Below are 57,671 nucleotides of genomic sequence, written 5' to 3'. Positions count from 1 at the left end.
AAACAGAAAATACGGAGTAAGTTGATAGTGAATAAGAAGAATACACTTTTAGTAACACTGGCATTATTATTATCAAATATGATGGCGGGGCTTGATGGGACAATCATCAATACGGCCTTGCCAGCAATCATTAGTGATTTGCACGGGATTCAATATATGGGCTGGATTGTGGCGGTCTTCTTGTTGGGGATGGCGGTGGCCACACCTTTATGGAGTAAGTTGGGTGAACACATCGGCAATCGACGGGCCTACCAATTGGCAACGTTATTGTTTGCGGTCAGTTCAATTTTTCAGGCGGTTTCTGGAAACATCGTTTTCTTCCTGATTGCTAGAACCGTTATGGGGATTGGCGCTGGTGGGATGAACACCTTGCCATTCATCATTTATGCTGATTTATACCAAGATTTGCGCAAGCGGGCGCAAGTTATCGGGTACGCGACCGCGAGTTATAGTGCGGCTTCGATTGTCGGGCCATTGATTGGTGGGTGGATTGTTGATACCTTTAGTTGGCACTGGGTCTTTTACATCAACGTGCCAATCGCATTGGTATCCATTCTCTGCGTACGTTATTTCTTCAAAGAACAACCTAAGGCACATCTAAGTGGTAGCGTCGATTACTTGGGCGCCGGCATTATGATTACCAGTTTGGTGACGTTATTGACCGGGATTCAAATGATTGGGACCGGCTCATTGACCTTGATTATTGGGTTAATCGTCGCAGGTCTGGCCTTGTTAGTTGTCTTATACCGAGTGGAAGATCGCGCGGCCGATCCAATCGTACCGAACCGGTTGTTTAAAAATCCGCAATTGGTGACTGATTTTATCTTATTCGTCGTTTTATGGGGCGCATTTATCGCGTTTAACATCTATATTCCAATGTGGGCGCAAGGGTTATTAGGCTTGAGTGCGTTACTCGGCGGGATGACGCAAATTCCAGGCGCGGTCACCAACTTGATTGGTTCGCTGGCTGGGCCGGCAGTTCAACCGCGCTTAGGGAAACACCGCGTGGTAACATTAGGGACGGTTGCTTTTTTAATCGCCTTTAGTGGGATGTTAATGATGGGCGATCGGGCACCATTTTGGTTTTTATTATTGATGGGCGCTTTTGAAGGGTTCGGACTTGGGATGAGCTTTAACGTCTTGCAAATTAGTGTCCAAGAAGACGCTGAGACGCGCGATGTGCCCATTGCGACCTCCTTTGCCTATCTCTTACGGATTCTGAGTCAAACGTTCATGTCGTCGATTTACGGCGTGATTTTGAACCATGCTTTAACGCAAGGGATTGCCAAATCACACGGGAAAATCACGATGGCGATGATGAACAAGTTGAGCAACCTCCAACGCGTGCACGAATTGCCAGCGCACCTCTTACCGGCAATGCGCGCGATTATGTACCAAGGCTTACACAATATTATGTTGATTGCGACAGTGCTCTTGGTGATTGTGCTGGCCTTTAATCTATGGTTACAGGGAAAAGCGAAAAAAGAAAATGTTATTTAAAAAAGTGTTGAAGGCCCAATCGGTCTTCAACACTTTTTTAGTAGTAATATTTCAAATCACTGGCGGGACTTGGGTAGTTGTAGATTGTATCGGTGAGTTCAGCCGCGGTCGTGTGATTTTTAATGAGGGGCGTCAAATAATTGATCAATTCTTCGGCAATCGTGGTGTAGGCTGCCGCGCCGACGAGTTGGTTGGTTTGGCGGTCAAAAATCGTGGTCACGATGGCGTTTGGTTCCTTGATGCGATTGAAGGTGTACCAATTAGTGGTTGTTTGTTGGTTAAGTCGATATTGGTCGGGGTTTTCTTGCGCCGTTTGAACAGAAACACCGGCTTGTGAAATCTGGGGGCTAGCGTAAACCGTGTGTGGAATGAGCGGATACGCAATGGGGTCTGAATTGGTTTGGAGAAGTTGATTGGCTACATAGCGCCCTTCAAAGCCGGCGACTGGCGTCAATTTAGGCTGGGGCCGATCAACGACATCGCCAATAGCGTAGACCCGCGGGTTACTGCTGACTAAGTGCTCGTCCACTTGAATTCCGTGGTGGCCAGTGGCAATGTCCGCTGCCGGCAAGTTGAGTTCGTCGATATTCGCGTGACGCCCAAGTGCGGCAAAGGCAGCATCCACGGTCAGCGTAAAACCGCCTGCGTTGTTGAGCACGAGGCTTTTTGTTGTCTCATATACTTTGGTCACCGTTGTTTCAAAATGGAACTGAACGCCTTTATTTTGGAGGCTTGTAATCAGTTCAGTTGTCATGGCTTCTGGGAAATCGCGTAAAATCCGCTTGTTATGTTGAATGATGTGGACTTCAGCGCCCGCTGTGGCGGCGATATTCGCTAATTCGATGGCGATATAACCGGCACCGATGAAGGCTATTTTAGCAGGGAGGTGATCCAGGTCTAAAAATTGATTGCTGGTCTGTAAAAGATCGCGTCCTTCAATTGCGGGGAGCGTTGGGGTCTGACCGGTTGCGATGATGAAGTGGTCGGCCGTATAATCCGTTTCACCGACGCGCAAGTGGTGGTCGGCGATAAAGTGAGCAGTGCCGGTTACTGTTCGAATGCCAGCGCTTTGCAGACCGTTTAAAGTGCCGTCCGGAATTTGAGTGGTGTATTGGCGCTTGAAAGCCATGAGTTGGGGCCAGTTGATGTAACTGGTACCGACTAAACCACTAGATTGCAGGGTGTGCTGGTGGTCGATGGCTTCAACAGCCGAGTAGAGCATCTTTTTAGGGTCGCAGCCGCGATTGGGACAGGTGCCGCCCCATAAATCATTTTCGACGACTAAAACGGACTGCTGTTCCGCCAAACGATAAGCCGCCGCTAAGCCGCCAGGGCCGCCACCGATCACGATGGTGTCAAAATGTGTTTTCATATTAAACCCTCCTCAATTGATTGCTTTGGCTTCATCGTAGCACAGTGCAAAAGTGAATCAAAAAAATAAGATTGACGGGCCCAAGCACGTCAATTGGTTGGCCTTCTTCTAAGTGGTACAATGAACTAACAAATCGTTAAGTGGCAAAAGGAGTAGCGCATGATTGAATTTGAAGGTGTCACCAAACAATACGGGCAAAGCCGCGCGTTAGATGGTCTAACATTAACCATTCCAGACAATGGTCTATTTGTCTTGGTCGGCCCTAGTGGTAGCGGGAAAACGACCTCGGTCAAAATGATCAACCGGTTGATTGAACCAACTAGTGGGACGATTAAAATTGATGGTCAACCAATTGACCAAATGGATTTGCAGACCCTCCGACTTAACATTGGCTATGTTTTGCAAAATATCGCCCTTTTTCCGCATTTAACAATCGAAGAAAATATTACTATTCAACTTGAAGTTTTGGAGTGGTCTAAAGCTGATCGCCAAAAGCGCGCTCGGGAGCTGTTAACGCTGGTTAATCTGGATCCAGATAAATACGCCAACCGCTATCCTAGTGAACTCTCTGGGGGCCAACAACAGCGAATTGGGATTATTCGGGCGCTGGCGACCAAACCGAAAGTGATTTTAATGGATGAACCGTTTAGTGCGCTCGACCCTGTGACGCGCACGCAATTGCAAGATCTCGTATTGGATCTGCAAAAGCAATTGCATAATACGGTTGTTTTTGTGACCCATGACATGAAAGAAGCACTGCGTTTAGGGGATGAAATTGCGGTGATGCGGGCGGGTAGTATTCAACAAATTGGAACGGCCGAAGCGATTTTTAACCAACCGAAAAACGACTTTGTCCGTGAATTTTTCGATATTGAACGCCAACCAACGACATTGACGGTGCAAGATTTAGTGGCCGCTGATTTGGGGACCGTTGTTAGCGGGCAACCGGAAACGATTACCATGACAGCATCCATCAAGGCCTTGGCCCAAGACTTAATCGCGCAACCTGAAGGGGTCATCGTGGCACTTGATGACCAAACACAACGGCAATTGACGACGACTGATTTAACGACGCTCATTGCGAAACGGGGGCTTTAATGATGATTCAACAGATTCAGCAGATTTTAACGACTCAATCGGGCGAATTATTGCAAGCGCTCGGCCAACATCTGGAAATCTCATTACTGGCGCTCTTAATTGCGGCGGTCATTGGGATTCCGCTTGCGATTATTTTAACCGCGCACCAAAAACTCGCCGAAGCGATGTTACAAGTGACAAGTGTTCTGCAGACGATTCCGTCGTTGGCGCTCTTAGGATTATTGATTCCGCTAGTGGGGATTGGCACGGTGCCGGCAGTGATCACGTTAGTCTTGTACGCATTGATGCCGATTTTTCAAAATACATACGCGGGACTCAGCGGGATTGATCCGGCGTTAAAAGAAGCGGAGATTGCTTTTGGCTTACCACGTGCGAAGCGTTTGTTGCGCATCGAGCTACCATTGGCGATGCCGTTGATTATTTCGGGTCTGCGGATTGCGCTGGTGATGATTATTGGGACGGCAACTTTGGCGGCCCTGATTGGCGCGGGCGGTCTAGGGACCTTTATCCTGGTTGGGATTCAGTCGAATAATAACGCCCTGTTAGTAGTCGGGGCAACGCTCTCGGCTGTTTTGGCGTTAGTGGTTAGCGCGCTGATTCGCTGGTTAGGTACATTATCGTTCAAAAAGATTACGATTAGCTTGGCCATTTTTGTGGGGCTTTTTGGCCTTGTGGAAGGTGTGACGCGGTTCCAAGCACCACCAACTAAAATCACAATTGCCGGCAAGTTAGGTAGTGAGCCCGAAATCTTGATGAATATGTATCGTGACCTGATTTTGGCCGATCATCCGCAATATGATGTGACGGTTAAACCGAATTTTGGTGGCACGACCTTCTTATTTAATGCATTGAAGGCCGATCAAATCGATATCTATCCAGAATTTACGGGTACGGTCTTACAGACGTTGGTGAAATCGCCAACCAAGACCAACCAGAATCCAACTAAAACGTACCAACTCGCTAAAAAATCGCTCCAAGAACAATTCAAGATGGCATACTTGCCACCAATGCGCTATCAAAATGGTTACGACCTGGCGGTTAGTGCGGCTTTTGCCAAGAAATACAATGTCAAAACGATTTCGGATTTAGCGGCCTTGAACCAATCGTTTACGGCCGGCTTTGACCCAGACTTTTATCATCAAAAAGATGGCTATCAAGGCTTGAAGAAGACGTATCAATTGCAACTAGACGCTAAAATTATGGAACCTAGCATCCGCTACAAAGCGATTGCGGATGGCAAGGTCGATGTGGTCGACGGGTATACCACCGATGCGGAAGTGGCGCGCTATAATCTAGTCGTTTTAAAAGACGATCGGCATTTCTTCCCACCTTATCAAGGCGCACCGATTATGAAGGAGAGCTTCAAAAAGGCCCATCCAGAAGTCGTCAAAGCGCTCAATAAGTTAGCCGGGAAGATTACTGAAGATCAGATGCAACAGATGAACTACCAGGTTCAAGTTAAACACCGTAAAGCGCGCGATGTGGCCCATGATTTCTTGGTTGAGCAAAAATTAATCAACAAATGATAACTGGCGCTTGACCCTCACGCCACGTCAGGCCTTATAGTGGGTTTTGAAGGAGGGATGGCAATGAATTATCAGATTAAAGCTTTCGCTGAATTGACCGGTGTTTCTGAGCGTACGTTGCGTTATTATCACGAGCGCGGGTTACTGGTGCCGGCGGTTGCTAGTAATGGTTATCGAAGCTATTCGAGTCAGGATGCGGATCGGCTGCAGTTAATCTTGATGTACCGGCAATTACAGTTTAGCTTGGCAGAGATTCAGCAGTTATTGGCGTTATCGCCAGCAGAACGGCTGACACACTTAGCGGCTAAACGGGATGAACTCACCAAGCAACAAGCAGTGTTGACGGCGACTTTGGCGCAGCTAGATGCCACCCTTCAAAATCAAACTGGAGGTTCTCAAATGACAGACCAAACTAAATTTGAACAGTTCAAACACCAGGCAATCACTGAAAATGACCAACGCTATGGGCAAGAAGTGACGGCAAATTATGGTGAACAAGCCAAGCAAGAGGCGGATCAACATTTTGCGGGTTTAACCAAAGCACAATATGCGACGATGCAAGCCGCTGAGGCCAACTTAACGACGGCCTTGCAAACTTACTTGGCGCAACCGCAATTACCGTCAGAAGCAGCACAAGCGGCATTTAAAGCCCACCAAACGTGGCTGCAAACGGCGACACCACGCTATAGTTTAGCTATGCACCGTGGTTTAGCGGCGATGTATGTGGCGGACGAACGATTTGTGGCTTACTATACGAAATTAGTGGGCAATTCGAAAGCAGCAGCAGCCTTAAAAGCGATTATTGAATACTATGCAATTGAAGCCTAAAAAAAGGACTGACATTTGTCAGTCCTTTTTTATTATTTAGCAGGAATTTCTCGCAAGACGCGTGCTGGATTGCCGACCAAAATCACGTTATCTGGATATGATTTTGTGACGACACTGCCGGCGCCGACAACGACGTTATTGCCGAGGCTTACACCTGGTAAGACAGTGACGTTAGCGCCTAGCCAGACGTGGTTGCCAATCGTAATGGCACCAGAGATTTCTTTTTTAGTGGCGCGTTCTGTTGGATCAAGTGGGTGATAAGGGGTTAAAAGCGATACACCCGGGCCGAATTTACAGCTATCGCCGATTGTAACGCGGCCTTCATCACAGATTAAAACGTTGCGGTTACCGTAAAAATGGTCGCCAACCGAAATATTTTGGCCGAAGCTAAATTCAAAACCGGTTTCGATGAAAAAGTCGCTACCAGTGTGGCCGAGTAATTTTTGGATGGTGGCCATCCGAGTTGCATTATCTAAGATTTGGCCGGCCTTTTGTAGCGCCAAGCGTGTTTCGTTACGTTGCTGAACCGTTGCTTCTGAATCGAAGTACCATTCGCCGTTGGTCATTGCTGTAAAAGCAGCATCGTTTGTGACTGTCATTTGCAATTCTCCTTTACGTAAATCATGATAGCTTTACGATAAAACAATCGTCTGAAAAGTGCAAATAACATTAGCGCGGTTTTTGAAAGTTTGCTACAATTAATCTTAATCAAAAAAACGTGCGTATAATTGATCAGCACAAAGTAGGAATACCCTACTTTGTGCTGTTTTTTTTATGCCCATTTAAGGAGAATATTCATGTTATTTGTTAAAAGATTACCACAAAACTTTAAGGAAACACTGCTGTTTATCGCGGTAATTTCAATTTTATCCGTCAATCTAATTGCTCCGTTGATCACGGGCTTTGAGATTGGTTTTTCGTGGCAAATGTGGCAAGCCACGCTACGAGTGATTCCGTTTATCTGGGTGGCCGTCGTTGTATTAGTGGTATTGACCCAAAAGCCAGCCGAATACTTGGCCAGTCATCTCATGGCAAAAACTGATAGCTTTCAAGCACAGATGTTAATTACGGCGTTGTGTAACGTCTTTTTAATGTCCATTTTTCTAACGGTGATCGGCACTTGGATTGGCAGTGGTCAGGTTTCAATGGCGCCGATTACCCATTTTGGCGCGAAATGGCCGCGTAATTTTGCCTTGGCATTCATCGTTGAAGCGTTTATCGCCCAACCAATCGCTCGGTCGGTCATGCAACTGATTCACCACTAATCTGGATTGCAATCGCTTGGTTGATATGGGATGCTAAAGGTAACTATCAAGTGGAGGTTATTTGAGATGGATACCAAACAAAATTTGGCCCAAAATCTGAAATTACTAATGGCAACGACGCCGGTCGATCACATTACTGTCAATCAGTTGACGCAGCAGGCGAACGTCGCGCGCAACACCTTTTATTACCATTTTGCCGATATTAATGAATTGGTCGCGTGGATTTATAACCGCGAGATTGTCTCCCAACTGGCGGCCTACCAAAAAGAACAGGATTGGGCCAAAGGATTGGATCTGCTATTGCGTTATATTGAAACCAATCGTCATTTTTGTTTAAATACATTTCACTCCCTGAATCGCGATTTATTGGGCCGCTTTTTATACCGCGTTGCGTTTAACATGGTCACCGGTGTCGTTGATGACCTGCAACCGGATTGCCCACCGACTTTGCGCGATGAAATGGCCAACTTTTATGGTTGGGCGCTCGCGACGCAGATCATTCAATGGTTGGTGACCAACCTGCAAGAATCGAAAGTTGAATTTTATCAGCGGATGCACCGGATGCTAAATGGGACTTTGCAACAAGTGCTGGATAATAATCGCTAAATTTGGACAAACACCCCGGAATAACCATATCGAAAAACAACGGAACCGATTACAGTAGAAGTATAGAAACAGCTATTATTTCTAGGAGGGGTTTATATGTTATTTCAAAATATTGCGGGGATTGATTGGCTCGTCTGGATTGGGGTCGTTGCAGCTTTAATGCTGTTAAACGAAGCCGCACGGGCTAACAAATGGGTAGCATTATTATTATTTGTTGGACTACCTATTATTTTAACGATTTTTGTTTGGCCAACGACGGCCGGACCTGATAGTAGTACTGGGACATGGTTCCACTGGGTTAAAGTTTACTCAGCGTTGGCCGGATGTTTAGGCTTTATGGCGTTGCGTTTTAGTCCTAAATTGCAACACAATAAGTGGGCATTGATTTTCCCACCGGCTATCTTGGCCTTCAACATTATGGAAGCCGTTATCCGTGACTTCCAAGTGGCTGGCTTACACGGTTTAGTGGACGGCGTTGTCATGAATGGTGGCGCTTGGAACATTATGAACGGGATTGCCGGAATCATCAATATCATCACGATTTCAGGGTGGTTTGGGATTATCATCAGCCACGACAAACAAAAAGACATGATCTGGCCTGATCAAATTTGGCCTTGGATTATCGCCTATGATGTTTGGAACTTCGCCTACGTTTATAACTGTGTTGGCGATCACTCATTCTACGCAGGCGCGGCTTTATTGATTTCATGTACGTTAGCCGCTTTCTTTGTGAAAAAAGGCAGTTGGTTACAAGCACGTGCACAAACATTGGCTTTTTGGATGATGTTTACGATGAGTTATCCCGCTTTTGTGACGGACTCACAATTCTCTGTCCAAAGTACGCATAGTAGCGCTGCTTTGATGACGGTCTGGCCCTTGCCATTAACGTGGCAGTACTAGTGTTACATGTTTACCGGATTATCAAACACCGACGCAACGTCTTAACGGACGACATCTACGCCGGAACAGTTGCGCATGATCAAGTATTGGCAGACAACACACCAGCCGACCAACAACCGGCAGGATTGAATTTGAAGAAATAATTATAAGAAGACGCTGTAGACAAAAGGAATGTTGTCTGCAGCGTCTTTTTTTAATAAAGTGGGTTTACGGATTGGAAAATAAGACAAACTTTGCTATGCTAGAAGTGTTCAAATAAATTATTAAAAATCACATCAATTAGCAATCAATTTCGAATCAATTTAAAATTGATTGGTGGAGTAAAGCCATGCAAAATAAATTTAAAAAAGTAAAAGAAGCGCTAAAAGAAGCCATTATTTCGGGTCAATATTCAATTGGCGCTAAACTACCAACTGAAACGGAATTGATGGCACAATACGATGTTTCACGGTATACCATTCGCCGAGCGGTCGGTGATTTAGAAGAAGAACATTTCATCAATCGGATTCAAGGCGGGGGGATGTTTGTCCAAGACTGGCATCGCGAATGGACGAATGATGCTGATAGCAAGGTCATTGGGATCATCACAACGCATATTGCGGACTATATTTTCCCAAGTATTATCTCAGGTATTGATCGGGTACTTTCTGAAAAAGGCTATTCAATTCTGATTAGCAATACGCATAATAATCATGAAAAAGAGCGTAAGAGTCTGATTAATATGCTTGATAATAAGGTTGCTGGTTTGATTATTGAACCCACACAAAGTGCGCTTAAAAATCCGAATATGGATTTATACCACGAGATTCAAGACGATCAAATTCCAACGCTCTTTATCAATGCTTCCTACCCAGAATTGGATTTTCCCGTCATTACAAATGATGATTTAGAAGCGGAAAAAGAGATGGTTAATTACCTCTTTGAACTCGGTCATGAAGCAATTTTAGGTATTTTCCAAGTTGGGGATCTGCAAGGCGTTCACCGGATGAATGGCTTTATTCAAGCTTACCAACAACAACCTGCAATTGCGTATAAGAGTAATTTAATTATGTATCAATCAGGCGACAGTTTCGAGAAAGTATTGAAACGTGTGGCGGATTATTTACAAGGTTCAGAAGTACCGACGGCAATTGTTTGTTACAATGATCAACTCGCAATTCGGGTTATTGATTTTCTGAAATCAAAAGGCTTAAAAGTACCGGCGGATATTTCAGTCGTTGGTTTTGATGATTATCAAATGTCACGGTATATTAGTCCTAGTCTGACAACACTCAACCATAATAAGACGAAGATGGGTGAGGATGCAGGCCAAATGGTCTTAGACATGATTCAGGATAAACCGGTTGAATCGATCCTATACCAACCACCATTAATTAAACGGAACTCTGCCGGAAAAGTTAAATAAGGACGTATCTCAAAAGGGGCTATCTGACGATAGCCCCTTTTTAGTTTCCATAATTATTCGAATAAATAAAATGGTGGTCAATTAATTTAAAAAAATTATATAACAGCAAAAGCCTAATAACATGCGGTTTAAAATGATGACGCTTACTTATATTGATTCGAATCAAAAATAATCATATTGATTTATTCGAATGAAAGTTATAGACTGAATTTGTCGACAAGTTGAAACCGTTTTATAAAGTGAAACGGTCATTTAAAAAGTACGTTAAATAGACTTAAAAAAAGATGGAGGAAAAAAGCATGACGCAGGCTAAAAAAATTCCAAGTAGCTTCATTTACTTCTTTGGCTCATTTGGTGGGATCTTGTTTGGTTACGATATTGGCGTAATGACGGGGGCGTTACCCTTTCTACAACACGACTGGCATTTAGAGAATAATGCTGGGGTTGTTGGCTGGATTACATCGGCAGTAATGTTTGGTGCCATTTTCGGTGGCGCACTAGCTGGGCAGCTATCAGATAAATGGGGTCGTCGGAAGATGATTTTGTTATCATCTTTGATTTTTGCAATTGGCTCATTACTATCAGCATTCTCGCCAAACGACGGACAGGTCTACTTAATCGCCGTCCGTGTTTTCTTAGGATTAGCAGTCGGGGCAGCATCCGCGTTAGTACCGGCATATATGTCTGAAATGGCACCAGCTAGACTAAGAGGCCGACTCACTGGGATTAATCAAACGATGATTGTTTCAGGGATGTTGTTATCTTACATTGTGGATTATTTATTAAAAGGTTTGCCTGAACAGTTAGCATGGCGCTTAATGTTAGGCCTTGCCGCAGTACCAGCCATTATTTTGTATTTCGGGGTTTTACGTTTACCAGAATCCCCACGGTTCTTGGTGAAACACAATCGATTAGATGAAGCACGTCAAGTCCTTGGTTATATCCGTTCAAAAGACGAGGTCGAAACTGAATTAACGAATATCCAGACGACGGCCGGTATGGAAAGTAACGTGCAACAAAGCACTTCAATGAAAACGCTTTTAAGTGGTAAATATCGATATCTCGTGATTGCGGGGATTGGGGTTGCTGGATTTCAACAATTCCAAGGCGCTAATGCCATTTTCTACTACATTCCATTGATTGTGGAAAAGGCAACGGGCAAAGCCGCTAGTTCAGCACTGATGTGGCCGATTATTCAAGGGGTCATCTTAGTTTTAGGTTCACTTTTATTCTTAGTCATCGCCGATAAGTTTAAACGGCGGACGTTGTTAACACTTGGTGGGACCGTGATGGGCTTGTCATTTATTTTACCAGCCATCATGAATGCACTGATTCCCAACTTTAACCCAATGATGATTGTCGTTTTCTTATGTCTCTATGTGGCCTTTTACGCCTTTACTTGGGCACCACTGACATGGGTTTTAGTCGGTGAAATCTTCCCACTAGCTATTCGGGGTAAAGCATCTGGCTTAGCCTCATCATTCAACTGGATTGGCTCATTCTTAGTTGGGTTACTCTTCCCAATGATGATCGCATCCATGCCACAAGAAGAGGTCTTCGCCATTTTCGGTGTCATTTGTTTACTGGGTGTCCTCTTCATTAGAACTTGTGTCCCTGAAACAATGGGTCACACATTAGAAGAAATTGAAGCGCAAGGCACAAACAAGGCGCATAAAGCATAAGTGTCAGAGAGGAAAGATGATGATGAATTTAATTGAAGCAGCACAAGCCATCAAATCCGGTCAGGTCTCATTAGGGATCGAATTAGGCTCCACACGGATTAAAGCCGTTTTAGTAGCGCAAGATTTTCAAACCATTGCGTCAGGGAGTTTTGTTTGGGAAAACCAATTAGAAGATGGCGTCTGGACGTATCCAATTGATGCGGTTTGGACCGGGATTCAAGCGAGCTATATGCAAATGGCTGCGGAAGTCCAAAGTAAGTATCACGAACCGATTACCACGATTAAAAGTATCGGTGTCAGCGCGATGATGCATGGTTATCTCGCCTTTTCTAAGGACGATCAATTGTTGGTGCCTTTTAGAACATGGCGTAACAACATTACCGAACAAGCGGCTGATAAATTAACCGAACAATTTAATTTTAATATTCCACAACGGTGGAGCATTGCTCATTTATATCAAGCCATCTTAAATGACGAAGCACACGTCAGCCAAGTGGCTTTCATGACCACCTTAGCGGGTTATGTCCACTGGCAATTATCAGGTGAAAAAGTCCTCGGGATTGGCGACGCATCCGGTGTCTTCCCAATTGATCCCCAAACGGGTAGTTATGATGCTCAGTTAGTCGCACAATTCGATCAAATCAAACGCGTTCAACAACAACCTTGGCAGTTAGCCGATATTTTACCAGCGGTCTTGCCAGCGGGACACGCTGCTGGCCAATTAACGTCAGCCGGCGCGCAATTGTTAGATCCAAGCGGTAATTTGACAGCGGGTAGCTTGATGTCACCACCTGAAGGGGATGCCGGAACCGGAATGGTCGGCACTAACAGCGTCCGCAAACGGACTGGGAACATCTCAGTCGGGACGTCAGCCTTTTCAATGGTGGTGTTAGACCAACCGCTCAAACAAGTGCATCGCGATATTGATATGGTGATGACCCCTGATGGCTCACCAGTTGCGATGGTCCACACAAATAATTGTTCGTCAGATATCAATGCTTGGGCTAATTTATTCAATGAATTTGCAGCACGTCTGGGAGTTTCATTAGCGCCTGATCGGTTATACGAAACGTTGTTCTTAGAAGCAACCCATGCCGATCAAGACGCAGGGGGCTTGATTAATTACAGCTACTTATCCGGTGAAAATGTCACTAAAATGCCGGCTGGTCGCCCATTATTTGTCAGACAACCGCATAGCCACTTCAACTTACCTAACTTTATTCAAACCCAATTATATGCAGCCTTTGCACCGCTTAAAATTGGGATGGATATCTTGGTGAAGGAAGAACAAATCAAGACGGATGTCATGATTGCCCAGGGTGGATTGTTCAAAACCCCCGTCGTTGGGCAACAGGTCTTAGCGAATGCTTTAAACACGCCGATTACAGTTATGAGTAATGCCGGCGAGGGTGGTCCTTGGGGCATGGCTGTCTTGGCAATGTTTGCCGCTGATAATAATGGTCAAACGCTCGATGATTTCTTGGATCACAACGTCTTTACGAACCCAGAAAGCATGACGCTCAGTCCAGAAGCCGCGGGTGTGGCTGGTTATCAAACCTTTATTGAGGCCTACCAAGCAGGGTTACCAATTGAAAGTGCGGCAATTGCTGCGATTAAAGATGAGAAGTGAGGATTAAAGCATGTTAGAAAAACTAAAACAAGAAGTGTATGACGCCAATATGCGCCTACCTAAATTAGACCTAGTCACTTTTACTTGGGGCAATGTTTCCGGAATTGACCGCGAAAAAGGCTTGTTTGTCATCAAACCTTCTGGTGTTGATTACGAAGACTTAAAACCAAGCGACATGATTGTCGTGAACTTAAAAGGCGAAGTCGTTGAAGGTAATATGAATCCTTCTAGTGATACGCCAACGCATACCGTTTTATACAATGAATTTCCAGAAATCGGCGGCATTGTGCATACGCATTCACCTTGGGCCGTTTCATTTGCTGAAGCCGGTATTCCGGTGCCCGCACTTGGCACGACACACGCGGATACTTTTTACGGGGATGTCCCAGTTTCTGAAGCTTTAACACAAGCCGAAATCGAAAATGATTACGAAGAAAATACGGGCAAGGTCATCGTGAAAACCTTCAAGGAACAGGGCGTTGATCCTGAAGCCGTTCCAGCAGTGCTTGTGCGCCAACACGGACCTTTCACTTGGGGTGCCACACCAGACAAAGCCGTTTATAACGCTAAAGTCTTAGAAGTGGTGGCCGAAATGGATTATCACGCCCTTCAATTGACACGCAATAACAGTGCCGTGCCACAATTCTTGTTGGACAAACATTATTACCGCAAGCATGGCAAAAATGCCTACTACGGTCAAAATAACGCCCAATCACAAGGTCATGCTAAAAAAGAAGTGCGTTGAAACCAGGTATCCTTCGAGGACTAGCCTAGTCCCGTGAATGAGCGACAAAGTCGATCGTTTGCGGGACATAGCTAGCCACAGAAGGATGGTTTGAAAAGCACGTTAAAAAAGAAGTACGTCAAAAGTGATTAGTTTGAAAAATACATTAAAAAAAGGAGTGCGTTTGAAACGAGTTGATTCTGAGCATTAACTTAATTTGGCGAATTAGCGATGGAATCGCTGATTTGACAAATGTCGTTAAGCGCAAGAGTCAGTTTCAAAAAGCACGCTAAAAAAGGAGTCTTTATCATGTTAAATACAGAAAATTATGAATTTTGGTTTGTCACAGGGAGTCAATCATTATACGGCGAAGAAACCCTCCGCTCAGTTGAAAAAGACGCTAAGGAAATCGTTGAAAAATTAAACGCGAGTCACCAATTACCTTACCCAATCGTTTTCAAATTAGTCGCAACAACTGCTGATAACATTACAAAAGTGATGAAAGAAGCTAACTACAACGATCACGTTGCTGGTGTGATTACTTGGATGCATACTTTCTCACCTGCTAAAAACTGGGTCCGCGGGACAAAATTATTACAAAAACCACTACTTCATTTAGCAACTCAATTCTTAAACAAGATTCCATACGACACAATCGATTTCGATTACATGAACTTAAACCAATCAGCTCATGGCGATCGCGAATATGCCTTCATCAATGCGCGTTTACGTAAAAATAACAAGATTATCTCAGGTTACTGGGGTGATGAAGACGTTCAAAAAGCAATGGCTAAATGGATGGACGTTGCGGTGGCTTACAACGAATCATTTAAGATTAAAGTCGTGACATTTGCTGATAAAATGCGGAACGTGGCCGTCACAGACGGTGATAAAGTCGAAGCTCAAATCAAGTTTGGTTGGACGGTTGATTATTGGGGTGTCGGTGATTTAGTCGCAGAAGTCAATGCTGTCTCAGAGGCTGATATCGACGCTAAGTATGCTGATTTACAAAAAGAATACGACTTTGTTGAAGGTCAAAACACACCAGAAAAATTCGAACACAATGTTAAATACCAAATTCGTGAATACTTCGGTTTGAAGAAATTTATGGACGATCGTGGCTACACAGCCTTCACAACCAACTTCGAAGATTTAGTTGGGTTGGAACAATTACCTGGTTTAGCAGCCCAATTATTGATGGCTGAAGGTTATGGTTTCGCTGGCGAAGGGGACTGGAAGACAGCTGCTTTAGATCGCTTGTTGAAGATTATGGCTCATAATGAAAAGACGGTCTTCATGGAAGATTACACACTTGATTTACGTCAAGGCCACGAAGCTATCTTGGGGTCACATATGCTTGAAGTTGATCCTTCAATCGCATCAGATAAACCACGGGTTGAAGTTCACCCATTAGATATCGGCGATAAAGACGATCCTGCACGTTTAGTCTTCACAGGGATGCAAGGCGATGCTGTGGACGTCACAATGGCTGATTATGGCGACGAATTCAAATTGATGTCATATGATGTTCGCGGCAACAAACCAGAAGCTGATACACCACACTTGCCAGTTGCTAAACAACTCTGGACACCAAAACAAGGCTTACGCGAAGGTGCCGTTGGTTGGTTAACCGTTGGTGGTGGTCACCATACAGTCTTATCATTTGCTGTTGATTCAGAACAATTACAAGATTTAAGTCACTTGTTTGATTTGACTTACGTCAATATTAAATAAGGCGGTCAAATTAAAAGAGGCTACGGCAAAATTTGTCGTAGCCTCTTTTGCTATTGAAATGGGTGTCAGCTTTCTTATAGTATAATGGAGAAACGAAAGTGGGGATAAACATGACAACTTTTTATTTTGTACGTCACGGCGAAACGACCATTAATAAAGCACAGTGTTTCAATGGCGGTGGGGTCGATTCTGCGTTGACACCAGCGGGGCTAGCGGCCGCAGACCGCTTGGGTGATTATCTAGGCGACCAAATTTTTGATGCCATTTTGACGTCACCGCTCCAACGCGCCCAGACGACCGCGGAACACTTACTGGCGCAATCGCGCGTTGTGCAACCGGCGTTAACGATTGCCCCCCAACTACGGGAAATGGCGCTAGGTGATTGGGAAGCACAGCCGGTAGCGGCGCAAGAAAAGCATCCGCAATTTGATAACTACTTTCACCATCCAGATTTATTTGAGGCCGATCAGATTCACGCGGAATCCTACCAAGCCGTTTTAGACCGGGCCATGACGGTTATTGACCAAGCCCAACAAGCTTATCCAGAGGGCAACGTCTTAATTGTGGCGCACGGGATTGTTTTATTGTTTGTCATGGGGACCCTTTTAGGCGTGCCGTTTAGTGCCATTCGCGATCAAAAAATGGTGGCAAACGCAAGCCTATCGATCTTAGAAGGCCAAGGCCAACCGTATGAAAAGGTCCTTTGGAATAAAACGGTGTAGAGGAGGCATTTCTTAAATGATGATGCTAGTAATTGTCGTTTTAATTGTCCTATTAGGGGCCTTTACGCGAACCGTTTTTGGTTTTGGTGAAGCGTTAGTGATGATGCCGTTATTGGCATTAGTGGCGTTTGATTTAAAGTCGGCGACGGCCTTGATCGGGGCACTAGGCCTTATCGTGGCTATTCCAGCTGTTATTCAGCACCGCCGGCAGATTGATATCGCAATTGTGCGCCGACTCGTCATTGGCTCATTATTAGGTGTTCCGGTCGGGATAGCCCTAATGACCTATGTGCCGACAGTGATTGTATTACGGACTTTGGCCGGGTTTTTAGTCATATATGGTAGTTATAATTTGTATCAACTGCATCAACATCGCATTCAAAAACAACATTTAAAAGCACCGTATTGGGACTACTTAGCGGGGGTTATTTCGGGCGTCATGGGCAGTGCTTATAACAGTCACGGCGTCCCCGTTGTGATTTATGGAACGTTGAAAAAATGGCCTGTCGATGAATTACGCGGTATTTTACAGGCCCATTTTGTCTGCGTCGGGACGGTCGTCGTTATTAGTCATCTATTGGCAGGATTTTGGACGCTCCAAGTGGTTCAATTATTGGGGATCAGTTTACCACTGCTGCTAATTGTGATTCCGCTAGGGAACTGGGTTAGTGCCAGAATTGATAGCCAAACAATGGTCCGTTATATTTATGACTTATTGATTATTTTTGGCGGCTTATTATTGTATAAAACATTTTAAGAACATTGTCGAGGAGGCAAATGATGTTGATATTCGAGTTACCCATTCATCCAGAAAACCAAGCAGCGATGGCGCGATATATGCAAGATCAGTTCACTTTTAACGGTGTCAAAGCGACCGAAAGACATGCTTATGAACGCGACTTTTGGCCAGCCGTGAAACAGTTACCATCGGCAGAACTGATGGTGATTATTAAGGCGCTTTATGCGCGTGAAGCGCGCGAATATCAATATGTCGCAATCGATATTGCGGCGCGGGCCGTTCGCAAATGGCAACGTGCAGATCTATTGCAGTTTGCCGAATTAGTAACTGAAAAAGCATGGTGGGACAGTGTAGACCCTTGGAAACGTGTTTTTAGCGAGTACATCAAGCGTCATCCAGCTGAATTTGAATGGGTCGGTCAACTATTTGCTCAAAAAGAGAATTTTTGGTTACGCCGCGTCGGGTTGATTCTGCAATTAGGGTTCAGGGACGCAACGTGTATTGACTATTTGCAAGCCGCTATCGAAACCGATCAAACAACGCCGGAATTTTTCATCCAAAAAGCGATTGGGTGGGCCTTGCGTGATTACGCTAAGACTAATCCGGAATGGGTGATTGATTTTGTCGACACACATACGTTATCGGCATTAGCGCAGCGCGAAGCGTTAAAACGACTCTAAAAAAGGCTAAATGTTTCACACGAAACATTTAGCTTTTCTTTTTATCATTTAAAACCACTTCAACGCTATAACGGGCCCAATTTGAAAGATGATCGATGAAAGTTGTCAGGCGCGTTTGTTCAAAGTGTGCGATGACCACATAACAAGCTTGACCGCTAACTTGGTAAAAAGAGTCTACTTCAGGATACTGATTTACCGCTGCTTCGACGTCTGAAAAATGATTATTATTCATAAAGAGTCGGATGAATTGCCGTTGCTGTTGCGCGATTTCAATCGTGAAACGGGTAATGGTCTGTTGGTCGATTAGATGGTTAATCCGTTGACCAACTGCCTGCCCAGTGAGATGGACTTGGGCGCCAATTTCTTTGTTAGAAAGGCGGCTATCTTGTTTGAGTAGGCTTAAAATGGTGAGATCGAGTTGGTCCATGAGAGGGTTCCTTTCAAGATGAAGTTAAATGCGTAAATATGCTTTCGCGCGGCACTGTATGAGTGGCTTAATCACCGGTACAATAAGCCTATTAACAGAGGATGGTGACTGAGATGAAACAAGCATTGTTGGTAATTGATGTTCAGAATGATTATTTCCCGGGTGGTAAAATGGCCTTATGTCAACCCGAAGCAGCTTTGGTCGCAGTGAAGCGCTTGGAAGCGGATTTTCAAGCTAAACATTTGCCGATTATTTATATACAACATATTAAATGTCAAAAAGATGCCGATTTTTTTGAAGTAGGAACGGTGGGGGCCCAGTTGCATCCTGATTTGTACGTTACAGATGAGTCTATCATAATTGAAAAGCATTTTCCGAATAGTTTTCAAGAAACACGATTGGCAACCGCGCTGCAAGAATTAGCAATCGATCAACTTGTGATTTGCGGCATGATGACGCAGATGTGTATCGACTCAACTACCCGTGCGAGTTTTGAACGGGGCTATCAACCGATTCTTATTCAGGATGCAACGGCTACCAAAGCATTAACGATAAATGGTGAGTCAGTATCAGCGTCTCACGTTCAAACGGCATTTATCGCAGCGTTAACTAATTTTGCCAGTGTTCAGAATAGCATTGAATTCATTCACTAAAAAAGGCTCAAGCAAAAATAATTTTGCTTGAGCCTCTTTTCTAGTTATTTTTCTAATTCAGTTTGTACTTTAGCTGGGATTTTATCTTTGGCGATATTATTAGGGCCGGATAAAACTCGTTTTGAATTGAATTCCAATTTGACGTAGCTGTTAGGTGTCAATGGTGTTGGTTTTTCGCTAGAAATTTCAACAGGGACAGTTGTTCGCGTACCATCTTCTTTAACAACATTTAGTTGTTAATGGTAACTGTATTCATTTGGCACAACCTTACCTTGATCGTCCTTTGTCGCTTGCTTGGTAGGCGTTTTAGCGGGCACTTGGGCGTAGCCAACGTCACCCTGGTAAGTATTTTTATAGTAGTTATAACCGGCAAAGCCGACGATGATGAGCGCAACAATTGCGACCAGACTAATCATTTTCTTTTTCAATGAAAACACCTCATTATTTAATTGATAAAGGTATCATATACTGACCAACGTTAAAAAGCGATGTTTTTAACGCCGGATAACAAAAGTGTTAGGTCATGCTGAAAAGACTGTCATCTTAGTGCTTAAATTGCCGGTATTTTGCTTCCAGAACGGCTTTATCAAGGATGTGGCCCTTCATGGCGGTTGTTAACTGATTGAGGTAAAAGCCGTCCTCTAAATCAAGTGAACAATCGAGTGCAAAAACTGTCAAAGTATAGGTGTGATCGCGATTAGGCGGTGTCATACCACCGTAGCAAGCAGAGGCTTCCGCTGCTTGGTTATCCGTCATCGGGCTGTGCCACGTATTGACGCCTTGCACAAAAGCGGGGGATTGTTGACTACTATTTGCCAAGACCGTTGTTGCTTTTAGATTGGCGAGGGTCCAATGAATCCAGGGGAACCCTTTGGTGACTTCATAGGCATCTAAATCATAGAAAATCGCCGCATAGGTAACAGTGTCTGCGGGTGCTTGCTCAATTATAAAAGGAATTGAATAGGTGGGCATACCAATTTCGTTTAGTGCATCACTGTAGCCACCATAAATATCATCAAAATAACCATTATGAATCCCTGTACTTGTTAATTGCATAATGCTAACCTACCTTATTAAATTTTTGACCAGTCATCAATTGAGCGGCCATCTTGATCAATGAGTTCTAGCCAACTATTGGTGCCCCCAAAGTAGAGAAAAAGTCCAACTTCATTGACACTTTTGAAAATAATATCTTCTGTTGTGACATTATCTTGAACTTGATTGCTGTGTTCGTGGCGCAATTGGGTGCCCATTTTAGCGGCAAATCCGAGTGAGCCATCCTTGTTGAGCGGCGGTTCCGGCATTAATGTTGCGCCAGCCTTCAGGCACATTTCGTTTCGTTTTTGCCAAATGGCAGTGCCGGTTGCTTGTCGCGTTTTAATGTTAAATGGTACGGCGCTGATGGCTTTTGTCCAACGGTGCCGGGCCTTAGCAGCTGGTTTTACTTTTGGGTTCGCCGCTGGTTGCCAATTGAAACCAAATCTTTCTAGAATTAAGTTTAACGTTTCAAATAGTGGTCGTAAAGTTTGGCGGTAATTACTGGGGACTTTGGCCGGTAAATCGGTTGTTTTGATGGCTGATGATTGTTCGGCTAACAAACAGCCTAAATAGGCTAGACCTTCGGGCCAGTCCGTATCAGTGAGTGTTAAAAAGGGTCCGTTTGGAATGGTCGTGATTTCCCCAGCGAGATAGTCAATTTGCGTGATTTGTTGCTGGTTTGTATGCAGTAGTAGGCCGTCAAACGGTGGTAATGTGGCCGGTTGTTCCGAATAGATGGTTAGCATTTGTTGGTCAAAAAGAATCTCAGTTTGCGTGGCCTTTAAGTTAACTTGCAGTTTAATCATCATAAAACCTCCATCGTGAGTCATTAATTTTAATTAAACACTAAAAAAGACTGGTTGTCAGCTAATGAATACCGTAAACTAGTCTTGAATAAAAAAATATGGAGTGATTAATTGATGAAAAAGGAACGATTTGAAGCATTTACTGATGCGGTAATTGCCATTATTTTAACAATTTTAGTATTGGAACTACATCTCCCAGAGGACGATCATTCATGGATGGCGATTTTAGATGTCCGGATGAAATTCTTTGCATATGTATTAACCTTTATTTTTATTGCGACAATGTGGGTTAATCATCATTATTTGTTTGCGCAAGTGAAGCAAATTAATGGCCAGATTATCTGGGTGAATATCTTATTACTATTCTGGACATCATTATTGCCAGCAACAACGGCTTGGTTGGGGACGGATATTCATTCAGTAGCTGCCTCAACGTTATATAACGTGAATGTCTTACTATTCAATATCACGACCGCTTATCTAAGACGATTGGTCATCAAAACGAACCCAATTCACAATATGCATATGTTGTTAATTGGCGAACTTGTTTCATTTAGTTTGAACTTTATCACGTTGATCGTCAGCTTTTTTTACCCACCATTTCCGTTTATCGGTCTCTCATTAAATATTATGATTTGGGCAGTAGTGGGATTAAGAGGTAGAATTACAGTGTAATTAATAATAGAGAACAGTCCTTGGTATTAGGGACTGTTTTTATTTTGACCGCAACGGTGTTGTTTTTTGTTATGATAGTAGATAGGAATTTTAACGGGTGGGAGAAATGGCATGCAGGCACAAGCAGTACTAAAAGAAAAATTTGGCTATGATCATTTTAGAGAAGGCCAAGCAGATGTGATTGAATCCTTGCTAGCAGGGACCAATGTATTGGCGATTATGCCGACTGGTGGCGGGAAGTCGTTATGTTACCAGATTCCAGCGCTGATGTTACCGGGGTTAACGCTAGTCGTTTCACCATTGATTTCGCTGATGAAAGATCAAGTCGACGCGCTCAACGAAAATGGGATTCCGGCAACGTTTATCAATAGTACCTTGACGCAAGGTGAGGTGCAGGAGCGCTTCAATCAGGCCGCACGTGGTGAAGTTAAATTGCTTTATGTGTCGCCAGAACGGTTGGATTCTGATTACTTTTTAGCGGATTTAGCCGAATTAACGATTGATTTGATTGCCGTCGATGAAGCGCATTGTATCTCGCAATGGGGGCACGATTTTCGACCTAGTTATCTACGCTTAACGGATACAATTAAAAGCATGCGACAACAACCAACAATTGTCGCACTAACGGCGACTGCTACGTCACAAGTAGCTGATGATATTATGTTGCGCTTAGGGATTCAACATGAAGTGAAGACTGGTTTTTCACGGGAAAACCTGGCCTTTCAAGTGGTTAAAAATCAAAACAGTGATCGCTACTTAATCGATTATTTAAAGGTTAATAAGCAAAAATCCGGCATCATCTATGCTAGTACACGTAAAGAAGTTGAACGGCTCACGAAGCTGATCGAAAAAGCGAAACTGGCAGTCACAATGTATCATGGTGGCTTAAATGAAATGGTGCGCCGGCAAAATCAAGAGGATTTTCTCTACGATCGTAAACCGATTATGGTCGCCACGAATGCTTTTGGGATGGGGATTGATAAGAGTAATGTGCGATTTGTCGTGCATGCCCAAATTCCCGGCAGCTTAGAAGCTTATTATCAAGAAGCAGGTCGGGCTGGCCGTGATGGCTTACCGAGTGAGGCCATCTTACTGTTTAAAGTCAATGATGTCCAAATCCAACATTTTTTCATCGATCAATCAGAGATGGACGATGAAAATAAGCAACGGGAATACGCTAAGTTACAAGAAATGACACAATACGCCAACACGCAACAGTGCTTGCAACAATATATCGTCAATTATTTTGATGATGACTGTGAAAAATGTGGCCGTTGTAGCAATTGTCTTGATACACGCGAATCACAAGACATTACAATTGATGTTCAAAAGGTTTTATCGTGCATCAAGCGAATGGACGAACGCTTCGGTAAAGTAATGGTCGCGCAAGTATTGACAGGCTCTAAGAATCAGAAGATTATGCAGTTTCGCTTTGACGAATTGCCAACATACGGTTTGATGCGGGGCGATTCACAAAAAGAAGTTAGTGGTTTGATTGATTATTTAGTCGCATCAGGCTATTTACGGGCTTCTGGTGGTCAATATCCCGTTTTACAAATCACGTTAGCGGGCGTCAAGGTACTTAAGGGCCAAGAAAAAGTGACGCGTAAAATGGCCGCTAAGGTTCAAAAAACATTGCCTGAGGACAATGAGTTATTCGAACGCTTACGCGAATTGCGCCGTGATTTAGCTGAAGAGCAGGGTGTACCGCCGTTTGTAATCTTCTCAGATAAAACGTTGTATTCAATGTGTGAAATTATGCCAACCTCACTGACTGAAATGCTAGATGTTAAAGGTGTCGGGGAGAATAAATTAGAAAAATACGGTGAATTATTCTTGGATATTTTAGTTGCTGAGTAATTCCCCGGGAAATAAAAAGAGTCGTCAACGGTTAGTTGGCGGCTCTTTTTGACGGTGCTTAGTATGGGGCATCTGCGGGGTTACCGTAGACGAAATGTTGATTGGATTTTGGGTTTGGTTTAGCGTCTGGTAAGAGACATGTATAACGTGTACCATCAGGGCCTTGGGCCAAGAAAATGCGCGTAAATGAATTTTCTGTTTCGATTAGTTTACAGTTATCATGCGTAATACCATAGACATCAGTTACTTGCGTAATATATCATCTCTTTTACTTAGTTTAAAAAGGGGTAAAATAAGCCTATATTTTACGACTAGATTACTAATAAGTATAGGCTTTTAATAACATAATATCAAATTATTTGCTTAATGACCTGAATTAACGAGTCATTATTGTTGGCATTTTAACTAATTAACGGTATAATTAATAGGGTTCACAACAAGTTAGAGAGAAGGAATTATTTATGCGACGTTATGCAGCAGAATTTATTGGTACTTTTATGTTAGTGTTCTTAGGCACTGGCGCAGTTGTAATTGCTAAAGCTGATACATTAACAATCGGCTTAGCATTCGGGTTAACGGTCACTGTGATGGCTTATGCTTTTGGTGGTGTTTCGGGTGGTCATTTTAACCCAGCCGTGTCAATTGCAATGATGATTAATAAACGCTTAGAAGCAAAAGATGGCGTTTTTTATATCGTAGCGCAATTCTTAGGCGCAATTGTGGCTTCAGGTTTATTATCAGTCCTTATCAATGCGCTTGATTTAAGCCGGACTGGTTTTGGTCAAACAGACTTCCCTAAAATCGGCGCAGGGGTTGCCTTTTTAGTTGAAGTGATTGTAACATTCAGTTTCATCTTGGTAATCTTAATGACAACCAGTGATCGTTTTGGCAATAGCCAAATGGCACCATTGGCAATCGGGATTACATTGAGTTTATTGATTATCGTTGCGCTCAACTTAACGGGTGGGTCATTGAACCCTGCTAGAAGTTTTGGACCAGCTATTTTTGCTGGCGGTTCAGCACTAGCCCATTATTGGGTTTACTTAGCAGCCCCAATCGTGGGTGCTATCCTAGCAGCCTTCACAGGTCGTTTGTTAGGTAGCGAAGAACGTTAAAAAAAGTAATAAAAAAGGGTGTGCCCATGTGGGCACACCTTTTTTATTGTTCGAGGGCTAATAACTGTTTTTTGAAAGGCAAACCACCGCGATAACCGCCTAGTGAGCCATCTTTGCGGATGACACGGTGACACGGGACAATCATGAGGAGCGGATTACGACCAACAGCGGAGGCCACTGCTCGAATCGCAGTTGGCCGACCGATTTGTGTGGCGAGTTGATTGTAAGTCACGGTTTGACCATAGGGAATCGTCTGCAAGGCCGTCCAGACTTGTTGTTGAAAAGGCGTGCCCACTAAGAAGTCGAGTGGTAAATGCCAAGCGGTTCTCTCGTGCGTTAAATAGGCCGTTATCTGGGCAATCGCTGGTGCCAGTTTTGAGGGGTCCTGTAATAAGTCGTGATTGGGCATAAAGGTTGTTAGTTCGCTGAGTGATTGGTTAGGTGAACCGACAAAGCAGACGCCGTGATCGGTTGCGGCGACGACTAGGTTTTGATTGTCATGCGTTAAATAATCGTAATAGATTGTGGTCATCGAAGACACCTCCATTTAGTAGCCTCAGTATAACAATTTTAAGCGAGTTTAGAGAGTGACTTCTTCAAAGGTTTTGTGCTGCAATAGATATTGCACGTCGCAACTCGCGGCGACTTCTTTTTCATGGGTTACGAGGATGACACACTTTTGTTGTTCGTGTGCGAGTTCTTGAAAAAGTTTAATTATTTCCCGGGTGTTAGTGTCGTCCAAATTCCCAGTTGGTTCATCGGCAACAACGACTGGTGCATCACAACACATTGCACGAACGATTGCGACCCGTTGTTGCTGCCCCCGGATAGTTTCTGAACGTTTTTACGAGCCATATCAGGGTTGATACCAACCTTAGTCAGCATCTCTAGCGCAAACTCACTGGGGTTTTCGCGCTCGGAATGAGTGATGGCCATTGCGGTTAGGACGTTATCGAGTGCCGACATATAGGGGAGCAAATTGTAGGCTTGGAAAACAATTGAAACATAGCGGTTGCGGTATTGCGTCAAACCGATTTTTTGAAGTGAGGTCCCTTCATAGAGGATTTCACCCTTGCGTGGTTTGTCGAGACCAGCAAGCATTGTTAAGAGGGTCGTTTTACCGGCACCACTACTACCGATAATGCCGTAGAGTTGCCCGGCTTCAAAGTTGAGATTAACGTCTTTATAGAGTGTATTTTCTTCTGAATCGTACCAATAACTGACATCTTTGGCTGTTAACATAATGTGACCTCCTAATTATCCAATGAGAATTTTTCGTGGTTCGAGTCTTAAAATATTGGCTGAAGCGAGTAAGACTGCCAAAGCAATGATTGTAAAGCCAAAGGCGCCTAATTGAAGTAAGGTTAACGGATTAATTTTGAGGTTCAGATCGCTCGCTTTAATTGATTTGGCTTTATTTTGCGTTCCTTGCGTCATTTGACCACCGGGGCGATTGCCACCAGGTTGGCCACTTGGTGCTTGACCGCCGCCAGGGCCACCATTACCGCCAGGTTGAGTTGTTGCACTGTCGGTTGTGGTACTTGTTGTAATGGAACTCATGACTTGCTTGCTGAGCGCTTGACCGGCAAATTGGCCACCGATACCCGCGAGTGCTAAGCTGACAATCAGTAACATGAACATTTCAACGAGTAATTGCCCAATAATCTTAGTCCGTTTTTCACCTAATGAGAGTAAAACACCCATTTCATAACGGCGTTCGCGCACCATCAAGATGATGATTAGTGCTAAAATGACGGTACCGGCGATGGCAACTAACCAAACAATCTTATTAGCGAAACTTTCCATTTTTTGCATAGATTGTTTCAAGGCTTGGTAAGTACTATCGTCTGCAGTGAGGCTGAATTTCTTAGTATTGATAATTTTCTTAGCGGCTTTCAAGAAGGCCGTTTTTTGAGTTGGATTGCTTAAAGTAAAGACGGCACTGTCGACTTTATTGGTTTGGCCTTTAATTTGGTTAGCCAATGTATAAGCGGTATAAAGCGTATTAGAAGGATCGCTTTGTTGAGGACCCATACTTGAGCTGCTACTTTGACTCGCTTTGTAGATTCCGACGACTTTGAGGGTATAAGCTTTTTTACCAGTCGTTGTGCCTTTAATCTTAATTGTATCGCCAACACTGAGATCGTTTTGTTTAGCAAGTTCACTTTCAATCACAACATTGTTAGTATTAACATCGGCACTGGTTAAAGCACGGCCTTTGGTAATCTTGTTAGTGTTATCTTTGAAATCGCTGAGGGTCTTCATATTGAGGACACCAGTGATTTGTAAATCGCCTGATGAGGTTGATTGTGACATGCCCATCGGACCATTGTTGCTAGCTGAAGAGGTGCTAATCGCATCAATGGAAGAAGCGTTAGCAGAAGTTGCAACGCTAACGTTATAGTTTGCGACACCGGATAATGCCGCAATCTTTTTGACGTTGGCTAAGCTAACCGAGGGCATGCTGAGCGATGGTTTCTTCGTTTTAGAAGTGCTCGTTGGTGGTGTCGACGAGCGCATTTTCTTGAAGGCCTGATCACGATTGGCCGATAAGGTGACACTGGCACCAACTTGTTGTTTGGTGTTGTTAACCGTTGTTACTGCAGCGTTTCTAATGAGTAACCCGGCCATAATGAAGACTAGAATAACAGTCATAACAATGACTAATAATAAGCTACGGCCTTTTTTGAATGAAATATTTTGCCAAGCACGTTTGATAAAATTCATAATGATGCCTCCTTATAAAAACTGAATAATAATCAGTTTAGGCGGGTATTTTGAATAAACTGTGACAATAGTACGCATAAAATGAGGCCTTTTTACGAAAAATAATCCGTCAATCCAATGATAGTGCTTTAAAAAGATGTTGCTTTCACCAAAAAATTGTTAAAATAGAAGTAATTAGTTAAAAGTTAAGTTTGTAGGGGTAGGGGAATATTATATGAAACGAAAACAAATCTATACCGGATTATGGGCGAGTTTATTATTATTAGCACCAGCTGTCACGAGTGCGACGAGTGCGCATGCGACAGATATTCAAACCGGTCAGCAATCAGTTGCGACAAGTCAACTCAGTGCTAGTCAATCAACTAGCAGTCAAGTTGCTAGCAATCAATTGGTTGAAACAAGCCGTCAAAGTCAAGGGGTGGCTTCACGTTCACAAGTGACGGAAGTCCCTGCTAAAACAGCGCAGACGACCAATGAACAACCTGCAAAATCAGCGGCTAAAGCCGTTTTAAATCGGGATTATCAAGGGGCGTTAAAACGGGGAGCGCAACAATTAGTAGCAAGTCAGGACACCGAAGTTTGGTCAGCCTTGGCACTTATCAGCTCAGGGGCCCAATTAACGACCGTTCAAAAAGCAACGTTCCACCAAGTCTTTGCCGAAGAATTAACCGGAATGGCCGGGCATTATTCTGCAACCGACTTGGAACGGCTGACAATTGGGATCGCTGCAATTGGCGAAGACCCCACGCAATTCAATGGCGTTAATTTAATTGCTGAAATTATTAAAAAAGCGGCTACTGCCGGTATCACAGGGCAAGTCTACGGGATTATTGCCCTTAGCACCCAAGATTACGGGTCACAAGCTAACCAAACGATTAATCAATTAATCGATTTAGTTTTAAAACAACAAAATACAGCTGGCGGTTGGGCTTTTTTCGGATCAGTCAGTGATTTGGATATTACAGGGATGACGATGTCAGCATTAGGCATGCATCGTGATCAACCAAAGGTTCAAAGCGCTTTGGATCGCGCAGTTGCCTTATTAAAAACAACCGGTTTTGTGAAAACAACGGGCGGTTTCTTGATTCCTGGGGGTTTTTCAACTGAAGAAAACTCAAATAGCACGGCAATGGCGATCTTGGGCTTGGCCGCAGCTGGCGTCAATCCAGCCACAACGTTTGTAGGTGATAAGGGTGCGACACCAATCACGAACTTAATTGCTTACCAAAAAGCCGACGGGCAATTCCGCTGGATGATGGGCAGCGATGATGGCGCGTTATCAATGTCAACCGAACAAGCGGTCTATGCTTTAGGCCAATATGATTATTTATTGAAGGGTAAGGGTTCAATCTATAACTTTAAAAAAGTAGTGCCAGAACCGGACCCAAAGCCAAAACCGGATCCAAAGCCAGCGCCAGCTCCAAAGCCAAGTATTCCTGGCAAAAAGCCAGCCGGTGAATCGTCGGCATCATCATCTTCAGAAGTTGATTTAGATAAACAATTACCTAAACAACCGATTAATGAAGCAGATGAAGTGCCATTGACTGGCACAACTGCGACGCAAGATGCTTTACCACAAACGGGTCATCAATCTGTTTGGGGTAGTGTTTTAGCTGGGTTATTCATATTACTTGGTGTTGCAAGTTACCAAACACGTCGTTTAAAACAACGCTAGGAGGCAACTAGATGGTTAAAAAGCGCCTACTACTAAGCGTTGCAAGTCTCGTGTTACTAGGTGGAATCGGCTACGGGACCTATGCGAGTGTTCAACAGCAACCAACCACAGTTAAACATGCAAGTGAGCAATCGACGCAATCAAAAAAAGTCGCGCACAAGGCGGTCATCAAGCACGCCGAATCGACTTCAAAAAAGACGCCTACTAAGACTAAGGCTAAAGAGACGAAGCATTCTGTCGCTTCTAAGCAGGCACAATCTAAAGAAGCCAATCAGGTTAGTCAGTTTGAACAAGCCAGTGTTGCTAAAAAAGAACAACAGGCAAGTGCGTCAGCTAAACAAACGCCAACCTCACAGTCAGCAACGACTGCTACACCAACAACACGTCAATCAGCAAGCAGTGCGGTAGGTTCAACAGCGCAACAATCAACGCAGCATGCTGAGTCTCACGAAGCACCAGCCAAACAACCGGAACCAGCTGCCAAGAAGGTAACGTTAAGTGTTTACGGGCCGATTAGTGAAGGCAATGCAGCCCTAATTAATCATGCTTCGGTAACGATTGATGATGGTGAGACAGTGCTGGCCGTTTTAAAACGGCTAACGGGCCAACAAGGCATGCTGCTATCTTACCGTGAGATTGGTGCTAGCGCCTATGTCAAAGGAATTAATGGCTTGTTTGAATTCGATAAGGGGCCCCAGAGTGGTTGGCTCTATCGGGTCAACGGCGTTTTTTCAAATCAATCGTGTGGTGTCTATCATGTGAAGAGTGGAGATGTTATTGATTGGCTATATACGGAAGATCTCGGACACGATCGCCACGCGCCTCAGGGCTAAAATTGCAACTGATTATTGATCAATTACACCCACTGGTTTTATTGGTGTACTTCATATTAATGATTAGCTTTTCGATGTGTTTCAATCACCCTTACTTTTTATGTGGCCAACTGATCGTTATTATTGCGGTTAATTGGGTCGCCAAAAATCAACAGAAAACAGTTAGCACGCTGCAAGGTGCCTTATTGATGATGGTCCTGATTGTCATCATGAATCCAATTATCAATAATCACGGGACGCACGTTATGATGACGGTTGGCGGTACCCTGATAACGGCGGAAGCGGTGGTCTATGGTTTTTTAATGGCGACCGCTTTGGCCGTTTTATTATTGATTTTTGTGACTTATAATCAGCATATGACCAATCATAAATTTTTGGCGTTATTTGGCGGAATCGCCCCGCAATTGACGTTACTGACGATGATGACGATGCGCTTTTTTCCATTATTCATTCGGCGTTTACGCGATATTACGGCGGTGCAACGAACGCGAGGGATTCAAATGGTAACGGGGCGGCTAAAAAACCGCGCCCAAGCAGGGATGCATCTGTTGGCAATTTTATTAACCAATACACTGACTGAAGCACTGCAGACCGCCGATTCAATGACGGCCCGCGGCTTTGGTGTTCAAAAAAGAAGTACGTATCGCCGTTATCAAATGACGCATCGCGATTATGGCCTATTGATGGCGCTCATTAGCGGTGGCCTATTCGCCTTTTGGTGCGCCAGTCAGGGTAACGGGCAGTTAATCGTTTATCCAACACTAGGTACATTGCGGTTAACCAGCCGTGATTGGGTGTGTCTAAGCGTGATTTTGTTGATTGATGGGTTACCATTATTATTGGAAGGATGGGAGTACTTATGGTGGCAATTGCACAGATAGAACAGCTTCAATTTCAATATGCATTAGCAAATCAGCCGAGCTTGGCCGGGATTAATCTGACGGTTAATGCTGGTGATTGGGTCGTTGTGGCCGGCCCTTCAGGTAGTGGTAAAACAACTTTATTGCGTCAATTTAAACGGGAATTATGGCCGGTGGGACAGCGTTTGGGACAGGTGTCGTTTAATGGCCGACTATTGGCGGATCTTGACCCAGCTGTTAGTGCGCAGAAAATCGGCTTTGTTTTCCAAAATCCCGAGAACCAACTCGTAATGGATACCGTGATTCAGGAGTTGGCCTTTTCACTGGAAAATAGCGGCGAAGCCAGTGCCAATATTCAAAAAAGAATTGCAGAACTCGTTAGTTTTCTTGGCATTCAGGATATTTTATACGCATCTGTCCATGAATTATCTGGCGGGCAAAAGCAACTGGTTAATCTGGCAGCAATTTTGATTCTCCAACCGAGCCTATTGGTGTTAGATGAACCGACTGCCCAATTAGATCCGATTGCGACCAAAGAGTTTATGAGCTTATTACAACGCGTGCATGATGAATTGGGTATAACGATTATCATGAGTGAGCATCAGTTGGATGATGTGTTACCGTTGGCCAATCAACTCTGGTTAATGACAAACGGCTGCATCAGTTATCAAGGACCAGTTGATCAAGGTCTACAGGCAATTTGGCAGCAACCAACTTTACGGGATTTCATGCCGGAGATTCCGCGGCTTTTTTGGCAACAACAACTAACCACTGAGACTGAATCCGTGCCACTAACAGTTGTGGCCGGGCAACGTCAATTGCCAGTCGGCAGTATTCATGATCAATTACGTCCGGTAGTAGCCGGGATGCAAGAAACATTATTAACAGCTGACCATTTAGATTTTCAATATACCAAAAATGAGCCGTATGTTTTGAATCAGCTCAAATTAACGGTCCATACGGGTGATTGGTTAGCGATTGTCGGTAAAAATGGGATTGGTAAGTCGACACTTTTAAAAGTATTGATTGGTTTGTTGGAACCCCGTCGCGGAACGGTCCGCTTGTTGGAACGACCGCTACAAAAGTGGCCGACAGAGCAGTTATTTAAAGTGATCGGTTATTTGTCTCAACAACCGGCTGACCAGTTTAGCGCGGAGAGTGTCCGGGTTGAATTTGAGCGGCGTGCCGTTCAACTCGGGCGTGAACATCCAGAGGAAGCGGCCACAGCGATGCTGGCCAAGTTAGGCCTAACTGCTTTAGCAGACAGTGATCCGCAAGATACTAGTGGTGGTGAACAGCAATTGATTGCGCTAGGGATTATTTTATTAGCTAACCCGAAGTTGCTGATTTTAGATGAGCCGACAAAAGGCTTAGATCCATTGCGTAAACAAGCACTTGGACACCTATTACAGCAGTTACAAGTAGAAGGATTAACGATTATCATGGCTAGTCATGATATGGTCTTTAGCGCTCGCTTTGCGAACCAATGTGCTTTGTTATTTGATGGCGCGATTGTTGCGCAAGAAGCACCGCACCAATTTTTCCAATCGAACTTCTTTTACACCACCCCGATTAATCGACTCTTACGACCACAAGACTCTGCGGCGTTGACTTGGGAAGAGGTTGACCGATGAAGCGCATTGACTGGCAAAGTAGCCTTATTTTTGGGATTGCCTTTTTAATAATCGCGGTTTTATTAGGCTTAATCATCCAATTACAGGGACAGTATTTTTTAGCGTTGAGTTTTATTTGTTTAGTGGTCAGTATGCTGCCATTTTATTGGCGCTTTGAAAAACGTCAAATTCGGGCCCGTGAAATTGTGATGATTGCCGTTTTAGCGACGATTGCGGCGGTCAGCCGGGTCCCTTTTGCGCCGCTACCGAGTGTTCAACCAACAAGTTTCGTGGTGATTGTCGCAGCTTTGGTTTTGGGTCCGGAAGCTGGCTTCATGATTGGTTCAACGGCGGCCTTGGTTTCGAATTTCTTCTTAGGTCAAGGGCCGTGGACACCGTGGCAGATGTTTTGTTGGGGGATGATGGGCGTGACAGCCGGGCTGATTAGCCGCTTTGATTGGGCCCACAATAAATATTGGCTTTGCCTATTCGGCTTTATTTGGGGTTTTATTTTTGGGTGGGTAATGAACTTATGGTATTTTATCGCCTATGTTAATCCCTTATCGCTCAAAACATTCATCGCAGCCTATATTGCGAGTTTTTATTTCGATCTAGCCCATGCACTATCGAACGTGTTCTTTATTTATTGTTTTTATCAATCGTGGTATCGGATTATTCAACGTTTTAAAATTAAATATGGCTTATTAGACTAAAAAAAGGGCTAGCGACAAAAGTAATTTTTGTCGCTAGCTCTTTTTTTAGTAGGTTAGCACATACTTGCCAATTGCGTGGCCTTTTGTAAGTTCGGTTGTGATTGTGTCGAGGTTTTCAACCGATAAGCCTTGGTAGACTTGCGTCGTAATCGAGTGAATTTGATTAGTGTCGGCGAGGCGCGCTATTTTTTTGAGGATTGCGCCTTGGCTGTCAATCTCGTAATCAAAATCTGTTTTAGTAAACATATATTCCCAATCAAATGAGACTGATTTTGCTTTCAGTGGGGTTAAATCAAGTGGGGCTTGCATATTAACCAGCGAGCCGACATGACCGAGTGGTTTGATTAAGCGTGTTGCGGCAGACAAATAGGGTGCGACATCGTAAAGAACGGCAATCGCGTCGAAGTGGTCGGCTGGCAGTTGATCGAGGTTAAGCTGGTCACTTGTTTGGTGGTAATCAACAGGATAATCGACGCCATTAGCTTTTAGCCAGTTAAAATTTTGAGGACTGCTAGTGGCATAAACGGTGAAACCAGCCCATTTGGCGAGTTGACTCATAATTGAGCCGACCCCACCAGCACCGTTAATAATCAAAAGGTTTTTACCGAGGTGGGCTTGTTCTGCGGCCTCGAAATGAAATTTTTCAAAAAGTAGTTCGTAGGCAGTTAATGAGACTAGCGGCAGGCCGGCCGCTTCACTCGCTGATAATTGGTCGGGGGCGAGTGCGCAGAGAGCTTCGGTCATACATTGGTAGGCTTGGAAACTGCCGTCTAGTTGAGTAGAACCGGCGTAATAGACGATATCACCAACTTTAAATTGCGTGACGGCTTTGCCAATTGCTAGGACTTCGCCGTAACCATCGTAGCCTAAAATATGCGTTGTAACGGCGCGCCGTTTGAGATCAATAGGATTGACTGCGGCGGCTTGGACTTTGATCAGTAATTCGTGATCGCCAGGTGTTGGAATCTGAGTAGTAACAGTTTGCCAATTTTGGTGAGAATCTAGGGTGATCTGTGTGTTTGAAATCAATGATGCCACATCCTTTCTTCTCTATTTTAGCCGTTTCGGTCATTAAGGGTAACAAAAAAGGATTGGCAATCGCCAATCCTTTCAGTATGCTAGTCCACTAAGTCGGCGTAAAAGCCCATGTAAGCCGCTTGTTTATAAGGGTTTAACCAAATACAAATATAGCCAATCCCCAAGGTAAAGCCGGCCAGGATATCCCAACCTAGGAAACTTAATTTTAAGATGAAGAATCTAAATTTGTGACCGTCCATCAATTCACGACTTTTTGTAATGCAATCGAGGTAATTGATATCGGCTTCTGGATGAGCGTCCGTTAAATCTTTGAAGATGAAAGGCGCTTGAGAATAAGAAAATGACTTAATCAGCCCAGGGATGATGAAAAGCAATGTCCATAAGACAGTGAAAAAGCCGGCTAATAGTTCAGTAATGACAGCCCCGACAAAATAACGTTTTGAAAAGACGCTAAAAGCACCACTAAAAGCGTTAAAATCGGCATCTTTTGAGCGGAGCCAATCGAGCGTCGTAAATGAAATCCCCAAAGTAATTAAACCAACGATGAAGCTACCAATATTACCGGTCAACGAATTACCAGAAGACATATTGCTAGGAAATGAGCCAGAGCCTGATGAGACAAAGTCCGATGTCATGAAGAGTGCAGTGAGTGCCATAAAGAGGCCACCAATTAAGATAAAAGCGAGAATTGAAAAGAGCGTTGGGACGATATTAAGCTTGATTGCTTGGCCCCAATGGCCCGCATAGAGTGCCTTAGCCTCGCGCTTTAATTCAGCGCTTGATTTGTATGTTTTATCCATTTGTAAATCCCCCCTAAAGTTTAAGTTATTATACTATTAGTTAAAGGGGGAAAGCAATATAAATCGATTAACGTGGTTGATTATTCCAGGGAGGTCGTGACAAATCCTTTTAATGGCGGTAAAATGATAAGGGTACTAACTAATAGTGTGAAATATAAAATGGCTATTAATATTTGGGAGGGATTCTATTGAATAAGGGACGCTTGGAAGCTTTCAGCGATGCAGTCATTGCAATTATTGTAACGATTATGATTCTTGAATTTAAAACACCAGAAACGGCTGAGATGAAGGCCTTACTGGAAAATGCACCATACTTCTTCGCTTATATCGTAACCTATCTCTTCGTAGGGGTTGCTTGGTATAATCACCACTACATGTTTAGTTTAACGAAACGGGTGACGAAACGAATTTATTGGTTGAACAATATATGGTTATTATCAATGTCATTTTTACCCGTTGCTACTGCTTGGGCGGGGCGGTTTATTAATTCACGGGGCCCAGAATATTTCTACTATGTGGTTCATTTTGCTTGGTTGATGATGTATTTCCTATTGAGTCGCGCACTAGCGGATGCCAACCGCGAAGTTGCACCGGAGGTTTATCAAAAGATTACAGGGATGCCGATTTACGGGGTTATTATGAAGCCTTATTTCTGGGTGATCCAGGTGGCCTTGATTGTTGCGATTTATTTCTTCCCGGCAATCGAATTGATTTTTGTGATCTTAGAAGTATTTGTGATTGGCAATCGAACGGGTTCTGATAGTGATAAACTCTTTCACGATTAAAAAAAGCATCGCCAACTTGGCGATGCTTTTTTGTATTATTTAGAATTTAATGACGATTTTACCAGTTGAATGGTGTGTTGCACTTAGTTGATGTGATTTGATTAAGCCTTCCGCTGAGAATGGGAGGACAGTATCAATAATTGATTTTACTTTACCGTCAGCCATTAGGTCAGCAATTTCACGAAGTTGTTCACCATTTGGAATTAACCAGATTGCTTTGAAAGTCATCTTTGTGTCTTTGATAATGTCAGCTGTTTCGGGTGCTTCACCAACAATTGAAATTTGGCGACCTGTTTCAGGATTGAGCACGGACCAAGCATCAACTTGGCTTTGCCCACCGATTGTATCGATGACCAGGTCAACGTTGTGTGCTTTATCAGCAACTTTTTCGTTACGGTAATCGATAATTTCGCCGGCACCTAAGTCGCGAACGAGATCAAAATTCTTGGCACTAGTTGTTGTGATAACGTGGGCGCCCATTGCCTTAGCGAATTGAATGGCATATGACCCAACACCACCAGAACCAGCTTGGACGAGCACTGTTTCACCGGCTTTTAAGTGACCATGGTTGAAAAGGGCTTGCCAAGCGGTTTCGCCGGCCAATGGCACAGCAGCGGCTTCTTCAAAAGTGACGTTCTTAGGTTTGCGAGCGATTAATTCGTCATCAACAGCAACATATTCAGCATAAGTACCGCGATTAGAAGTGGCTGGACGTGCAAAAACTTCGTCGCCGACTTGCCAATCTGTTACAGCTGAACCGACTTCAGTAACGATACCGGCTAAATCCCAACCAAGTACGATTGGAAAAGCCCAATCGAACATGCTTGTGAGATAACCTGCACGTAATTTCCAGTCAAGTGGATTGATAGCAGTTGCTTTTGATTTAATTAGTACTTGGTGTTCGCCAATGGTTGGCATTGGTAAAGTAATCATTTCAAGTGTTTGTTCATCGCCGTATTGGTTGATCGCAACAGCTTGCATAGTATCTGACATTTAAAACACCTCATCGTTTTCTTATTTAAAGTAAGTAACATCAGTTTAGCAATCGGTATGCGGGAAGTCAACAAAAAGCAATTAAAAAGCCGACGTTCGTCGGCTTTTTAAGATTGGCGATTATTCCCAACACTCAGCTAATGCTCAGCGTCAAACCGCTTTAAACTTAGGTCAAACGTGCTTTATCGAACTGCCTTTTCCGGTTAACTACAAAATGGGCATGATGGAAAAAATACCATCATGCCCATTTTTACGTTAATCCTCAAAGCCAAAGCGTTCGATGCAGCACTCTAAATTGAAACGTGCTTTTTAAAGCCGACGCTTGTGCTTAGCACCGTATTGCAAATAACCGCCGCTGGCGATTATTCCCAACACTCAGCTAATGCTCAGCGTCAAATCGCTTTAAACGCACTCTAAATTTCTTCTTCCGCAATTTTTGCTAGTAGTGTTTTGGATGGGATGAAGAATAGTGCGCCGGTTGTTGGTTCGCTGAAATCTAGTAGGTGATCGTAGTTGCCGGCTGGTTTGCCGACGAACATGTTAGTGAGCATGCGTTTAACGATTGTCCATTGACGAGCGTAGCCGATAAAATAAGTCCCAGTCATCTTTTCACCAGGATTAGCGTAAGGCACGTTCATCCGGACAATTTTATGTTCGACGCCACCTTCGTTATCTTGCGAAACAACGTTGTGCGCGTTTGTTGGTTTTTCGGCATCGTCTAATTCAAGATCAGAGAATTTTTTACGACCGATTGTTTTTTCTTGTTCTTCAGTTGAGGTGTGGTTCCAAGTGTCCATCGAATGAATATATTTTTGGGCAAAGGCGTATGAACCATTGATAAATTCAGGGTCTTCGTCGCCGACAAGGGCATATTCGGCCGTTTCATCGATAGCGGGATTTTCCGTACCGTCGATAAAGCCGATGATTGAGCGGCCTTCGAAATAACGGAATCCGTGGGTTTCATCAATCGTTGTTGCGTTTTGACCGATGAATTGCATGAATTGCGCCATTACTTCGTAACAAACAGCCATTTCTTTGGCCCGAATGTGAAAGAATAAATCACCGCCGGTAGCGACAGCATCGTGTTTAGGACTAGGAATCATTTGGAAGGGTTCTAGTTCTTGAGGTTTAGGGGCGTTTGGGAAAAGATAGTCCCAAGCATCTGAGCCAATCCCAAAAGCAACGCGTAAATGGGCATCCGGATAGCGGATGTTCATACTATTGATAATTGCGGGAATCCGTTCAGCCAAATCGGAAACGGCAGCTCTGTCTGATGAGAAATCCTGGCGATTTAAATTAAGTGTTGAAAAAATAATATTTTCGCCCGCATCTTTAAAAACATCTTGTGCATCTTTAGCAATAATAGCCATTAAAAAAGCCTCCCTAAAATCTAAAGTTAATGACCACTTATTAATAATCATTATTATCTAGCTTGATGTAAGCATACCAAAGAAGATGATTCGTTACCAGTCAAAACGGCTAAAAAATGCTTATCATTTGTAACGCTTACAATTAAGGCGGTATACTTAAAATAAGCGGAATAAAATTAATCAGGAGGCCTTTTTAGATGGTAACACAAAAGATAAATGCGGCAGACGCAATGTTAAAAGTCATGGCAGACTGGGGTATTGACCATATTTTTGGGTTACCTGGCGGCTCATTTGATTCAACGATGAATGCATTGCATAATCAAAAAGCAATTATGCGTTATATTCAAGTTCGTCACGAAGAAGTAGGGGCGCTTGCTGCTTCTGGTGAAGCGAAGGCAACTGGTAAAATCGCGGCCACATTCGGGTCAGCTGGCCCTGGGGCGGTTCATTTATTGAACGGGCTTTATGATGCTAAGTATGATCACGTTCCTGTTTTAGCACTAGTTGGTCAAGTAGCAACTGGTGTCATGAATACTGATTATTTCCAAGAAATGAATGAAAATCCAATGTTCGCGGATGTAGCAGTCTACAACCGGACTGTTATGACGGCAGAACAATTACCACTAGTTGTTGACCAAGCGATTCAACAAGCCTATAAAAATAGTGGTGTGGCGGTTGTGACAATTCCAACGGACCTAGGCTGGCAACCAATTGAAGATCACTTCGAAGCAACTGCTAACCTATTCCAGATGGGGAATTATCCAGAACCTCGCTCAACGGATATTCAACAGACTTTACAATTAATTAAAGAAGCTAAACAACCCATTATTTATTTTGGTCAAGGTGCTAAGGCAGCCGGCGACGAATTAGTGGCGTTATCTGATAAATTAAGTATCCCAATGATGTCATCAGCCCTCTCTAAAGGGATCGTCGCTGACGAAAACCCGGCTTACATGGTTTCAGCAGGGCGGGTGGCCACTAAACCAGGTGTTGATTTGGCAGAAGCGGCCGATTTAATTCTATTTGTCGGCAGTAACTACGAATTTGGTCAATATTTCTTCAAACCAGATGCGAAGTTCATCCAAATCGATATTGATCCAACCAAACTTGGCCATAGACACCATGTTGACGTTGGCATTTTAGCAGATGCTAAGACAGCGTTAGCAGCTTTACTTGAAGCTAGTGAACCGGTATCTGAAAAGACAGCTTTCTACCGTGCAGCAGTCGCTAATAAAGCTAACTGGGATCAATGGACCGCTAGTTTTGAAGATGATCCACAAACACCATTACGGGTGGAACCAGTCTTTAAAGAAATCAATCAAATGGCTACCAATGACGCGATTTTCAACTTAGATGTGGGGAATGTCACGATTGATGGCGTCCGCTTCTTGAAGATGAAACCAGGTCAAAAGACGACGATCTCAGCTTGGTACGCAACGATGGGGGCTGCTTTACCAGCTGCAATCGGAACGCAAGCAGCCTTCCCTAATCGGCAAGTTTGGTCAATCAGTGGTGACGGTGGCTTCACGATGGTGATGCAAGATTTGATTACGCAAGTTAAATACCAAATGCCAATTATCAACGTTGTGTTGAGTAATGATTCATTTGGCTTTATTGAAGCAGAACAAGATGACAAGGGACAACCACATTCTGGTGTTGCCATTCAGGGTGCAGATTACGGTGCCGCCGCAACAGCATTAGGGGCCCAAGGCTTTACAGTCCGGACGTTAGATGAATTGAAGGCTGCTTTTGCAGCAGCTCAAAAACGCCAAGGACCAGTTGTGATTGATGTCAAAATTGCTAACGAACGGCCATTGCCAGTGGAACAATTGGTAATCGATGATCAAACTCAGGATCCTAAGGCAGTTGCTCAGTTTGTTGAAAAATATCGCGCACAAGGATTAAAACCTTTTCGGACATTTTTAGGATGAGCGACTAAAAAGTTAAGATTTCTTAAATCAGACTATCGGCGGACTACTCGGAATTTAAATTGTGGTAAATTAAAGATACATTATCGAGGGAAAGGAATTCGGCGGATGAGCAGAACAATTTCAAGACGTTTAATTAGTACGACTTCTCTGATGGCCCTAATTGGGAGCATTGCATTAGCCATTTACTGGTCACGACTAGGGCTTTTTAACAACACAACAGCCTTACAAGCGTACTTGGGCCACTCCGTACTCATCGGCCCGATTATTTTCATCACGATTCAGATTATCCAGGTTGTGATTCCGGTGATTCCGGGCGGGATTAGTACCGCCGCAGGTGTTCTAGTTTTTGGCCCGTTATGGGGCTTTATCTATAACTATGTCGGGATTGCGATTGGGTCAATTTTTAATTTCCTGCTGGCGCGCCAGTTTGGGAAACCATTTATTCTCCACGTCATCAACGAGAAAACTTATGATAAATATATCGGTACGATTACGGAAAAGAAAAACTTTGCGCGCTTTTTCGCCTTAGCGATTTTCCTACCAGTTGCGCCCGATGATGTCTTATGTTTAATGGCTGGCTTAACCGAAATGTCATTTAAAAAATTCACATGGATTATCATCTTATGCAAACCAGCATCAATTGCAGCCTATAGCTTCGCATTAGTTTACGGCGGGCAATTCTTGATGAATCTTTTCTAAAAAGAGTGCGTTTCAGGTGGTTATATTGTAGCGGCTTAGCCTAGGCACGTGAATAAGCGACGCAGTCGATTGTTTGCGGGGCGTTGCTAACTGCAACAATATACCTGAAAGAGCACGTTTGAAAAAGAGTGTGTTTGAAACGGTTTGGCTTTGAGCATTAGCATAACTCGGCGGATAACTGCTGTCAGCAGTTGTTTGACGAGAGACGCTAAGCACAGACGGCAGTTTCAAAAAGCACGTTTCAGGTATAAAATTTTGAATTCAAAAAAGAGGTTGCGACAAAAATTACTTTTGTCGCAACCTCTTTTATTTTGCTTAATTAGTAACACTTTTCTTTTTGAGGCCAATCCCTGTAAAACTACTCAAGATTGAGAAGATTGGTGAGAGGATACTGAAGAAACAAAATGGCAGGTAGCTTAGTGTTGGTACGCCGAGGGTGTTAGCGGCGAAAACGCCGGCAACGCCCCAAGGGACTAAGTAGTTAATAACGGTCCCGCCATCTTCGAGTGCGCGGCCAAGCGCCAAGTTGCTAAGATCTGATTTTTCAAACGTTGATTTAAAAGCTTTACCTGGCAGGATAACAGAAAGGAATTCTTCACCGATAAAGAGGTTAACGCCAATCCCAGAAGCAATTACCGCGCTGATCAATTGACCAGGAGTTTTGAGGCGAGTTGCAAGGGGGGCCATCACGCGTTCGATTAAACCGAGTTTCATCAATAGACCACCTAGGGTCAACGTCATGATAATTAAGGCCACTGTGCTCAACATGCTATTAATACCGCCACGTGTGAGAAGTGCATCGATACTTTGATTGCCAGTATGAGCGACGAAGCCATTTTCAATCAAGTTGGCAATTGTTTTAAAAGAAGTGTGGGGATGATGGCTAAAAATTAAACCGATCGAAACGGCGATGTTTAAAAATAACGTTGGAATGGCTGGCATTTTAAAACGCACACAGACAAAAATTAAAATAATGGGTAGTAAGGCCCAGAGACTAACGTCGGTATGCGCCTTTAAAATGGCAACTGTTGTACTGATTTTGGTCAATGGAATATCACGAGATGTATGCCCGATAATCGCGTATAGCACTAATGAACCGACAAAAGCTGGTACGGTTGTCCACATTAAGTTTTTGATGTGGGCAAAGAGATCTGTTTCAGTAACGGCAGCCGTTAAATTAGTTGATTGAGAGAGGGGTGAAGATTTATCACCAAATATTGCCCCGGAAATAATGGCAGCTGCGACGATCGTGGTATCTAATCCCAGTGTGGCACCAATGCCGAAAAAGGCAATCCCGACTGTTGAAATAACGGTAAAGGCACTCCCAATGGCACTCCCCACGAGGGCACAAACGACGAAAATGGATGGAATAAACCAGTGGACATTGACCATCTGGAAGCCCCAAACCATTAAACTGGGAATGACACCAGCGGCAATCCAAGTACTGATCAAGGCACCGACGAGAATGAAAATAATGATGGGAATTAGACCACTTTTTAAACCTTCCTCAATTCCTTCATGAATCGTACCCCAACTAAAATGCCGCCACCGCGCCCATAACATCAGCAGGGCAATCCCAGTGAGGACCGGGGTTTGAGGAGAAAGTTGGAAAATAATAACGCCGGTCCCCATAATGGCCAGGAGAATCACGAGAACTAATGTTGCTTCGAATAGACTAATTGATTTTTTTGACATATTAACGCATCCTTTTTAAGTTTTATCTGAAGTTGTGCGTCATAGGACTGATAACGAAGAATACCACCACATGCAAGATGCTTTAACATGAAAAAACCTCCCTTTAGTTAAAATTAGTTGAAACGTGCTATTGAAAGTGGTTTTCAATAGTATTTTGCATAAAAAAAGTCCCTACTCGCATCTGCGAATAGGGACGATTGGAAACCGCGGTACCACCCATTTAGCGCGCCAATTTAAGCCAACACGCCACTCTTACAGGGGATAACGGTCCTGTTAATTAGCCGAAGTCTTCATTCAGTATTTCACGACATTTACCCTGGTCGGTTCGCAGCAACCACCGACTTCCTGACACACAGATAAAGCATTACTTGGTTTGAATGAGATGACTTGTATGATTGTTAATCAATTTACGGCAGGAACGACTAAAAGTCAAGCGTAAATTTTAGAAGAAATTAATATCCTTAAAATTATAGCTGTAATCAATTTGGTAATCTCTTTCGTTTAGCGGTGTTAATTGCGCCAATTTTTGTTCGAATTCATCCAAAGGTAAACTGGTCCAGATTCTAAAACTGTGATCGTCGTAAGCAGCCCAATCACAAATTTTGGTTAAATCGGGATAATCGCGCAAATCCGGAATGGTCGTCCCTAGAAAATGAAGGATGTAATCGTAAGATTCTGATTGTTCTGGAACGGTTGAGAATAAATGAAAGTAATCACGTAACGCCATACGAACACCATCTTTCTAACAATAGGAATTGATGGCTACAATTATAAAATATTTAGTGGTCTACCACAATTAATATGCTTGTTCTTAAGACAAATATAAAAAACGGCTTGGCGGAAACAAGTAAGTAACGTATGATAAAAGGTAGGAATTTCAAAAGGAGAGGATCGGTTGAATATTCAAACAGAAGCCGTACAATTAAGACATTTTATCGCTAGCGATTTAGCAGTGGTCTACCAAATTGGTTGCGAAAAAGAAATTGCGAAGCAACTCAATATGCCGCCGTTTCAATCTGAGCATGAAGCGCAATCTTTTTTGACGATGCTCCAGTCTGATGAACATTCATGGGCAATTGTGTCTAAAAAGGCAGATGCGGTTTGTGGGCTAATGATGTTGGCACCAAACCTAGCGCAAGATGATGTCACTGTTGAATCGTACGAACTAAGTTTTGCGATTTTGCCGCAATACCAGCGACAGGGCCTGATGACAAGCTCATTATCTGCGGTTATGAATGCTTATCATGATGACCTGCATATTACGAAGTTTATGGCGGCTTGTTTTATTACCAATCAAAAATCAGCTCGTTGTTTACAAAAAGTGGGCTTTACCACTGCTTATCAAACGCAGCTTCCTGACTATTTAGGGGGCGAGTTAGTGCAATATTACCAATATAATTTAGGCGAAAAAGGATTTCGATAAAAAAATCACAATTGAAATGAGAACCCTTTAAAAAGCGCGGTTAAATTGGAAAACCTGTGGTATAATCGGGATTGAAAGACAAATGGGGGTTATCAGATGGCAAGTGAAAATGATCAAGCCTTTGCAAGAAAATTAGCGCAAATTGAGGCAGATTCAAAGTTAACAATTTTATCTAGCATGAATCAAACCAGCGATGATGGGGTTAAACAGTATGTTGTCTATACGGACTATCGTGAAGGTGGTCAGCGAGAATCAACAAACTCAATTTTTGTGTATACACCATATGCGAATGTTGATAAATTTGGACATTCAATAGTTGATTTTCAAGCACAACTCTTGTTTGAAACCAACAAATGGAAAAATGAAATGCACATCACTGTTTTAGAAACATTGGGTGCAGCTTCACGCTTAGCAGTTTATGATTACCAAAACTTAGGATTGGCGCAATTGGCAGTTAAGGCCTTTTGTAACTTAGCCAACAAATTAGAAATTGAAACAATCGATGGCAATATCAGTACGTTTGATCGCGAGAGTTTCAACAAAGTCGAACACATTTTAACTAAATATGGATTTGAAGTAAAAGCGGCCCCAGGTGAGGCTTCAGGGACGTTTGTTAAAAGGAGATAGACTAATATGCAACTGACACGAGCATTTGAACAAGCAACGTGCATTATTGTGTTATTGGCAACCCAAGATCCTGAACATACGATTTCGTCAGAAGTGATTCATCATCGTCTGGGTGGTTCACAAACTTACTTACGGAAAATTATTCGTAAATTAGTAGTGGCCGGCCTTGTAAAATCTGTTTCAGGGAATAGTGGTGGCTTTACCCTAGCAAGACCTGCCAGTGAAGTATCAATTTACGATGTTGTCTTGGCAACTGAAGGTCAGATTAAGTCGTATCCAGATACCGGTAAGTTAGATACAGTCTTTAATGATTTTCAACCAGTGGCTAAACAAGGAACATTGATTATTAATGCTGCTTTTCATAAAGCGGACATGTTGTGGGCCAATGAATTGAAAAAACAAACTGTCTCCGGTTTAATTATCGAAACGATGGGACATCCCGATATTCCGGTTATTGATTGGAACCAATCGGCTGAACAACGTGAATTATTAATTCAAAAGATTATTAAAAATCTAAAGTAAACTGACTTACTAAGTTAAAACAGGCTAGAAGAACCCTTCTTCTAGCCTGTTTTTTTGTCTTTTTGACAGGAAATTTAGTGATTTGAGTTGTCGAGATAAACCTGATTGTCCAATTATTTTAAAATAAAATATTATTATTTGCTGAAATTACAAAAAATAATGAAAATTAATTTTCACTAATCAGGTGACGGTTGTTGATATATAAGTATTTATGATTTTCACTAATTTTTAGATAGTTGATATTACTTATACTTTATTTAATAAATGATTATATTATTAAATGTTTTTGAAAATAAGTTGTTTACAATCGATTACGGGGGTGATATACTAATCCCGAAAAGGTTAATAACGTTACTCTTCAATGGGTTAGATGGTGAGAACGCTGAATTTTTTGATGATGTTAATTAGATGATAAAAGAAAAATTAAAGAATAGAGGTCTTTGTGATGAAGATTAGTACATTATTATTAAGCGGTTTAGTGACAGTAGCAGGTGCAGCAATGATTTCAGGGCAAACGGCTTTCGCAGCAGATGCTCCTAAAAATGAAATCGCAACAGATGGTCAAAAAGTCACTTCTGTCGTAAAAGCAAAATTAACGGGTAGCGATACGGTTAAATTAACAGCTGTTCCTGATTTAGATTTTGGCACTAAAGAAATTACAGCCTCTGTATTAGATTTGGGTCAAACAGCTGATGGCACTGTTTCGGTTGCTGATGCGCGTGGTGCTGGTGCTGGTTATACAGTTGATGTTGCGCTTACAACACCGTTCACAGATGCAAGCAGTCACATACTTGAAAACTCAACATTAACATTGAAGAATGCGAGTGGTATCAGTACTGATAACGCAGCGCACACTGTAGCGGATACAAAATCAGTTGATTTAACGAATGATAGTGCTAAAAATATTATCACAGCTGGTAAGGATCAAGGGTTAGGGAACTGGAACTACAAGATTAGTGGTTCAAATCTCCATGTTTTAGCTGGCGCATACGCTGGTGACTATACTGGTCAATTAACATGGACATTAACCGCAACACCAAAAGCATAATTAACCCTTAATTTGAGATAGCATTTTACAATGGTTATAATAGTAGTAACAGCTCAATAATGAGCTGTTACCTCAGTTGATTTCCCAGTCGAAATCACTTGAGGTAACAGTTAATTAGTCGTTTGAGAAAAGCTGCTCAAGGAGGACTGGCAATGCGTATTAATAAAACAATACAATTTTTAGTGCTAGGTATTAGTTTATTGCTAGGAATCTTGGTGGTAGTTAACCCAACAAAGGCAGCAATTGACCCAGTACCAGCGCATATTACAAATGTTGAGAATTTATTCGCACCACCACTAAAGGAATCCGACAGTGAATTACCTGTTGATGGTGTAACTGTCATCAATCCAGCCGCCAACGATCAGTCGGGGGCTATTTGGTCTAATCCGGATAACAGGATTGATTTAAGCAAGGATTTTGAGGCGACGATGCTCTTAAACTTTGGGGATAGTGGCAGTAATGCAGCTGACGGGATGGCTTTTGTGATGCATGCTGATCCACGTGGTTACAATACAATTCAAACAGGCGGAACAGGGCAGCAGTTAGGTGTCTGGGGTAGTGTAAGTAGTGTGGATGTTAGTCCAGCTATTAAGAAGAGTTTTGCAGTAGAGTTTGATACAAGACATAATGATGATTGGGGTTCAGCACCGACAGGTATTTTGGGTACGAGTAAACCACTAGTTAGAAATCATATCGCATGGAATTATCTGGCTTTAACCAGTAGTTATAAAGATTTCGGGATAATAGGTTCTAAAATTCATTTGATTCATAATGATGTTAAGGAATTTCCTGGATCAGATGGTAAATGGCATGAGTTTAATGTCAAGTGGAGTTATGCCAATCATACTTTGACCTATAAATTTGATGGTCAAGACCCCGTTAAGGTACCAATTATTGTCAATAATATTTTTGGAACAACGCAAGTTTACTGGGGTTTCACGGGTAAAACTGGTAAGAGTAACGAATTGAACCAAGTGGCTTTTAAAAAAAATATCGAATATTCCGATTACGTCACAAAATTACAAAGTGTACCATAAAAATGGGAATGCCCTTGGTGCTGAAGTAACGAAGGACAATCCGGCGAAACCGCTAGAAGAGTTAAAAGGGGTTCTAACAATTAATAACGACCCCACTAGTGGTTCTGATTGGAAACAAGTGGGTGTACGCTATAAGACTGATGGAACGGATACTTCTCAGGGGGTCTCCTATGTTGCCGATGATTTGATGATCAATAATAAATTAGTATCGAAGAATAAGGTGTCGACGGGTCTTTTCAAAACACCTTCTATTGATTTGAACGGTAATACACTGACACCGCACGATGCGACAGAAAATGACTTCTTTGGTACGATAGGGAAAAATACCTTTAGTACTGGGGTTAATATGGGTGACGTTACCAAAAATAGCACGTCTAAGATTCAGTTTACGCTAACCGCTTTTGACCCAACCCCAACTGATGGGACGACCAATTTAGGTCGGAACTATGAAATCAGTTTAGATGGTAAGATGGCCCGTGAATCGACAGAAAAGGCCGTTTACGTCACAAGTCTCCCTAAGCTTGTCTTAGATAAAAAGTGGACTGACCCAACAAAGGAAAAACCAATTGCGCTTGATAAGAATCAACCAATTGCTTTAACAGGCTCTTGGTCACAATCATCAGCGACTGGTAAGATTGATAGTCACGCGCTTGGGACATTACATTATGCAATTGACGATGGTGCAGAAAAGACCATCGCGCAAAATAATGTCGGTCCTAAGTTAGTCAGTGGGATTCCGACGGTTGGTTTATCGTTGAACGACACCCATAAATTAACGCTTTATATGACCAACGCTGGGTACAACGAAAAATCGACAGTAATGACAATCTACTTTAAACTAAAAGGTGGTACCCTTCTATTAGATAAGGTTAAAAATGAAATTGGATTTGCGCCAGTAACGGTTGGCAAAAATACGATTAATAAACGTGATAATACTGATTGGGCACCAACCGTGGCTGATACACGTGGTACCGGTTCGCGGTGGGATTTATATGCCAGCTCAACAGGCTTGACACGGACGACAGATCACAAACAGTTAGATGGTGGTCTAGTTTATGTTGATGGTCAAAAATCAACAGACGTCACCGAAATCCCTCAAAGAATTGCTTCTAAAACAACAACATCAGATGATGACATTACGCCGATTAAGTGGGATGATAATCAAGGGATATTGTTAAAAGTGAATGCTGGGGCCTATGCGGGTGATTACACAGGGACCATTGATTGGACATTAGGTAATACACCGGCCCCTTAAGATAGAGGAGATTAGAAAATGACACACTTTAAAAAATGGCTTGGATTAGTGATGGGCGTGCTGGCAACGTTGTTTGTGGCATTTACTGTCAATCAACAGGTTGTTCATGCCGAAAAGGTAACTTACTCAGTTGCACCGATTTATCCGGAAAATCAAACGGATAAGAATTTAGGCTATTACGATTTGGGCGTGAAACCTGGTCAAAAAGAGGAAGTATCGGTCGTCGTCCAAAATACTGGGAAAAAAGACCTTGAAGTAGATGTCGCACCAAATACGGCAATTACCAATCAAAATGGGGTGATTGATTACAGTCAATCCGATCCTAAGTACGATAAAACGTTAAAATACCCATTTACTAAATTGATGTCGCCAGCGCAACGCTTGAAGGTGCCTGCTGAAAGTAGTCGGACAGCAACTTTTACCTTGAATGCACCTAAAGCGACTTTTGAAGGTACCATTTTAGGCGGGTTTTATGTCTCACAAGTTAAGCAAGATCAAGTTGAACAAGCTTTAGATCATAAGAAGGGCACGTCTTTGACGAACCGCTATTCTTATATCTTAGGCGTTAAGTTAACGCAATCCGATCAAACTGTGAAACCACATTTGCGGTTAAATCGGATTAAACCTGGCTTGTTGAACGGGCACACTGCGATTTTATCAAATATTCAAAATACAAAAGCAAACTCAATTGGTGAGATGCAAGTCGACGCTAAGATTCGCCGTGCTGGACAAAGTAAGGTGCTTTATCACAGCAAGCAAACTGATTTACAGATGGCACCCAACTCGAATTTTGATTACGGGATTGATTTAAAAAAACAACCACTGAAGGCTGGTCGTTATAATATTAAGATTAAAGTCAACTCGAACAAGGGTCAGTGGCTATTGTCGAAGGATTTTTGAAATCACACAAAAAGAAGCCAGAAAATACAACGGTAAAGCTGTTGAATTACCACAAAGTAACTGGTGGTTATACGTGATTATCGGTGTCATGGTACTCTTAATCTTGTTCTTACTCTTCCTATTATGGCGGAAAAATAAGCAAGACAAGACTGAAGAATAATAATTAAAATGGAAAGATTGCCAGTAGGCGATCTTCTTTTTTTAGCTGAAATTTGCATTGCGCCCAATGTTGACGGATGCGCTTTAATTCGATATACTACCTTTAACAAGATAAGAGGTCGCAAAAACCATCAGTCGTTATTCTGAACTGACTAAGCAGTGATGAGGAATAATTAAAGGGGAATTTGCCGAAATGTCAATTTGCTTATTCAAATTGATGTTGGGACTTGATTGAATAAATCAAGGACTGTCGTAACGAAACGTTACGGGGCGCTATCAACGGTTAATATAAGGCTTATAGTCTTTTTGTCGTTTTTAGCAGACAAGAAGGCTTTTTTGTTTGCTAAATTCGCGGGTTGGTGCGATTTTCTTGAAATAATGGAGAAAAGAGCGGAAGTAGTATGGCAGAAAATGAAATGAAGCGGGAGTTAAAGACGCGGCATCTATCGATGATTGCGTTGGGTGGTAGTATCGGTACAGGTTTATTCGTCACAAGTGGGTCGGCAATTGCCAAGGCGGGTCCAGGTGGCGCGTTACTTGCTTATTGTGGCATTGGGATTATGGTTTTCTTCTTGATGACCAGTTTGGGTGAAATGGCAACTTACTTGCCAGTTTCAGGGTCGTTTTCAACGTATGCAACGCGGTTTGTTGATCCAGCATTAGGGTTTGCGCTTGGTTGGAATTACTGGTTTAATTGGGCGATTACGTTAGCCGTAGACGTCAGTACCGCAGCCTTAGTCATGCAGTTTTGGTTACCGGATATGCCGGGCTGGATTTTTAGTTTAGTCGCGCTATTATTGATTTTCTTGATTAATATCACGAGTGTGAAATCTTTTGGTGAAACTGAATATTGGTTTGCATTAATCAAAGTTATTACAGTTATTATTTTCTTAGGTGTTGGTGTCTTAACGATTTTTGGTATTATGGGTGGTCATCGGACCGGCCTTAGCAACTTTACTATCAAGAAAGCGCCATTTGTTGGTGGCTTACCAATGATGTTGAGTGTGTTCGTTGTTGCTGGTTTCTCATTCCAAGGGACAGAATTAATTGGGATCACCGCTGGGGAATCGAAGACGCCTGAAAAGAGTATCCCAAAGGCAATCAAACAAGTTTTCTGGCGAATTTTATTATTCTACATCTTATCAATCTTCGTTATCGCTTGTTTAATTCCTTATACAAGCCCCTCATTATTAGGTGCTAGTGAAACCAACATTGCGGTTAGTCCCTTTACCTTGGTCTTCAAACGTGCTGGTTTAGCATCAGCTGCCAGCATTATGAACGCAGTTATTTTAACGTCAGTGTTATCGGCTGCTAATTCAGGGATGTATGCTTCTTCAAGAATGTTGTGGTCAATGGCCGAAGACGGCTATGCCGCTAAGATTTTTGCCAAGACAAACAAACGCGGTATTCCAGTCATGGCTTTGATCGGGACAACGATTATTGGGGCTTTGACCTTTATGACCAGTGTCTTTGGCACTCGCATTTATCTTTTCCTTGTGGCTGCTAGTGGTTTGACTGGTTTCATCGCTTGGTTAGGGATCGCGATTTCGCATTATCGTTTCCGACGCGCTTTTAAAGTGCAAGGTCATCAATTGTCAGAATTGAAATACCACGCACGGTGGTTCCCATTTGGGCCAATTTTTGCTTTCTTACTCTGTGTGATTGTCATTATTGGCCAGGATATTCAAGCGTTTGCCCACTTTGATTGGACAGCGATCGGGATTAGTTACATGAGTATTCCGTTGTTCATCATTTTGTACAGTTATTACAAGATTCGCTATAAAACAAAGGTTATTCCATTAGAAAAAGTAGACCTTAGTAAACATCGTTAGATAATAAAAAAGGCGCCGAGACAACTGTCTCGGCGCCTTTTCATTATTATTGTTCTTTTGTTTTTTGACGTAGTTTGTAGAGCAAGTAAAGAATAATCAGGATGAGTAATAAGATACTGAAGCCAACAATCAGCCAGATGATGTTAATACTTTTCTTCTTTTCTGGTGATTTCAATTCATTTTTGGCGTTTTCTTTGAGTGTTGCTCGTTTGATTGTAAACTCGCTGCTAAAATGCCAAGTTTTCTTATCTGATTTAGCCGTCATGTCTAGTGTGTAAGTACCTGCTTTAAGCGGTTCATCGCCAGGTTCGATGACATAGTTGAAACTTGAGTTAGGTGCCATCTCGAGGCCTTTTTTATGGCTGCTGTAGAGTAGTTTGTGGTTTGACTTGCGATAAACCTTAGCGTCTACTTTAAGCGGCGTTAGGACCCAATTGCTTTCGTTATAAAGGGTTGCCAGTACGGCAGAATGTTTATTCGTGTCCAAACCAGCGGTCACCTTTTTTAGTTGCAGTTTGGTGTCTGGTGTTGAAGAAGGTGTGGTACGAACGACGACCGGAATTTCAATCCCGTAATGATTGATGATTTGGGCTTTCTTGGTTGTTTGTTTTTGTTGTGCCGTCTCTTTTTCAACGTGCATGGCGCCTAGAATAATCCCAGAATACGTTGTTGCAGGCATCTTGATGGGGATTGTCACGTCTTTTTTACTATTAGCGGGAACCGTTACTTTAACGGCAGTTGGACTCAATTGGTTGAGTGTTTGGCCGCTTGCTTTTTTGTATTTGGGACATAGGCGATTTGGCCGCTATCGTTAGTCACGCCGTTACGGAGTGTAACGGTGTATGTTGATTGTTGATCGCTGGCGTTTGTGATATTAGCGATGAGGTGCGTATTTTGATTAGGTTTGGCTAAAATGTCATAGAAATCAGCTGCTTTAGTTTGTTCGGGGGTGTCGACCTTTTTAATTGAAAAATTAGCCGTGTCCGCCCAAGCTTTCGTGGGGGTTAGGAAGAAGAGGGCTAACAGTAATGGGAGGAAAACGCGGAGCGATTTTTTCATAGAACCTTCCTTTCAGTGGGGGGTATTAAAAAAGGCGTGACAAAAAATTGTCCCGACCTTTCATGAATTATCTGTGATTAGTTGAATTTAGCACTTGGAGTTGTAGGTGCAAGTGTCCAATTGACATCCATGCTGATTGCATTTGTACCGTTGTCAAATGCTTGACTAGCAGTTAATGACATGTTTGCATCTTTGACTGCTGCAGTTTGTTCGCCGAATTTTGCATCAGCAGTTTTAGTGAAGACGGCTTTAGGTGTTGCTGACAATAATTGACCATTAATTGTTAATTCAGCAACATCCGAATCAGTTTGACCAGAAATTGTCCAAGCTGTTTGTGAAAATGTTGTATCTTCCACAGTAGCCTTTTCAGTAGTACCTTTCAAGTCCTTTGTCATGCCATTTGCATTATATGCAACGTCGCCGAAATTAAGGCTATCGACACTTGTCAAAGTTTGTGTCCCGTCTTTAATTTCAAGGGTTCCCACTGATTTAGCCGTTGTATCTGCGGCGTAAACAGGTGTTAGTTGGCTTAGCCCGACAACCCCCATAAGTGTTGCTGATGATACTGTTAACATTTTTACCAATTTATTCAAATTTAGTGCCAGCTCAACGTATAGTATGCGGGCGTACACACCGGCACAGGTTAAGGCCAATGCGCCGGTGGATAATAAATATTATCCACAAACAACAGCACAGTATAATGCTCGATTGGATTTAACGCCGGCCGATAATACCAAGGTCCGTTATAATTCAGCGGCGCATGTGATGAACAACTTTAATACGATTAATGGTGGTGACGACGCTGCGATTACGTTGAATTCTAATCGTGGTTCGGAAGAAAATTATTCATTTATTGGGACGATTTTAGCCCCCCATACCAACATCATTATTCAAGGGGGTTCTCAGTATAGTTTTGCTGGGAATGTTATTACGAATCGGAGTATTTATCTGGACGGGAACGTGGCAGTTGATAAGGCGTTTGGGGCGAACTTTAATGCCGATGGTAAATTCCCAGGGACTTCTGATTTGGAATCAACGACCAAAGTGCCGCGGATTTTGTCCGTGACCCTGCCCAACGGCGTTAACTTTAGTCCTGAAAATGTCACGACGAATTATGTTTTCCAATTTTCACTAAATAATAACGTTGAAATCGATCCGGAATCAGAAACGATGCATCGTTTGGATGGGCGTGCTTTTAAAAACACCTTTTTAATCGATCAACCAGCTGGGACCAGCAATGTGTTATGGTCGCGGATGAATGATGGTAAGTGGAAAAAGTATGAGCCGGACGGTAAAAATCCGTTGCAACCCAATAAGACGAGTGAAGCTCAGACAGTCGAATTATCGATTGCCGACGTCACGGAAGATTTAAAGACGAAGGATAATGTTGATAATTACGATGATCAAACCATTTATAATGCCGGCAAGATTGATGGTAATTATGTGGTTAATGGCGTCGAAAAGGCCTTTATCGGTTGGCATTTACTGCATAAGAATAAATTTTCGTTTATTGTGGCTAGTGAAATTAAGGCAAAGTATGATAATACAATTACTAATTACACCTTGAATGTTCATGGTGATTTGTTGGTTAACTATCCAAAGGTATTTGATTTTGGGACCTATACACTAGGCACCTCTGAACAAGAACCGGTCAGCATTGCTAAGGGGCAAATTAACGTTGAAAATCCATTTTATATGGACTGGAAATTAGTTGTTAAGAACAGCACTTCAGGTGCGGATCTCGTCGATAATCCATTGTTGCAAGAGGATGCGACCGACTTTAACGTCCAATTGTACTCGTTGAAAACGGGGACGGATGATGATTGGGAAGCGGGCCAGATTTTAAATTTAGGTGATTTATTAAAAGGACCAGAAACCCCATTGTTAACACTGGATACACAAAAACAGTTGTCGGGAGATGAGCAGTTAGACGCCATACAACCGGCCAAGTCAATGCCGTTTTATAAGAGCGACGTTAACTTGAAATTCCATAATGGCAAGGTAGATCAATGTGCTAAACGCCCAGGCAAATATAAGTTGGAAGCAACTTGGGAATTATCAACGGCTGATAAAGTTGTCGATAATACTGATTAAAAAAAAGAACCCCGAGACAGCCGTCTCGGGGTTCTTTTTTTTAATCTTGATAAGGATCAGCGGCCTTAGCGTACTGTTGGAAAGGTGCTAGACGGTGTTCAAATAATGATGGAATTGTTACTAAGTGATAACCTTTGGCTCGCAATTGATCGATGAGAGCTGGCAAAGCTTTGATTGTTTCAGGCGCAGTTCTAAGTAGAATGACGTCACCGCCAGTTGTGCGCTCAATAACGTTTTTGGTAATATCAGTAGCTTTAATATCAGTGCGCCAATCTTCTGAGTCAACCGACCAACTAATCAACGCGCGTTGGCTGGCACTCGCAATGGCCTTATTGGTGGTATCAGGGGTTACGCGCATGAATCGTGGTAGTGCGCCAGTTGCTTTGAAAATCGCTTGATCTGTTTTGGCAAGATTTGCTGATAAGTCAGCTTCGCTCATTGTATCGATTGCATCATCGGCAGCGTAACTTTGATTACCAATTGCTTGATTAGCCGCGCTTATTTTTTTGAGTGTTTTAGGATGTTTGTGGGCTGCTTCACCGGTGGGGAAGAACGTGGCCTGTGCCGCTTTTTCATTGAGAATTTCAAGGACTTGCTTGGCACTGTCCGTATCAAGAGCCGTATTGAAAGTGAGGGCAACTGATTTGGATTTCTTCTTGGCGCTTGGCATTGTGTAGCCTTCAGCGATATAGTCGGGATTTAGATAAGGACCGATTGTCGCTAGTGGCAATGTGATCTGTTTGATTCCCAGCGTGTTTTTTGAAAAGTTTAGCGTTAACCCGTGCTGTGAAAAAGAGAACTGTTGATAATTGACGTCAGTTGGAAAATCAAGATTCTCCAAGGTTTTTAATTGGTGGGGCGTGTAGTTGTATTTTTTAAGTTGTTGATCAACAGCGAGTTGTTTAATCATTGGTAGGGTAGCGGCATCATGATATAAGTCTTTAAAGGTCACGGGGTGTGTTTGGTTAGCGAGGTTATAAACCGCTTCTTGTCCCAATTGATCGGTGAATTTACCGAATTTAGTGCTGAAATGATGTTCGACACGGCTGTAGACTGCCCCAGTCGGTGTTAAGCAGTAGGTATCATCGTGCAAGTTGTCGCCATTGTAGGTGATGTAAACAACAATATCTTTTTGTTTCTGCTTGCGTGCCTTTTGATAGAGTTGTTCGCCAATGCGCTGTTGTTGCCGCCGTAGATCAATGGCGTGGCCTTGTTGGTTTTTGGGGACAAAATAGTAGATTTTTCCTGCCGATTTTGTATCAGTGTAGATGGCGAAATTGGCATAATTATTTTCGGAATGGATTCGGTAAGCTTTGAAGATCGCTGTTTGGCTTGTTTTAATTTGAGCCTCTTTTTGTTGATGGCTAAAGTACTGGTTCTCAAAATAAATAATCGGTATTGCGATAAGTGCTAGGATAATAATGATAGTCTTTTGCCATGTTCGCATTTGAAGTACCCCCAAGAATAGCTGTTATCTACCAGTATACTGAATCAAATGTGACTTTAAAAGGAATGTTCTCACAATTGACGGGGTACAGGAGTGGTACAGTCCAATAAGTATTAAAAAAATAATGCTAGTATAATAAAAGTTTACCCAGTTGAATATCTATTCGAAAAAAAGTTAAAAAATTATTGTCAGCTAATGTTAGCAAGGTCAATGATTTGAATGGGTAATATAATAAAATAACAGTCATAATAGTGAGAAAATTTTAAGAATAGATAACATACCACGTCAATGCCTTTAGGGGGGTTGAAGAACTATTGCTTAATTTGGATTCAAAAAAATAAAATAATAATGTTGATATTAGTAGTTATGTAATTTTTGTAATAAACAAATATGTTAGTTTATCAGCAGCTATTCAATCATATTAACAGTTATAAAGTTGAATAATCGGCATTTTGAGAACCGTATGCACGCGTAATACACAATTTTGAATATAGTGAACAACGTCAAATAAAGCAGCTATTCAATATTTTTTAGCTATTAATTTGATAAGCGCTTTATAAGGTTAACAATAACTGGGAAACTTGTCTTTTCGGGATTTATGACCTAGAATGACCTTAAAGAAGTAAATAAATAACAGGGTTAATTACTATTAAATAACTAACTATTTGGGGGAAGATTACAATGAAACAAACAAAATTCGCATTATTAGCAGCAGTTACATTGGCAGGTGCAACATTGATCAACGTTGCAGGCGTACAAGCCGCAACAGTTAGCTACTAAAGCAATACCAGCAAAAGCAACAACGACTGCTGAATTTACGGTTAAGGCTGGCCAATTGACATTGGATGCTGCACCTGATTTCCATTTTGGTGATGTTGATACAACTATCAATAACTTAAAGAATGATGACCTCCTACAAACAAGTAACGCTGTTGATAGTACTCATCATAATGATGGCCATACACAAACTGCTACACCAGCAGACGGTACGCAAGGTAATATTGATAAGGATGTTAATACGTTACAAGTGAGTGATTATCGTGGTGCTGGTAGTGAATGGACATTATTCGCACAACTTGGTGAATTTAAGAATATCGATACAAAGAGCAAAGGGACTGCAACCGGTGTTATCACAATTGGTAAAGGTGTTGATAATCTAACGACTAAAACCATTGGTAAAGATGCACAAGTCATCATGAATACCGCCAATACCCTTAAAACTACACCAGAAAAATTAGGTGCTCAAACAACGACTACTGATTTTAGTGCTACTGGTGATAAGGTATCTTCACTTAAATTGAGCGAATTAAAAAACATTGTGGCAGGAACTTATCAAGCACCTATCACATGGACTTTAATGGATGGTGCTCAAACAACTTTACCAACAGCTTAATTATCAAATTTTAAAGATTAGATCAGAAAAAAGTTGGGGAAACCCAACTTTTTTTCGTGACCCAAATTGCAAGAACAAATTAGCCACACGATAAATCCTATTAAATCAGTATTTTCATTAATATTCATATTTTATGGACTTAACTTAACCGGCGGAAG

At 42.7% G+C, this 57,671-nt stretch carries 54 protein-coding genes, 4 pseudogenes and 1 riboswitch; of the genes and pseudogenes, 38 read left to right on the top strand and 20 right to left on the bottom strand.

What is annotated here, in order from left to right; genetic code table 11:
• Positions 1-27: 27 nt before the first annotated feature.
• Complete coding sequence (locus NDN60_RS07075; RefSeq protein WP_011375552.1) at positions 28-1,500, top strand: MFS transporter; 1,473 nt, start codon at positions 28-30, stop codon at positions 1,498-1,500.
• Between the two features lie 37 nt (positions 1,501-1,537).
• Here the strand turns inward: NDN60_RS07075 and NDN60_RS07070 are convergent, their stop codons facing one another.
• Positions 1,538-2,872, bottom strand: a complete 1,335-nt coding sequence (locus tag NDN60_RS07070) for a dihydrolipoyl dehydrogenase family protein (protein ID WP_056947021.1) — start codon at positions 2,870-2,872, stop codon at positions 1,538-1,540.
• A gap of 159 nt (positions 2,873-3,031) precedes the next feature.
• Here NDN60_RS07070 and NDN60_RS07065 point away from each other — a divergent pair, with 159 nt between their 5' ends.
• The 3 genes from NDN60_RS07065 (at position 3,032) to NDN60_RS07055 (ending at position 6,324) form a co-directional block, all read left to right on the top strand.
• Positions 3,032-3,970, top strand: a complete 939-nt coding sequence (locus NDN60_RS07065; RefSeq protein ID WP_011375550.1) for an ABC transporter ATP-binding protein — start codon at positions 3,032-3,034, stop codon at positions 3,968-3,970.
• Positions 3,971-3,972: 2 nt separating this feature from the next.
• On the top strand, positions 3,973-5,496 hold the full coding sequence (locus NDN60_RS07060) for an ABC transporter permease/substrate-binding protein (RefSeq protein ID WP_172425600.1): 1,524 nt from the start codon (positions 3,973-3,975) through the stop codon (positions 5,494-5,496).
• A gap of 63 nt (positions 5,497-5,559) precedes the next feature.
• A complete protein-coding gene (locus NDN60_RS07055) occupies positions 5,560-6,324 on the top strand; it encodes a MerR family transcriptional regulator (RefSeq protein WP_056947011.1) in 765 nt (254 codons plus the stop codon).
• Positions 6,325-6,356: 32 nt separating this feature from the next.
• Here the strand turns inward: NDN60_RS07055 and NDN60_RS07050 are convergent, their stop codons facing one another.
• On the bottom strand, positions 6,357-6,923 hold the full coding sequence (locus NDN60_RS07050) for a sugar O-acetyltransferase (protein ID WP_011375547.1): 567 nt from the start codon (positions 6,921-6,923) through the stop codon (positions 6,357-6,359).
• 198 nt (positions 6,924-7,121) lie between these two features.
• Between NDN60_RS07050 and NDN60_RS07045 the strand changes: the two genes are divergently transcribed.
• The 11 genes and pseudogenes from NDN60_RS07045 to NDN60_RS06990 all read left to right on the top strand — a co-directional run bounded on the left by NDN60_RS07045 (position 7,122) and on the right by NDN60_RS06990 (position 18,411).
• Positions 7,122-7,589, top strand: a complete 468-nt coding sequence (locus NDN60_RS07045) for a hypothetical protein (protein ID WP_011375546.1) — start codon at positions 7,122-7,124, stop codon at positions 7,587-7,589.
• A 66-nt stretch (positions 7,590-7,655) separates the two neighbouring features.
• Positions 7,656-8,195 (top strand): TetR/AcrR family transcriptional regulator, encoded by a 540-nt coding sequence (locus NDN60_RS07040; RefSeq protein WP_011375545.1) that lies wholly within the window; start codon positions 7,656-7,658, stop codon positions 8,193-8,195.
• Between the two features lie 96 nt (positions 8,196-8,291).
• A pseudogene (locus NDN60_RS07035) lies at positions 8,292-9,238 on the top strand (DUF5692 family protein).
• Positions 9,239-9,423: 185 nt separating this feature from the next.
• Entirely contained in the window at positions 9,424-10,500 is a 1,077-nt protein-coding gene (locus tag NDN60_RS07025; RefSeq protein WP_011375541.1) for a GntR family transcriptional regulator, read from the top strand.
• 299 nt (positions 10,501-10,799) lie between these two features.
• Positions 10,800-12,182, top strand: a complete 1,383-nt coding sequence (locus NDN60_RS07020; protein ID WP_076631922.1) for a sugar porter family MFS transporter — start codon at positions 10,800-10,802, stop codon at positions 12,180-12,182.
• 22 nt (positions 12,183-12,204) lie between these two features.
• On the top strand, positions 12,205-13,812 hold the full coding sequence (locus NDN60_RS07015; protein WP_099947551.1) for a xylulokinase: 1,608 nt from the start codon (positions 12,205-12,207) through the stop codon (positions 13,810-13,812).
• A gap of 10 nt (positions 13,813-13,822) precedes the next feature.
• The gene (locus NDN60_RS07010) at positions 13,823-14,557 is read left to right on the top strand and encodes an L-ribulose-5-phosphate 4-epimerase (protein ID WP_011375538.1); all 735 of its coding nucleotides are present in this window, start codon (positions 13,823-13,825) and stop codon (positions 14,555-14,557) included.
• Between the two features lie 288 nt (positions 14,558-14,845).
• Positions 14,846-16,270: an L-arabinose isomerase gene (araA, locus tag NDN60_RS07005; RefSeq protein ID WP_099947784.1), complete on the top strand. Its 1,425-nt coding sequence runs from the start codon at positions 14,846-14,848 to the stop codon at positions 16,268-16,270.
• 110 nt (positions 16,271-16,380) lie between these two features.
• Positions 16,381-16,992, top strand: a complete 612-nt coding sequence (locus NDN60_RS07000) for a histidine phosphatase family protein (RefSeq protein ID WP_011375536.1) — start codon at positions 16,381-16,383, stop codon at positions 16,990-16,992.
• A 19-nt stretch (positions 16,993-17,011) separates the two neighbouring features.
• Positions 17,012-17,749, top strand: coding sequence for a sulfite exporter TauE/SafE family protein (locus NDN60_RS06995; protein ID WP_056947030.1), 738 nt, complete (start codon positions 17,012-17,014; stop codon positions 17,747-17,749).
• A gap of 23 nt (positions 17,750-17,772) precedes the next feature.
• Positions 17,773-18,411, top strand: a complete 639-nt coding sequence (locus NDN60_RS06990) for a DNA alkylation repair protein (RefSeq protein WP_307722584.1) — start codon at positions 17,773-17,775, stop codon at positions 18,409-18,411.
• 28 nt (positions 18,412-18,439) lie between these two features.
• Here NDN60_RS06990 and NDN60_RS06985 read toward each other — a convergent pair whose 3' ends face one another.
• Positions 18,440-18,838, bottom strand: a complete 399-nt coding sequence (locus NDN60_RS06985; RefSeq protein WP_056947005.1) for an Lrp/AsnC family transcriptional regulator — start codon at positions 18,836-18,838, stop codon at positions 18,440-18,442.
• 113 nt (positions 18,839-18,951) lie between these two features.
• Here NDN60_RS06985 and NDN60_RS06980 point away from each other — a divergent pair, with 113 nt between their 5' ends.
• Complete coding sequence (locus tag NDN60_RS06980) at positions 18,952-19,491, top strand: cysteine hydrolase family protein (RefSeq protein ID WP_056947002.1); 540 nt, start codon at positions 18,952-18,954, stop codon at positions 19,489-19,491.
• A 44-nt stretch (positions 19,492-19,535) separates the two neighbouring features.
• Here NDN60_RS06980 and NDN60_RS09365 read toward each other — a convergent pair.
• From NDN60_RS09365 to NDN60_RS06965, 4 genes and pseudogenes are all read right to left on the bottom strand, one after another.
• Positions 19,536-19,715, bottom strand: a pseudogene (locus NDN60_RS09365) (YxeA family protein); the annotation flags it as partial.
• 12 nt (positions 19,716-19,727) lie between these two features.
• Positions 19,728-19,919: a hypothetical protein gene (locus NDN60_RS06975; RefSeq protein ID WP_056946999.1), complete on the bottom strand. Its 192-nt coding sequence runs from the start codon at positions 19,917-19,919 to the stop codon at positions 19,728-19,730.
• Positions 19,920-20,034: 115 nt separating this feature from the next.
• The gene (locus NDN60_RS06970; RefSeq protein ID WP_011375531.1) at positions 20,035-20,547 is read right to left on the bottom strand and encodes a YbhB/YbcL family Raf kinase inhibitor-like protein; all 513 of its coding nucleotides are present in this window, start codon (positions 20,545-20,547) and stop codon (positions 20,035-20,037) included.
• A 17-nt stretch (positions 20,548-20,564) separates the two neighbouring features.
• Complete coding sequence (locus NDN60_RS06965; protein ID WP_064485097.1) at positions 20,565-21,338, bottom strand: hypothetical protein; 774 nt, start codon at positions 21,336-21,338, stop codon at positions 20,565-20,567.
• Positions 21,339-21,449: 111 nt separating this feature from the next.
• Here NDN60_RS06965 and NDN60_RS06960 point away from each other — a divergent pair, with 111 nt between their 5' ends.
• From NDN60_RS06960 to NDN60_RS06950, 3 genes are all read left to right on the top strand, one after another.
• Positions 21,450-22,010, top strand: a complete 561-nt coding sequence (locus NDN60_RS06960) for a TMEM175 family protein (RefSeq protein WP_011375528.1) — start codon at positions 21,450-21,452, stop codon at positions 22,008-22,010.
• 111 nt (positions 22,011-22,121) lie between these two features.
• Entirely contained in the window at positions 22,122-23,870 is a 1,749-nt protein-coding gene (gene recQ, locus NDN60_RS06955) for a DNA helicase RecQ (RefSeq protein WP_056946992.1), read from the top strand.
• A gap of 461 nt (positions 23,871-24,331) precedes the next feature.
• Positions 24,332-24,985: an MIP/aquaporin family protein gene (locus NDN60_RS06950; RefSeq protein WP_011375525.1), complete on the top strand. Its 654-nt coding sequence runs from the start codon at positions 24,332-24,334 to the stop codon at positions 24,983-24,985.
• A gap of 43 nt (positions 24,986-25,028) precedes the next feature.
• Here the strand turns inward: NDN60_RS06950 and NDN60_RS06945 are convergent, their stop codons facing one another.
• The 3 genes and pseudogenes from NDN60_RS06945 to NDN60_RS06935 all read right to left on the bottom strand — a co-directional run bounded on the left by NDN60_RS06945 (position 25,029) and on the right by NDN60_RS06935 (position 27,712).
• Positions 25,029-25,517: a methylated-DNA--[protein]-cysteine S-methyltransferase gene (locus tag NDN60_RS06945; RefSeq protein WP_056946989.1), complete on the bottom strand. Its 489-nt coding sequence runs from the start codon at positions 25,515-25,517 to the stop codon at positions 25,029-25,031.
• A 48-nt stretch (positions 25,518-25,565) separates the two neighbouring features.
• Positions 25,566-26,227, bottom strand: a pseudogene (locus NDN60_RS06940) (ABC transporter ATP-binding protein).
• Positions 26,228-26,242: 15 nt separating this feature from the next.
• Positions 26,243-27,712: an ABC transporter permease gene (locus NDN60_RS06935; RefSeq protein ID WP_056946986.1), complete on the bottom strand. Its 1,470-nt coding sequence runs from the start codon at positions 27,710-27,712 to the stop codon at positions 26,243-26,245.
• Positions 27,713-27,926: 214 nt separating this feature from the next.
• On the opposite strand from NDN60_RS06935, the gene NDN60_RS06930 reads away from it, so the two are divergent.
• Genes NDN60_RS06930 through NDN60_RS06910 form a run of 5 tightly spaced genes read left to right on the top strand, consistent with a single transcriptional unit; the run spans position 27,927 to position 33,406 of the window.
• Positions 27,927-29,387, top strand: coding sequence for an LPXTG cell wall anchor domain-containing protein (locus tag NDN60_RS06930; protein ID WP_056946984.1), 1,461 nt, complete (start codon positions 27,927-27,929; stop codon positions 29,385-29,387).
• A gap of 11 nt (positions 29,388-29,398) precedes the next feature.
• On the top strand, positions 29,399-30,220 hold the full coding sequence (locus NDN60_RS06925; RefSeq protein ID WP_076632123.1) for a DUF4430 domain-containing protein: 822 nt from the start codon (positions 29,399-29,401) through the stop codon (positions 30,218-30,220).
• A gap of 2 nt (positions 30,221-30,222) precedes the next feature.
• Positions 30,223-31,101: an energy-coupling factor transporter transmembrane component T gene (locus NDN60_RS06920; protein WP_076632122.1), complete on the top strand. Its 879-nt coding sequence runs from the start codon at positions 30,223-30,225 to the stop codon at positions 31,099-31,101.
• Entirely contained in the window at positions 31,080-32,714 is a 1,635-nt protein-coding gene (locus NDN60_RS06915) for an ABC transporter ATP-binding protein (protein ID WP_056946973.1), read from the top strand. Before NDN60_RS06920 ends, NDN60_RS06915 begins: the two co-directional genes overlap by 22 nt.
• Entirely contained in the window at positions 32,711-33,406 is a 696-nt protein-coding gene (locus NDN60_RS06910) for an ECF transporter S component (protein WP_011375517.1), read from the top strand. The genes NDN60_RS06915 and NDN60_RS06910 overlap by 4 nt, the downstream gene beginning before the upstream one ends.
• 45 nt (positions 33,407-33,451) lie before the next feature.
• On the opposite strand, the gene NDN60_RS06905 is transcribed toward NDN60_RS06910, so the two are convergent.
• Together NDN60_RS06905 and NDN60_RS06900 are read right to left on the bottom strand one after the other, a co-directional pair.
• Positions 33,452-34,444 carry an alcohol dehydrogenase catalytic domain-containing protein gene (locus NDN60_RS06905; RefSeq protein ID WP_231953175.1) on the bottom strand — a complete coding sequence of 331 codons (993 nt, stop codon included), beginning with the start codon at positions 34,442-34,444 and terminating at the stop codon, positions 33,452-33,454.
• Between the two features lie 80 nt (positions 34,445-34,524).
• Positions 34,525-35,244 (bottom strand): DUF975 family protein, encoded by a 720-nt coding sequence (locus tag NDN60_RS06900; protein ID WP_056946967.1) that lies wholly within the window; start codon positions 35,242-35,244, stop codon positions 34,525-34,527.
• Positions 35,245-35,432: 188 nt separating this feature from the next.
• Between NDN60_RS06900 and NDN60_RS06895 the strand changes: the two genes are divergently transcribed.
• A complete protein-coding gene (locus NDN60_RS06895; RefSeq protein WP_016265768.1) occupies positions 35,433-36,029 on the top strand; it encodes a TMEM175 family protein in 597 nt (198 codons plus the stop codon).
• 39 nt (positions 36,030-36,068) lie between these two features.
• On the opposite strand, the gene NDN60_RS06890 is transcribed toward NDN60_RS06895, so the two are convergent.
• Positions 36,069-37,010: an NADP-dependent oxidoreductase gene (locus NDN60_RS06890; protein ID WP_056947027.1), complete on the bottom strand. Its 942-nt coding sequence runs from the start codon at positions 37,008-37,010 to the stop codon at positions 36,069-36,071.
• Positions 37,011-37,435: 425 nt separating this feature from the next.
• The gene (locus tag NDN60_RS06885) at positions 37,436-38,392 is read right to left on the bottom strand and encodes a Dyp-type peroxidase (RefSeq protein ID WP_099713168.1); all 957 of its coding nucleotides are present in this window, start codon (positions 38,390-38,392) and stop codon (positions 37,436-37,438) included.
• Between the two features lie 197 nt (positions 38,393-38,589).
• Between NDN60_RS06885 and spxB the strand changes: the two genes are divergently transcribed.
• Positions 38,590-40,323: a pyruvate oxidase gene (gene spxB, locus NDN60_RS06880; RefSeq protein ID WP_011375511.1), complete on the top strand. Its 1,734-nt coding sequence runs from the start codon at positions 38,590-38,592 to the stop codon at positions 40,321-40,323.
• Positions 40,324-40,428: 105 nt separating this feature from the next.
• Entirely contained in the window at positions 40,429-41,022 is a 594-nt protein-coding gene (locus NDN60_RS06875; protein WP_011375510.1) for a TVP38/TMEM64 family protein, read from the top strand.
• 315 nt (positions 41,023-41,337) lie between these two features.
• Here the strand turns inward: NDN60_RS06875 and nhaC are convergent, their stop codons facing one another.
• Together nhaC and NDN60_RS06865 are read right to left on the bottom strand one after the other, a co-directional pair.
• A complete protein-coding gene (nhaC, locus tag NDN60_RS06870; RefSeq protein ID WP_099947782.1) occupies positions 41,338-42,717 on the bottom strand; it encodes a Na+/H+ antiporter NhaC in 1,380 nt (459 codons plus the stop codon).
• Between the two features lie 442 nt (positions 42,718-43,159).
• The gene (locus NDN60_RS06865) at positions 43,160-43,444 is read right to left on the bottom strand and encodes a hypothetical protein (protein ID WP_011375507.1); all 285 of its coding nucleotides are present in this window, start codon (positions 43,442-43,444) and stop codon (positions 43,160-43,162) included.
• A 168-nt stretch (positions 43,445-43,612) separates the two neighbouring features.
• On the opposite strand from NDN60_RS06865, the gene NDN60_RS06860 reads away from it, so the two are divergent.
• The 9 genes from NDN60_RS06860 to NDN60_RS06825 all read left to right on the top strand — a co-directional run bounded on the left by NDN60_RS06860 (position 43,613) and on the right by NDN60_RS06825 (position 51,520).
• Entirely contained in the window at positions 43,613-44,140 is a 528-nt protein-coding gene (locus NDN60_RS06860; RefSeq protein ID WP_076645042.1) for a GNAT family N-acetyltransferase, read from the top strand.
• 96 nt (positions 44,141-44,236) lie between these two features.
• Positions 44,237-44,767 carry a hypothetical protein gene (locus NDN60_RS06855; protein WP_035146683.1) on the top strand — a complete coding sequence of 177 codons (531 nt, stop codon included), beginning with the start codon at positions 44,237-44,239 and terminating at the stop codon, positions 44,765-44,767.
• A 6-nt stretch (positions 44,768-44,773) separates the two neighbouring features.
• Positions 44,774-45,289 carry an Rrf2 family transcriptional regulator gene (locus NDN60_RS06850; RefSeq protein ID WP_011375504.1) on the top strand — a complete coding sequence of 172 codons (516 nt, stop codon included), beginning with the start codon at positions 44,774-44,776 and terminating at the stop codon, positions 45,287-45,289.
• A 445-nt stretch (positions 45,290-45,734) separates the two neighbouring features.
• The gene (locus tag NDN60_RS06845) at positions 45,735-46,337 is read left to right on the top strand and encodes a WxL domain-containing protein (RefSeq protein ID WP_096584030.1); all 603 of its coding nucleotides are present in this window, start codon (positions 45,735-45,737) and stop codon (positions 46,335-46,337) included.
• Between the two features lie 152 nt (positions 46,338-46,489).
• Positions 46,490-47,374 carry an L-type lectin-domain containing protein gene (locus tag NDN60_RS06840; RefSeq protein ID WP_099947781.1) on the top strand — a complete coding sequence of 295 codons (885 nt, stop codon included), beginning with the start codon at positions 46,490-46,492 and terminating at the stop codon, positions 47,372-47,374.
• Complete coding sequence (locus tag NDN60_RS06835; protein WP_099947780.1) at positions 47,364-48,629, top strand: hypothetical protein; 1,266 nt, start codon at positions 47,364-47,366, stop codon at positions 48,627-48,629. Before NDN60_RS06840 ends, NDN60_RS06835 begins: the two co-directional genes overlap by 11 nt.
• 18 nt (positions 48,630-48,647) lie before the next feature.
• Positions 48,648-49,529 carry a DUF916 and DUF3324 domain-containing protein gene (locus tag NDN60_RS06830; protein ID WP_099947779.1) on the top strand — a complete coding sequence of 294 codons (882 nt, stop codon included), beginning with the start codon at positions 48,648-48,650 and terminating at the stop codon, positions 49,527-49,529.
• Complete coding sequence (locus NDN60_RS09360) at positions 49,459-49,689, top strand: LPXTG cell wall anchor domain-containing protein (protein ID WP_112212676.1); 231 nt, start codon at positions 49,459-49,461, stop codon at positions 49,687-49,689. The genes NDN60_RS06830 and NDN60_RS09360 overlap by 71 nt, the downstream gene beginning before the upstream one ends.
• A 104-nt stretch (positions 49,690-49,793) precedes the next feature.
• Positions 49,794-49,971, top strand: a riboswitch (Lysine riboswitch).
• A gap of 118 nt (positions 49,972-50,089) precedes the next feature.
• On the top strand, positions 50,090-51,520 hold the full coding sequence (locus tag NDN60_RS06825) for an amino acid permease (RefSeq protein ID WP_011375499.1): 1,431 nt from the start codon (positions 50,090-50,092) through the stop codon (positions 51,518-51,520).
• Between the two features lie 46 nt (positions 51,521-51,566).
• On the opposite strand, the gene NDN60_RS06820 is transcribed toward NDN60_RS06825, so the two are convergent.
• From NDN60_RS06820 to NDN60_RS06810, 3 genes and pseudogenes are all read right to left on the bottom strand, one after another.
• Positions 51,567-52,160, bottom strand: a complete 594-nt coding sequence (locus NDN60_RS06820) for a DUF3324 domain-containing protein (RefSeq protein WP_229295531.1) — start codon at positions 52,158-52,160, stop codon at positions 51,567-51,569.
• A gap of 45 nt (positions 52,161-52,205) precedes the next feature.
• Positions 52,206-52,579 (bottom strand): annotated as a pseudogene (locus NDN60_RS06815) (WxL protein peptidoglycan domain-containing protein); the annotation flags it as partial.
• Between the two features lie 77 nt (positions 52,580-52,656).
• Complete coding sequence (locus NDN60_RS06810) at positions 52,657-53,172, bottom strand: hypothetical protein (protein WP_099947778.1); 516 nt, start codon at positions 53,170-53,172, stop codon at positions 52,657-52,659.
• A gap of 25 nt (positions 53,173-53,197) precedes the next feature.
• On the opposite strand from NDN60_RS06810, the gene NDN60_RS06805 reads away from it, so the two are divergent.
• Entirely contained in the window at positions 53,198-54,673 is a 1,476-nt protein-coding gene (locus tag NDN60_RS06805) for a hypothetical protein (protein WP_231953174.1), read from the top strand.
• Between the two features lie 40 nt (positions 54,674-54,713).
• Here NDN60_RS06805 and NDN60_RS06800 read toward each other — a convergent pair whose 3' ends face one another.
• Positions 54,714-56,120, bottom strand: a complete 1,407-nt coding sequence (locus NDN60_RS06800; RefSeq protein ID WP_076647810.1) for a polysaccharide deacetylase family protein — start codon at positions 56,118-56,120, stop codon at positions 54,714-54,716.
• Positions 56,121-56,865: 745 nt separating this feature from the next.
• On the opposite strand from NDN60_RS06800, the gene NDN60_RS06795 reads away from it, so the two are divergent.
• Entirely contained in the window at positions 56,866-57,513 is a 648-nt protein-coding gene (locus NDN60_RS06795; protein WP_076647813.1) for a WxL domain-containing protein, read from the top strand.
• The last annotated feature ends 158 nt before the right edge of the window (positions 57,514-57,671 follow it).

It is taken from the genome of Latilactobacillus sp., assembly GCF_033176295.1.
Taxonomy (GTDB): domain Bacteria; phylum Bacillota; class Bacilli; order Lactobacillales; family Lactobacillaceae; genus Latilactobacillus; species Latilactobacillus sakei.
The sequence above is the reverse complement of the archived record's forward strand: the minus strand, read 5'-3'. Positions and strand labels throughout refer to the sequence as shown.

Coding starts and splice junctions, on each gene's coding strand:
- NDN60_RS07070 (WP_056947021.1), bottom strand. CDS start 2,872: ATGAAAACACATTTTGACACCATCGTGATCGGTGGCGGCCCTGGCGGC.
- NDN60_RS07065 (WP_011375550.1), top strand. CDS start 3,032: ATGATTGAATTTGAAGGTGTCACCAAACAATACGGGCAAAGCCGCGCG.
- NDN60_RS07060 (WP_172425600.1), top strand. CDS start 3,973: ATGATTCAACAGATTCAGCAGATTTTAACGACTCAATCGGGCGAATTA.
- NDN60_RS07055 (WP_056947011.1), top strand. CDS start 5,560: ATGAATTATCAGATTAAAGCTTTCGCTGAATTGACCGGTGTTTCTGAG.
- NDN60_RS07050 (WP_011375547.1), bottom strand. CDS start 6,923: ATGACAGTCACAAACGATGCTGCTTTTACAGCAATGACCAACGGCGAA.
- NDN60_RS07045 (WP_011375546.1), top strand. CDS start 7,122: ATGTTATTTGTTAAAAGATTACCACAAAACTTTAAGGAAACACTGCTG.
- NDN60_RS07040 (WP_011375545.1), top strand. CDS start 7,656: ATGGATACCAAACAAAATTTGGCCCAAAATCTGAAATTACTAATGGCA.
- NDN60_RS07025 (WP_011375541.1), top strand. CDS start 9,424: ATGCAAAATAAATTTAAAAAAGTAAAAGAAGCGCTAAAAGAAGCCATT.
- NDN60_RS07020 (WP_076631922.1), top strand. CDS start 10,800: ATGACGCAGGCTAAAAAAATTCCAAGTAGCTTCATTTACTTCTTTGGC.
- NDN60_RS07015 (WP_099947551.1), top strand. CDS start 12,205: ATGAATTTAATTGAAGCAGCACAAGCCATCAAATCCGGTCAGGTCTCA.
- NDN60_RS07010 (WP_011375538.1), top strand. CDS start 13,823: ATGTTAGAAAAACTAAAACAAGAAGTGTATGACGCCAATATGCGCCTA.
- araA (WP_099947784.1), top strand. CDS start 14,846: ATGTTAAATACAGAAAATTATGAATTTTGGTTTGTCACAGGGAGTCAA.
- NDN60_RS07000 (WP_011375536.1), top strand. CDS start 16,381: ATGACAACTTTTTATTTTGTACGTCACGGCGAAACGACCATTAATAAA.
- NDN60_RS06995 (WP_056947030.1), top strand. CDS start 17,012: ATGATGCTAGTAATTGTCGTTTTAATTGTCCTATTAGGGGCCTTTACG.
- NDN60_RS06990 (WP_307722584.1), top strand. CDS start 17,773: ATGTTGATATTCGAGTTACCCATTCATCCAGAAAACCAAGCAGCGATG.
- NDN60_RS06985 (WP_056947005.1), bottom strand. CDS start 18,838: ATGGACCAACTCGATCTCACCATTTTAAGCCTACTCAAACAAGATAGC.
- NDN60_RS06980 (WP_056947002.1), top strand. CDS start 18,952: ATGAAACAAGCATTGTTGGTAATTGATGTTCAGAATGATTATTTCCCG.
- NDN60_RS06970 (WP_011375531.1), bottom strand. CDS start 20,547: ATGCAATTAACAAGTACAGGGATTCATAATGGTTATTTTGATGATATT.
- NDN60_RS06965 (WP_064485097.1), bottom strand. CDS start 21,338: ATGATGATTAAACTGCAAGTTAACTTAAAGGCCACGCAAACTGAGATT.
- NDN60_RS06960 (WP_011375528.1), top strand. CDS start 21,450: ATGAAAAAGGAACGATTTGAAGCATTTACTGATGCGGTAATTGCCATT.
- recQ (WP_056946992.1), top strand. CDS start 22,122: ATGCAGGCACAAGCAGTACTAAAAGAAAAATTTGGCTATGATCATTTT.
- NDN60_RS06950 (WP_011375525.1), top strand. CDS start 24,332: ATGCGACGTTATGCAGCAGAATTTATTGGTACTTTTATGTTAGTGTTC.
- NDN60_RS06945 (WP_056946989.1), bottom strand. CDS start 25,517: ATGACCACAATCTATTACGATTATTTAACGCATGACAATCAAAACCTA.
- NDN60_RS06935 (WP_056946986.1), bottom strand. CDS start 27,712: ATGAATTTTATCAAACGTGCTTGGCAAAATATTTCATTCAAAAAAGGC.
- NDN60_RS06930 (WP_056946984.1), top strand. CDS start 27,927: ATGAAACGAAAACAAATCTATACCGGATTATGGGCGAGTTTATTATTA.
- NDN60_RS06925 (WP_076632123.1), top strand. CDS start 29,399: ATGGTTAAAAAGCGCCTACTACTAAGCGTTGCAAGTCTCGTGTTACTA.
- NDN60_RS06915 (WP_056946973.1), top strand. CDS start 31,080: ATGGTGGCAATTGCACAGATAGAACAGCTTCAATTTCAATATGCATTA.
- NDN60_RS06910 (WP_011375517.1), top strand. CDS start 32,711: ATGAAGCGCATTGACTGGCAAAGTAGCCTTATTTTTGGGATTGCCTTT.
- NDN60_RS06900 (WP_056946967.1), bottom strand. CDS start 35,244: ATGGATAAAACATACAAATCAAGCGCTGAATTAAAGCGCGAGGCTAAG.
- NDN60_RS06890 (WP_056947027.1), bottom strand. CDS start 37,010: ATGCAAGCTGTTGCGATCAACCAATACGGCGATGAACAAACACTTGAA.
- NDN60_RS06885 (WP_099713168.1), bottom strand. CDS start 38,392: ATGGCTATTATTGCTAAAGATGCACAAGATGTTTTTAAAGATGCGGGC.
- spxB (WP_011375511.1), top strand. CDS start 38,590: ATGGTAACACAAAAGATAAATGCGGCAGACGCAATGTTAAAAGTCATG.
- NDN60_RS06875 (WP_011375510.1), top strand. CDS start 40,429: ATGAGCAGAACAATTTCAAGACGTTTAATTAGTACGACTTCTCTGATG.
- nhaC (WP_099947782.1), bottom strand. CDS start 42,717: ATGTCAAAAAAATCAATTAGTCTATTCGAAGCAACATTAGTTCTCGTG.
- NDN60_RS06865 (WP_011375507.1), bottom strand. CDS start 43,444: ATGGCGTTACGTGATTACTTTCATTTATTCTCAACCGTTCCAGAACAA.
- NDN60_RS06855 (WP_035146683.1), top strand. CDS start 44,237: ATGGCAAGTGAAAATGATCAAGCCTTTGCAAGAAAATTAGCGCAAATT.
- NDN60_RS06850 (WP_011375504.1), top strand. CDS start 44,774: ATGCAACTGACACGAGCATTTGAACAAGCAACGTGCATTATTGTGTTA.
- NDN60_RS06845 (WP_096584030.1), top strand. CDS start 45,735: ATGAAGATTAGTACATTATTATTAAGCGGTTTAGTGACAGTAGCAGGT.
- NDN60_RS06840 (WP_099947781.1), top strand. CDS start 46,490: ATGCGTATTAATAAAACAATACAATTTTTAGTGCTAGGTATTAGTTTA.
- NDN60_RS06830 (WP_099947779.1), top strand. CDS start 48,648: ATGACACACTTTAAAAAATGGCTTGGATTAGTGATGGGCGTGCTGGCA.
- NDN60_RS06825 (WP_011375499.1), top strand. CDS start 50,090: ATGGCAGAAAATGAAATGAAGCGGGAGTTAAAGACGCGGCATCTATCG.
- NDN60_RS06820 (WP_229295531.1), bottom strand. CDS start 52,160: ATGCACGTTGAAAAAGAGACGGCACAACAAAAACAAACAACCAAGAAA.
- NDN60_RS06805 (WP_231953174.1), top strand. CDS start 53,198: ATGCGGGCGTACACACCGGCACAGGTTAAGGCCAATGCGCCGGTGGAT.
- NDN60_RS06800 (WP_076647810.1), bottom strand. CDS start 56,120: ATGCGAACATGGCAAAAGACTATCATTATTATCCTAGCACTTATCGCA.